Source organism: Brevundimonas sp. SL161 (assembly GCF_049896985.1).
GTDB lineage: Bacteria > Pseudomonadota > Alphaproteobacteria > Caulobacterales > Caulobacteraceae > Brevundimonas.
This window is the reverse complement of record NZ_JAFCVJ010000002.1, coordinates 219,422-261,813: the sequence shown is the minus strand read 5'-3', so window position 1 is coordinate 261,813 and position 42,392 is coordinate 219,422. Positions and strand designations below refer to the sequence as shown.

The 42,392-nt window shown below is 67.3% G+C and carries 41 protein-coding genes (1 of these 41 cut by a window edge); 25 read left to right on the top strand and 16 right to left on the bottom strand.

The window, feature by feature from the left end; all coding sequences use genetic code 11:
* Nucleotides 1-390: 390 nt before the first annotated feature.
* The 4 genes from msrA to aguB all read left to right on the top strand — a co-directional run bounded on the left by msrA (nucleotide 391) and on the right by aguB (nucleotide 5,831).
* Nucleotides 391-1,020, top strand: a complete 630-nt coding sequence (gene msrA, locus ACP7AU_RS03715; RefSeq protein WP_426050550.1) for a peptide-methionine (S)-S-oxide reductase MsrA — start codon at nucleotides 391-393, stop codon at nucleotides 1,018-1,020.
* 185 nt (nucleotides 1,021-1,205) lie between these two features.
* Nucleotides 1,206-3,806, top strand: a complete 2,601-nt coding sequence (locus ACP7AU_RS03710; RefSeq protein ID WP_426036940.1) for a TonB-dependent receptor — start codon at nucleotides 1,206-1,208, stop codon at nucleotides 3,804-3,806.
* Nucleotides 3,807-3,963: 157 nt separating this feature from the next.
* A complete protein-coding gene (locus tag ACP7AU_RS03705) occupies nucleotides 3,964-4,950 on the top strand; it encodes an agmatine deiminase family protein (RefSeq protein ID WP_426036942.1) in 987 nt (328 codons plus the stop codon).
* Nucleotides 4,950-5,831 (top strand): N-carbamoylputrescine amidase, encoded by an 882-nt coding sequence (aguB, locus tag ACP7AU_RS03700; RefSeq protein ID WP_426050549.1) that lies wholly within the window; start codon nucleotides 4,950-4,952, stop codon nucleotides 5,829-5,831. Before ACP7AU_RS03705 ends, aguB begins: the two co-directional genes overlap by 1 nt.
* Before the next feature lie 5 nt (nucleotides 5,832-5,836).
* On the opposite strand, the gene ACP7AU_RS03695 is transcribed toward aguB, so the two are convergent.
* The 4 genes from ACP7AU_RS03695 to ACP7AU_RS03680 form a co-directional block, all read right to left on the bottom strand.
* Nucleotides 5,837-6,811: a right-handed parallel beta-helix repeat-containing protein gene (locus tag ACP7AU_RS03695; RefSeq protein ID WP_426050548.1), complete on the bottom strand. Its 975-nt coding sequence runs from the start codon at nucleotides 6,809-6,811 to the stop codon at nucleotides 5,837-5,839.
* A gap of 8 nt (nucleotides 6,812-6,819) precedes the next feature.
* A complete protein-coding gene (locus ACP7AU_RS03690) occupies nucleotides 6,820-7,623 on the bottom strand; it encodes a phosphatase PAP2 family protein (protein ID WP_426050547.1) in 804 nt (267 codons plus the stop codon).
* A complete protein-coding gene (locus ACP7AU_RS03685; RefSeq protein WP_426036950.1) occupies nucleotides 7,620-7,994 on the bottom strand; it encodes a hypothetical protein in 375 nt (124 codons plus the stop codon). The genes ACP7AU_RS03690 and ACP7AU_RS03685 overlap by 4 nt, the downstream gene beginning before the upstream one ends.
* A 195-nt stretch (nucleotides 7,995-8,189) precedes the next feature.
* Complete coding sequence (locus ACP7AU_RS03680; protein ID WP_426050546.1) at nucleotides 8,190-8,558, bottom strand: ribonuclease; 369 nt, start codon at nucleotides 8,556-8,558, stop codon at nucleotides 8,190-8,192.
* A 141-nt stretch (nucleotides 8,559-8,699) separates the two neighbouring features.
* On the opposite strand from ACP7AU_RS03680, the gene ACP7AU_RS03675 reads away from it, so the two are divergent.
* A complete protein-coding gene (locus ACP7AU_RS03675) occupies nucleotides 8,700-9,299 on the top strand; it encodes a PadR family transcriptional regulator (RefSeq protein WP_426036954.1) in 600 nt (199 codons plus the stop codon).
* Between the two features lie 133 nt (nucleotides 9,300-9,432).
* Here the strand turns inward: ACP7AU_RS03675 and ACP7AU_RS03670 are convergent, their stop codons facing one another.
* The 3 genes from ACP7AU_RS03670 to ACP7AU_RS03660 form a co-directional block, all read right to left on the bottom strand.
* Nucleotides 9,433-10,485 (bottom strand): 1,9-bis(guanidino)-5-aza-nonane synthase, encoded by a 1,053-nt coding sequence (locus ACP7AU_RS03670; protein WP_426036956.1) that lies wholly within the window; start codon nucleotides 10,483-10,485, stop codon nucleotides 9,433-9,435.
* Nucleotides 10,486-10,599: 114 nt separating this feature from the next.
* Nucleotides 10,600-10,914, bottom strand: a complete 315-nt coding sequence (locus ACP7AU_RS03665) for a cupin (protein WP_426036958.1) — start codon at nucleotides 10,912-10,914, stop codon at nucleotides 10,600-10,602.
* Between the two features lie 2 nt (nucleotides 10,915-10,916).
* The gene (locus tag ACP7AU_RS03660; protein ID WP_426050545.1) at nucleotides 10,917-12,182 is read right to left on the bottom strand and encodes a type III PLP-dependent enzyme; all 1,266 of its coding nucleotides are present in this window, start codon (nucleotides 12,180-12,182) and stop codon (nucleotides 10,917-10,919) included.
* Between the two features lie 248 nt (nucleotides 12,183-12,430).
* On the opposite strand from ACP7AU_RS03660, the gene ACP7AU_RS03655 reads away from it, so the two are divergent.
* The 5 genes from ACP7AU_RS03655 (at nucleotide 12,431) to ACP7AU_RS03635 (ending at nucleotide 17,528) form a co-directional block, all read left to right on the top strand.
* A complete protein-coding gene (locus ACP7AU_RS03655) occupies nucleotides 12,431-13,663 on the top strand; it encodes a DUF2254 domain-containing protein (protein ID WP_426050544.1) in 1,233 nt (410 codons plus the stop codon).
* A gap of 187 nt (nucleotides 13,664-13,850) precedes the next feature.
* Complete coding sequence (phnC, locus tag ACP7AU_RS03650) at nucleotides 13,851-14,621, top strand: phosphonate ABC transporter ATP-binding protein (protein ID WP_426050557.1); 771 nt, start codon at nucleotides 13,851-13,853, stop codon at nucleotides 14,619-14,621.
* Nucleotides 14,618-15,619 carry a phosphate/phosphite/phosphonate ABC transporter substrate-binding protein gene (phnD, locus tag ACP7AU_RS03645; RefSeq protein WP_426050543.1) on the top strand — a complete coding sequence of 334 codons (1,002 nt, stop codon included), beginning with the start codon at nucleotides 14,618-14,620 and terminating at the stop codon, nucleotides 15,617-15,619. The genes phnC and phnD overlap by 4 nt, the downstream gene beginning before the upstream one ends.
* Nucleotides 15,616-16,428, top strand: coding sequence for a phosphonate ABC transporter, permease protein PhnE (phnE, locus tag ACP7AU_RS03640; RefSeq protein WP_426036966.1), 813 nt, complete (start codon nucleotides 15,616-15,618; stop codon nucleotides 16,426-16,428). The genes phnD and phnE overlap by 4 nt, the downstream gene beginning before the upstream one ends.
* A 35-nt stretch (nucleotides 16,429-16,463) precedes the next feature.
* The gene (locus ACP7AU_RS03635; RefSeq protein WP_426036968.1) at nucleotides 16,464-17,528 is read left to right on the top strand and encodes a substrate-binding domain-containing protein; all 1,065 of its coding nucleotides are present in this window, start codon (nucleotides 16,464-16,466) and stop codon (nucleotides 17,526-17,528) included.
* On the opposite strand, the gene ACP7AU_RS03630 is transcribed toward ACP7AU_RS03635, so the two are convergent.
* Nucleotides 17,529-18,614: a glycosyltransferase family 4 protein gene (locus tag ACP7AU_RS03630; protein WP_426036970.1), complete on the bottom strand. Its 1,086-nt coding sequence runs from the start codon at nucleotides 18,612-18,614 to the stop codon at nucleotides 17,529-17,531. It lies immediately after the preceding gene.
* Nucleotides 18,615-18,686: 72 nt separating this feature from the next.
* Nucleotides 18,687-19,154, bottom strand: a complete 468-nt coding sequence (locus ACP7AU_RS03625; protein WP_426036972.1) for an Lrp/AsnC ligand binding domain-containing protein — start codon at nucleotides 19,152-19,154, stop codon at nucleotides 18,687-18,689.
* 110 nt (nucleotides 19,155-19,264) lie between these two features.
* Between ACP7AU_RS03625 and putA the strand changes: the two genes are divergently transcribed.
* Both putA and ACP7AU_RS03615 read left to right on the top strand, forming a co-directional pair.
* A complete protein-coding gene (putA, locus tag ACP7AU_RS03620) occupies nucleotides 19,265-22,396 on the top strand; it encodes a bifunctional proline dehydrogenase/L-glutamate gamma-semialdehyde dehydrogenase PutA (protein WP_426050542.1) in 3,132 nt (1,043 codons plus the stop codon).
* Nucleotides 22,397-22,406: 10 nt separating this feature from the next.
* A complete protein-coding gene (locus ACP7AU_RS03615; RefSeq protein ID WP_426050541.1) occupies nucleotides 22,407-22,967 on the top strand; it encodes a hypothetical protein in 561 nt (186 codons plus the stop codon).
* Here the strand turns inward: ACP7AU_RS03615 and ACP7AU_RS03610 are convergent.
* Nucleotides 22,936-23,856 (bottom strand): hydroxymethylglutaryl-CoA lyase, encoded by a 921-nt coding sequence (locus ACP7AU_RS03610; RefSeq protein WP_426036978.1) that lies wholly within the window; start codon nucleotides 23,854-23,856, stop codon nucleotides 22,936-22,938. The two genes, ACP7AU_RS03615 and ACP7AU_RS03610, sit on opposite strands and share 32 nt — an antisense overlap.
* Nucleotides 23,853-25,547: an ArnT family glycosyltransferase gene (locus tag ACP7AU_RS03605; RefSeq protein WP_426036980.1), complete on the bottom strand. Its 1,695-nt coding sequence runs from the start codon at nucleotides 25,545-25,547 to the stop codon at nucleotides 23,853-23,855. Before ACP7AU_RS03605 ends, ACP7AU_RS03610 begins: the two co-directional genes overlap by 4 nt.
* Nucleotides 25,548-25,640: 93 nt before the next feature.
* Here ACP7AU_RS03605 and ACP7AU_RS03600 point away from each other — a divergent pair, with 93 nt between their 5' ends.
* A complete protein-coding gene (locus tag ACP7AU_RS03600; protein WP_426036982.1) occupies nucleotides 25,641-26,372 on the top strand; it encodes a glycosyltransferase family 2 protein in 732 nt (243 codons plus the stop codon).
* A gap of 126 nt (nucleotides 26,373-26,498) precedes the next feature.
* Nucleotides 26,499-26,924, top strand: coding sequence for a hypothetical protein (locus ACP7AU_RS03595; protein WP_426050540.1), 426 nt, complete (start codon nucleotides 26,499-26,501; stop codon nucleotides 26,922-26,924).
* A 178-nt stretch (nucleotides 26,925-27,102) separates the two neighbouring features.
* Here ACP7AU_RS03595 and ACP7AU_RS03590 read toward each other — a convergent pair whose 3' ends face one another.
* From ACP7AU_RS03590 to trhA, 3 genes are all read right to left on the bottom strand, one after another.
* A complete protein-coding gene (locus tag ACP7AU_RS03590) occupies nucleotides 27,103-27,465 on the bottom strand; it encodes a hypothetical protein (RefSeq protein ID WP_426036986.1) in 363 nt (120 codons plus the stop codon).
* A complete protein-coding gene (gene phaR / locus ACP7AU_RS03585) occupies nucleotides 27,462-28,121 on the bottom strand; it encodes a polyhydroxyalkanoate synthesis repressor PhaR (protein ID WP_426036988.1) in 660 nt (219 codons plus the stop codon). The genes ACP7AU_RS03590 and phaR overlap by 4 nt, the downstream gene beginning before the upstream one ends.
* Nucleotides 28,122-28,259: 138 nt before the next feature.
* A complete protein-coding gene (trhA, locus tag ACP7AU_RS03580; RefSeq protein WP_426042949.1) occupies nucleotides 28,260-28,970 on the bottom strand; it encodes a PAQR family membrane homeostasis protein TrhA in 711 nt (236 codons plus the stop codon).
* Between the two features lie 181 nt (nucleotides 28,971-29,151).
* Here trhA and ACP7AU_RS03575 point away from each other — a divergent pair, with 181 nt between their 5' ends.
* The 10 genes from ACP7AU_RS03575 (at nucleotide 29,152) to ACP7AU_RS03530 (ending at nucleotide 39,245) form a co-directional block, all read left to right on the top strand.
* A complete protein-coding gene (locus ACP7AU_RS03575; protein WP_426036992.1) occupies nucleotides 29,152-30,336 on the top strand; it encodes an acetyl-CoA C-acetyltransferase in 1,185 nt (394 codons plus the stop codon).
* A gap of 461 nt (nucleotides 30,337-30,797) precedes the next feature.
* Nucleotides 30,798-31,700 (top strand): class I SAM-dependent methyltransferase, encoded by a 903-nt coding sequence (locus ACP7AU_RS03570; RefSeq protein ID WP_426050539.1) that lies wholly within the window; start codon nucleotides 30,798-30,800, stop codon nucleotides 31,698-31,700.
* Nucleotides 31,697-32,428 (top strand): pseudouridine synthase, encoded by a 732-nt coding sequence (locus tag ACP7AU_RS03565; protein WP_426036996.1) that lies wholly within the window; start codon nucleotides 31,697-31,699, stop codon nucleotides 32,426-32,428. The genes ACP7AU_RS03570 and ACP7AU_RS03565 overlap by 4 nt, the downstream gene beginning before the upstream one ends.
* A gap of 52 nt (nucleotides 32,429-32,480) precedes the next feature.
* Nucleotides 32,481-33,695, top strand: a complete 1,215-nt coding sequence (locus ACP7AU_RS03560; RefSeq protein WP_426050538.1) for an NAD(P)/FAD-dependent oxidoreductase — start codon at nucleotides 32,481-32,483, stop codon at nucleotides 33,693-33,695.
* A gap of 31 nt (nucleotides 33,696-33,726) precedes the next feature.
* Nucleotides 33,727-34,359 (top strand): phosphoribosylanthranilate isomerase, encoded by a 633-nt coding sequence (locus ACP7AU_RS03555; RefSeq protein ID WP_426050537.1) that lies wholly within the window; start codon nucleotides 33,727-33,729, stop codon nucleotides 34,357-34,359.
* 80 nt (nucleotides 34,360-34,439) lie between these two features.
* Nucleotides 34,440-35,624 carry a tryptophan synthase subunit beta gene (gene trpB, locus ACP7AU_RS03550; RefSeq protein WP_426050556.1) on the top strand — a complete coding sequence of 395 codons (1,185 nt, stop codon included), beginning with the start codon at nucleotides 34,440-34,442 and terminating at the stop codon, nucleotides 35,622-35,624.
* Nucleotides 35,625-35,626: 2 nt separating this feature from the next.
* Nucleotides 35,627-36,064, top strand: a complete 438-nt coding sequence (locus ACP7AU_RS03545; RefSeq protein ID WP_426037000.1) for a hypothetical protein — start codon at nucleotides 35,627-35,629, stop codon at nucleotides 36,062-36,064.
* The gene (gene trpA, locus ACP7AU_RS03540) at nucleotides 36,061-36,891 is read left to right on the top strand and encodes a tryptophan synthase subunit alpha (RefSeq protein WP_426037002.1); all 831 of its coding nucleotides are present in this window, start codon (nucleotides 36,061-36,063) and stop codon (nucleotides 36,889-36,891) included. The genes ACP7AU_RS03545 and trpA overlap by 4 nt, the downstream gene beginning before the upstream one ends.
* Nucleotides 36,892-37,040: 149 nt before the next feature.
* Nucleotides 37,041-37,958 (top strand): acetyl-CoA carboxylase carboxyltransferase subunit beta, encoded by a 918-nt coding sequence (locus tag ACP7AU_RS03535; RefSeq protein ID WP_426050536.1) that lies wholly within the window; start codon nucleotides 37,041-37,043, stop codon nucleotides 37,956-37,958.
* Nucleotides 37,959-37,967: 9 nt separating this feature from the next.
* A complete protein-coding gene (locus ACP7AU_RS03530; RefSeq protein WP_426050535.1) occupies nucleotides 37,968-39,245 on the top strand; it encodes a bifunctional folylpolyglutamate synthase/dihydrofolate synthase in 1,278 nt (425 codons plus the stop codon).
* A gap of 131 nt (nucleotides 39,246-39,376) precedes the next feature.
* Here ACP7AU_RS03530 and ACP7AU_RS03525 read toward each other — a convergent pair whose 3' ends face one another.
* On the bottom strand, nucleotides 39,377-41,035 hold the full coding sequence (locus ACP7AU_RS03525) for a thiamine pyrophosphate-binding protein (RefSeq protein WP_426037008.1): 1,659 nt from the start codon (nucleotides 41,033-41,035) through the stop codon (nucleotides 39,377-39,379).
* A gap of 115 nt (nucleotides 41,036-41,150) precedes the next feature.
* On the opposite strand from ACP7AU_RS03525, the gene ACP7AU_RS03520 reads away from it, so the two are divergent.
* Nucleotides 41,151-41,288 carry an entericidin A/B family lipoprotein gene (locus ACP7AU_RS03520; RefSeq protein ID WP_426037010.1) on the top strand — a complete coding sequence of 46 codons (138 nt, stop codon included), beginning with the start codon at nucleotides 41,151-41,153 and terminating at the stop codon, nucleotides 41,286-41,288.
* Nucleotides 41,289-41,355: 67 nt separating this feature from the next.
* Here the strand turns inward: ACP7AU_RS03520 and ACP7AU_RS03515 are convergent, their stop codons facing one another.
* Nucleotides 41,356-42,392, bottom strand: partial view of a glutamate--cysteine ligase gene (locus ACP7AU_RS03515; protein WP_426037012.1) — the 3' portion only. Its footprint extends 319 nt past the window's final position; 1,037 of the gene's 1,356 nt are visible here — the last part of the coding sequence; its start codon lies off the right edge, out of view — the gene reads right to left on this strand; the stop codon is at nucleotides 41,356-41,358.

Sequence of the window (42,392 nt, the reverse complement as noted above, 5' to 3'; positions counted from 1 at the left end):
TTCTGGACCCATCCCGCGCCGCCCGAGGACGACCTCTACAAACGGTTCAAGGCCCACGTCATCAACCGCACCCAGGTCAACGGCAACTACCACGAACCCAAGGCCCTCAAACCCACCGCCCGGGCCCTCGCAAGACGGTTCGCAGCCGCCCGCTAGAACGAAATTGCGGTCCGTGTCGTCGCCCGAATGCCGAACCGCAAACCGCACTCTTCCAGCAGTACCGAACCGCAACTACCGCGCATGGAGCCTCCTGGCCCGCTAAGGGTGAAGGGAAGGCCGCGTCGGAGGCCGCGAGGTGATTTCGCTGTGAGACTTGTATCCGGATGGCGCGTCCCGACGTAGCTGGGGTGTTGGCCGCCGCGATCCAGGGGCGGCGCCGGAGGTTTCCGCATGTCGTCGCTCTTGTCCCGATTTGCCGTGGTCGTCGTGATAGGCATCACCGCCTGTTCCCAGGGCGAGCCCGCCGCCAGCGCCCCGGCGGCCCAGGGCGCTCCGGATAGCGGGCGGCGCGAGACAGCCCTGTTCGCCGGCGGCTGCTTCTGGTCGACGGAGACCAATTTCGAGCATATGCCGGGCGTCGTCTCGGCGGTGTCGGGGTTCGCAGGCGGCACGATCGCCAACCCGAGCTATGATGCGGTCGTTCGGGGCGGCACCGGCCACGTTGAGGCGGTGCAGGTCACCTATGACCCTGCCCGTATCACCTATCGCCAGCTGGTCGATCGATTCTGGCGCACCATCGACCCTACGGACCCTGACGGCCAGTTCTGCGATCAAGGGCCGTCCTATGTCACAGCCGTGTTCGCGACAGCGGCCCAGCGGCCCATGGCCGACGCCTCGCGGGCGGCGGCCGCGGCGGTCATCGGAGAACGACGCTTCGTGACGCCGGTCCGAAACTCAGCCCGTTTCTGGCCGGCGGAGAGTTATCACCAGGATTTCGCGCGCCTGAATCCCGTGAGGTATGGAGGATACAGTCGCTTCTGCGGCCGTGAGGCGCGGCTGCGGGCAGTCTGGGGCGGCTGAGTCTTCCAGGATTCGGGGGTGTGGCGCCGCGGTCACCCACGGGCACTGTCACGCCAGTGTCACACGACTGTCGTCGATGGTTCCGAGACCGATCGTAGAGGGGGCGAGATTTAGACGTTCGCGGCTCTCTCTGGCCGCATTTTGACGCGCGCCGGGCGCTGACCCGCACCATCTGGGGATACAAAATGAACTCTCGCACTCGTGCGCTCTGGGCGACCACCGCCCTGGTCAGCGGTATGCTGCTCGCCGGCGCCGCCTCGGCCCAGTCGTCGGGCACGGACGCCGCCGAAGGCACCGTAGTCGACACCGTCGTCGTCACCGGCGCCCGCGGCCCACGCACCATCTCGGGCGCCGTCGTCGCCCAGACGGTCGACAAGACCCGCTCGACCATCACGCAAGAGTACATCAGCCGCCAGCAGTCCGGTCAGTCGGTCATCGCTCTGCTGAACAACGTCCCCGGTTTGAACTTCACCAACAACGACCCCTATGGCAACTCGGGCGGCAACATCCGTCTGCGCGGCTTCGACGGCAACCGCGTCTCGCTGACATTCGACGGTATCCCCCTGAACGACACCGGCAACTACGCGGTGTTCTCCAACCAGCAGGTCGATTCGGAAATCATCGATCGCGCCTCGGTCAACCAGGGTTCGGCCGACGTCGACAGCCCGACCGCCTCGGCCAGCGGCGGCACCATCTCCTACACGACCGCGCGTCCGCTGGAAGAAATGGGCGCGCAGATCCGCACCTCGATCGGTTCCTTCAACTACGGCCGTGTCTTCGGCCGTTTTGATACGGGCGCTTTCGGTCCCTGGGGCACGACCGCCTTCATCACCGGTTCGTACACCAACTACGACAAGTGGAAGGGGCCCGGCGACCTGGAGAAGAAGCAGTACAATGGCCGCGTCTTCCAGGACCTGGGTGACGGCGACTTCGCCAGCCTGGCCTTCCACTGGAACGAGAACCGCAACAACTCCTACAACACATTCATCAACCTCTCGCAGTTCAACCTCGGCCTGAAGCCTGAGAATGACATCGCCTGCTTCCGCCCGACGCCCGGCGCCGGCACGGTGCAGAACGAGTCGAACCAGTCGACTGCGATCACCTATTTCGGCGGTACGCTGAACAACACCAGCTGCACCAACGACCACCGCACCCGGATCAACCCCTCGAACACGGGCAACATCCGCGGCCAGTTCAGCTACGGCCTGACTGACAGCATTCGCCTGACAATCGACCCCTCGTTCCAGTACGTCATCGCCAACGGCGGCGGTTACACCCTGACCAGCGAGCGCGACGATCGTCTGGACCAGAACACGACCAACAACGCGGCGCTCACCACGGCCGCCCAGTGCGCCGCCGCTGCGATCCTGAACACCGGCGTAGACCTGAACGGCGACGGCGACAGCTGTGACAACGTCGGCCTCTATACCCCGAACAACACCAACACGCGCCGCTACGGCGTTCTGTCCTCACTGCTCTGGGACATCAACGACGATCACCGCGTCCGTATCTCGTACACCAACGACTACGGTCGTCACCGTCAGACCAACGAAGCCATCCGCTACAATGCCGATGGTTCGGTGCCTGAAGTGTTCGGCGGTGAAAACACCTGGGGCAACGAAAGCCTGCGCATCAACGGCCGCGATGGCTCCTATCTGCGCGGTCGCGATCGCTTCTCGATCGCCCTGCTGAACCAGATCTCGGCCGAATACCGGGGCCAGTTCTTCGACGACGCCCTGTCGGTCACCCTGGGCGTTCGCGCACCCTTCTTCACCCGCGACCTGAACCAGTTCTGCTTCTCGCTGAGCGGCACCTCGACCGTGCGCTGCACGACCGAAACGCCTTCGGCGACCCTTGCCAACGGTAACGTGAACTTCGCCTCGACCGGCACGGGCCAGTATATCCGTCCCTACGCCCAGACCCTGAAGTATGACGCCATCCTGCCGAGCCTGGGCGCGAGCTATCGTTTCCTGGACAACAACTCGGTCTACGCCAGCTATGCCGAAGGCATCTCGCTGCCGCGTACCGACAACCTGTACCAGCCGGTTCGCAACGCCTCGGGCGCGCTCGATTTCTCGTCCGTTCAGCCAGAAACCTCCAAGTCCTACGACCTGGGCTACCGCTACACCTCCTCGACCCTGATCGCCTCGATCGCAGCCTGGTACGTGTCGTTCGAGAACCGCATCGTGACGTCGTTCGACAACGATCCGGCCTCGCCGACCTTCAACCTGTCGATCGACCGGAACCTGGGTTCGGTGGAACAGTCGGGCGTCGACGCCCAGTTCGAGTACGCCCTGACCGACACCTTCTCGGTCGGCGGTTCGGCCTCGTACAACACCTCGGAGATCCAGGACGACGTGCCCCTGGGCGCGGGCACCTTCCTGCCGACCACCGGCAAGTCGCTGGTTGAAACGCCGGAGTGGACCTACAGCCTGCGCGCCAACTGGGACGTGACCGAGGCCTGGTCGCTGGGCCTGCAAGGCAAGTATGTCGGTGAACGCTTCACCACCGACGTCAACGATGAAAAGACGCCTTCCTACGTCACCGTCGACTTCGACAGCCGCTACGACCTGACCGACACATTCGGCATCCGTAACGCCTTCGTACAGTTCAACGTCACGAACCTGTTCGACGAAGAGTATCCGGCGTCGATCTCCTCGGGCAACAACGCCCTGGCCGTCGACATCGATCCGGGCGCGGGTGTAATTAACCGCGCCGGCACGGTTCGCACCTTCTCGCTCGGTGCGCCGCGCACAATGATGCTGACCCTGGGCACGAGCTTCTAGGCTCTAACCCCGGACTGAAATGGATCAGGGCGGCCCTTCGCGGGGCCGCCCTTTTTCTTTGTCCTGAACCCGCCGGCTGCCCCCGGCATTGAAGTGGGGGGAGGGGGTCGCTATCTGGCGCGGTCCCCCGTCGCTTTTCGAAAGAAGTCCTCCGCCCATGGCCGTCTCGCCGATCCCCGCCGAATGGTCGCCTCACCGGGCAATGTGGGTCGGCTGGCCCAGCCATGAAGAATTATGGGTCGACAATCTCGACCAGGCTCAGGCTGAGGTCGAGGCCCTGGTCCTGGCCCTTGCGGGACCGGGCCGCGAGCAGGTCAGGCTGATGATCGGCAGTGACGAGGCCCTGGCCGGCGCCCGAGCGCGGTTCAACGCCGTTGCGGGCGTCAAGGTCGTGCCCGGCCGGTTCGGTGATATCTGGCTGAGAGACACGGGCCCGATCTTCGCTGAAAGCTCGAAGACGGCGGCCGCCTTTCGCTTCAACGGCTGGGGCGGAAAGTACGAGATGGAGTTCGACGACACGGTCCCGGACCAGATCGGCGCGGCCTCGGGCACGCCGTTGACGCGCATTGACGCGATCATGGAGGGCGGAGCCCTGGACCACGACGGGGCAGGGACGATCCTGACCACGCGCCAGTGCCTGTTGAACCCGAACCGCAACATCGGCTGGACCGAGGCGAAGGCCGAGGCCTTGCTGGGCGAGGCGCTGGGCGCCACCCGTGTCATCTGGCTGGGCGACGGTCTGATGAACGACCACACCGACGGCCATGTCGACAACCTGGCCCGCTTCGTCGCGCCGGGCATCGTGGCCTGTCCGATCGCTTTCGGGACCGATGATCCAAACGCGGAGGTTTACGACGCCTGCGCCCGCGATCTGTCCGAAGCCGGGTTCAGGGTCTTGCGTATCCCGTCGCCGGGGCGGCTGGAGAACGAGAACGGAGAGCCGATCCCGGCCAGCCACATGAATTTCCTCATCGCCAATGGCGCGGTCGTTGTGCCGACCTATGGGAATGAGGCGGCCGGCCGGATGGCGGGCGAGGCTCTGGCCTCCGTCTTCCCGGACCGTGAGATCATCCTGTCGCCGTCGATCAACGTCCTGACGGGCGGCGGATCCTTCCACTGCATCTCCCAGCAGGAGCCCGCCTGATGGCCGTTCCAGAATCCAGAGTGATCTCGGTCGCCGCTCTCCAGACCTCCTATGGCGAGGACATGGAGGCGAACATCAACAAGACCGCCGATCTCGTGCGCGAGGCGGCGTCGAAGGGCGCGCAGGTGATCCTGCCGTCCGAGCTGTTCCAGGGCCCGTATTTCTGCGTCGCGCAGGAGGAGAAGTGGTTCGGCACGGCCTGGCCGTGGCGCGAGCATCCGGCGGTGATCGCGATGGCCGACGTGGCGAAGCAGTTCGGCGTCGCCATCCCCGTCTCGATCTTCGAGCGCGAGGGGCCGCATTATTTCAACTCGATGGTCATGCTGGACGCCGACGGCTCGCCGCTGGGCGTCTATCGCAAGAGCCACATTCCCGACGGCCCAGGCTATCAGGAGAAATACTATTTCCGCCCGGGGGATACGGGCTTCAAGGTCTGGGACACGCGGTTTGGCCGGGTCGGCGTCGGTATCTGCTGGGACCAGTGGTACCCCGAGACGGCGCGGGCGATGATGCTGATGGGCGCCGAGGTGCTGATGTATCCGACCGCGATCGGGTCGGAGCCGCATGACGCCGAACTGCATACGGCCGAGCCTTGGCGCCGGGCCATGCAGGGCCATGCGGTGTCGAACGTCGTGCCGGTCGTGGGCGCGAACCGGATCGGCCATGAAACGGTGACCCAGGCGGGCCAGAGCTTCTACGGCCACTCCTTCATCTCGGATCACCGGGGCGACCTGGTCGAGAGCTTCGACGCGGACGACGAAGGCGCGCTGGTCCATACCTTCGACCTGGACTTCCTCGATCGGCACCGGGCGGCATGGGGCTTCTTCCGCGACCGGCGGACCGACCTCTACGGCGCCCTGACGGCGCCGCGCCCGGCCTGAACCGATCACGGCAGCCAGCGGAATCCCAAGGTGTTGCGGTTGACGACATTGCCGGTCGCATGGTCGCGATCGTCGACGCTGGAGCCGAACGGATAGCCTGCGTCGTCAGCGCAGTATCTTCGGCGACCCTCGCGTGAGCCGACCACAATCGGGCGAGGCATTAGCCAGGCGACGCCTTCGAAGCGATTGCCGGTGATAACGTTCTCCGACGGGGTCTGGTGACGGATCACGCCGTCCTCGCCGCAGTTCCGGTAAAGCAAGACGCCTGCGCGCCCGTTGAGCTGGAAGCGGTTTTCCTCGATGCGATTACGGGCCGAGCCGTCGACGGCGATCTGTTCGCGGCCGGTGCGAATGTCGAAAACCACATCGCGGATCACTGCGCCGGCGCTCTCCGCATCCAGATAGATGGCCGTGGAGACGGACTGGCCGCGGAAGCTCCCGCCAGTCATTTGGACGTTCGTCACTCCCGGGCCGATGTAGAGGGGAATCGAGCCGGTGGCGGCGAAGGTGATGTTCTCGAGTGTCAGGCCCGTCGGGGCCGCAGTCTGGGCCGCCGTCGTGTGACCGGGCGTACGTGATGAGGCACGCAAGGACGCGATGTCGTCGCGGCCGAGACCCCAGATGCGCAGGTTGCCGTGGATTGTGCAGCGGGTGATACGGACGTCGCGCGGGACGCTCCAGCCAGCGCCGTCACGCCGGGACCAGACGGCGACAGTGGGATCGCGGGTCGTGCTGGCCTGGCCTGCCGTGCCGACGGAGCCGCCATTGCAGTCGAGCCCCGCGCCCGAGGTCTCTGCGCCCTCGAACACGATGTGGCGGCGGATCGAGGCACCCGGCGGCAGGCTGGCAAAACAGGTCAGGCGGACGGCGGGCGCGTCTTCTGCCGGCAAGGCGGTGAGGGCCGCGACTTCAGACGGCGAGCAGGAACGGGCGATGACCGGTTCAGGCACCAGAAGGGCGAGCAGGACCAGGGCTGCCATCGGTCGCCCTAGTGCAGGGGCGTGGCTAGGGCGGCGCGCTCGGCGGCGCAGGCGGGGCTGGTCAGACCGGCGACGCGGGCGCGGGCGATCTCCTGGCGGGCGACGATAGCGTCGGCTTCGAAGGCGGGCGTGGCGGCGATCTGCCGGAACGCGGCCCTGCCCAGCGTCTCGCCCTCGGCGACGTCGGACGGATAGTGCATGCCGCAGACCATGCGGCTGACCGCGATCTCATGCCCGATGCGCCCGGCCTCGGCGGCATGGTCGGGGGCGACGGCGGCGAAGACCTCGCCATAGGCGGTGCCGACTGAGGCGCTGCCCGAGGGGTAGGAGGGGCTGGCGCGTCCGGCGGCGGAGACGACCTGACAGGCCGGACGCTCCCGGTCGGCGGCGACAGGGCGGGGACGGAAGGCGCGGGCCTTGGCCAGTTCGGCGGCCTCGTTGGTATCGTGCAGAACGCGCTCGAGGATCGACACCAGCCGGGGCGAGTCCTCGGCTGTGACGCGGAAACCGAGGGCGCAGTCGAAATGGGCCAGGGCCAGAGCGGGCCGGACCTCGGCGTGGCGGGTTGCCAGCATCCAGCGGTCGGTGTCTTCCAGCGCTCGCAAACGGTCGGATGCGGCGATGTCGGCCAACGCGGAGGCGGAACCCTCGACGGGCGCGGGCGGCACAGTGTCTGCCAGCGCCCGGATATTCGCGTGATCCAGGTAGCTGGCAGGCGCTGCGGCCGTCGCGGCCTGCTGCGCGGGCGCTGAAGCGTAGGCTGGAGTGGTGAGCACACACGCGGCTGCGACAATCAGGGCGGCGCGGTTCACCTGCCGGCGCTCCAGCTGAGTTGCACCGAGGTTGGCCCGTCTTCGGTGGCGGAGGCGACGACCTGGAGGCTGGCTCCGGTCCCCGGGCTCGCGGCCCCATAGGCGCGAGCCTCGCCCTGGTTCATGGCCATGGCTGAGGAGAGGCCGGAAGCTTCAGCGCGTGCGCGGTGGAAGGCGATGACGGCGTCGGGATCGGCGTCGGTCGTATAGGTCGCGATGCCACCCGGACCCGACGCGCCGGACGCGGTGATCGCCGGGGCGTCCATCGTCGCGCCGGGATAGAGAGCGGCGAAGGCGGGCGCTTCAGGGGTGGCGAGTGGGCCTGCGGCCGGCGCGGCGGGCTCAGCGGTCACGGCGGCGACGTCGGCCATTGGCGCTGTTTCCGCCGGTCCGGCCGGCGCGGGACCTTCAGCGGCCGCAGGGGTCTCGGCGTTCGGGCCGCAGCCCGCGGGCAATAGAGCCGCGCACGTCAGTGCGAGAACCGCCAGAATACGCTTCATCCTGTGTCGTCCCTGAGACCTGTTCTTTCCGCACCGTGGCCCATCGGTAGGGCGGCAGCAAGGCGTTCAGCCCGTCGCTGCCTCTGCATCCGCAGGGCGCCGGCCCTCGGCGGGATCGGCGTCCGATTCGTCGGGGCCGACGCCGGTGTTTGCGATGCCGTTCGGGTCGACCTCAGAAGGCGACTGGGGGTCGGCGCTCGCGCGGCCCTGATCGGCCATGACGCGGTCTACGGCGGTTTGATCGGGGTCGTCATCCGAGCCCGTGGCCGCCCCGCCTTGCAGCGAGCCCGCGCGTGTATCGGAGCCCACGCCGCTGCCGGTCAGGGCGTCGGCGAGGGCGTCGGCGAGGGCGTCCGGCGTCCGGCCCAGGTCAGGACGTTCGCCCATGTCTTCGGCCTCGATCGCTTCGGGTGTCTCGGGCTTGCCGTCGGTCATTTAAGGCTCCTGCATTCAGTATTGGAGGAAGGCGCAGTGCGACCGTCAGTTCCGAAGAGTGAGACAAAAGATATATCGTCAACTTGCTTTTCGTAATCCAAGATATATCTTAGCGATATGCCCAGCGAGAAAGGACACTCCATGTTTGGACATCACAGACTGAAACACGACTGGCGCGAGCATCGCTGCGGACCGGAGGGCGAAGGGCGCGGGCGTGAAGGCCGGGGCCATGGACGGGGTCGTTCCGGCGGGCCCGGAATGTTCGGCGGACGCGGCGGCCCGGGCCGCCGCATGTTCGGGCCGGGCGACCTAAGGATCGTCGCTCTGGCCCTGATCGAGAAGGAGCCGCGCCACGGCTACGACCTGATCAAGGCGATCGAGGCGATGTTCGGCGGGGCCTATGCGCCGTCGCCGGGCGTGGTCTATCCGACCCTGTCGATGCTGGCCGACGAAGGCCTGATCGCGGGGGTGGAGGACTCTGCCGGCAAGCGCATCTTCACCCTGACAGGGGCCGGCCAAGCCTGGCTGAACGAGAACCGCGCCGCCGTCGACGGCGTCATGCAGCGCATGGCGCTCGCGGCGCGGCTGGTCTCGGGCGAACAGACGCCGGACGTGGTCAAGGAGGCGCTGCACACGCTGCGCCAGGCCGTGATCATGAAGCCGGGCGAGTGGTCCGACCTCGAGACGGCTCGGGTGGTCGAGAGCCTGATGAGGGCGGTCCGCGAAGTCAGCGGGCAGTAGATCCTCCCCCTCTGGGGGAGTTGGCGCGGCGCTGCTTAGCGCCGTGACGGAGAGGGCTTGATGCAAACGAGGGCGCGCGCGGCCGGCCCCCTCCACCGCTTCGCGGTCGCCCTCCCCCGATGGGGGAGGATTCCTACTTCCCGAACAGCTTGGCCCAGCGGCGCTTGTCGCGGTTCTTCCAGGCGCCGCGGTGCCAGGCGTCCGAAGCGATCAATGGCACCACGGTGGTGGCTTCGGCGAAGACCATCTGTTCGTGCGTAGTCTGGACCTTGCCCCACGACGCAGCTTCTTTCAGCGTCGAGGACGAGCAGGCGCCGTCGCGGACGTCGGCGACCGTGATCTGGACCGCATAGCGGTGCATCTCGGCCTCGATGCCGAGGATTTCGGCGCAGACGACCGTGTCCTGGGCGAAGTTCTTGGGCACGCCGCCACCCACCATGAACAGGCCGGTGACGCCCGCCGCGATCTTGATGTCAGTCAGTTCACGGAAGTCCGCGACCGCATCGATCATCAGATAGGGCTTGCCCGCCGCGATCTGTTCCTTCTGGTGCTTGACCAGACCAAAACCGGCCGAGCTATCGACGAAGGCCGGGCAGAAGATCGGCACGCCTTCTTCATAGGCGGTCTGGATCAACGAGCCGGGCTTCTTCGCATTGCCTTCCGACAGCCATTTGCCCATTTCCCAGATGAACTCGCGGCTCGAATAGGCGCGCGGCTCCAGGGCGTTGCAGATCTCCAGGATCGTGTGATCGCAGTTCTGGAGCTCTTCCTCGTCGATATAGGTGTCGTAGATCCGGTCGATGTAGTTGTCGCGCAGGACGTTGTCGTCCACCTCGCCGGCGGCCTGGTAGTGTTTGAAGCCCAGGGCCTCGAAGAAATCCATGTCGACGATCGAGGCGCCGGTGGCGACGATCGCATCGATCATGCCGAACTTCACCATGTCGCGGTACACGTGCATGCAGCCCCCGGCCGAGGTCGAGCCGGCCAGGATCAGCCACGGCGAGCAGTCCGCATCCTCGATGGCCATCGAGAAGATGTCGGCAGCGCGGGCGGTGTCGCGCGACGAGAAGCTCATCTTGCGCATGGCGTCGACGATCGGGCGGGCGTCGAAGGACGTGATGTCGATGTGTTCGACGACGTTCTGTAGCAACTCGGCCTTGGTGTTCTTTTGAACGGGTGCGTTCATTGCAAGGGTGTCCCTGGTTTTGAGCGCCCGTCGTGAAAGTACCGCGGGCCGGGACGGAGCGACCGGAACGCAGATAGGCGTTGAAACGGCGCTGCCGCCGTTAGGATGCGGCCGTCAGACGCTGCCCGCGCGCTCGACGACCAGAATGCGGGCCTCGCCGACCGGATGGGCGACGTGTTCATCGCCTATTTCCGCAACGCAAGCATCCCCGGCGTTCAGTCGCTCGACCGCTTCCACACCGTCATTGCGCCAATGCATATCGACTGCGCCGGTCAGGACGATGAAGGTCTCGGGTCCGTCGTTGACGTGCCATTTGTAGGGCTGGTCGGTCCAGTGCAGGCGGACGGTCGCGCCATCCACCTGCCCTACATCCAGTGCGCCCCAAGCCCGATCTGCGCGAAACGTGGTCAGACCGGGGACGAACTTCATGGCTAGCGCCTGCTCTTCTTGCGTTGCCCGGCCTTACCTTTCGGACGTGACAACCGCACGACCTTGCGGGCCTGCTCTTCCGCCGTGGTGCGCACGGTGGGGATGGAGCGGGGCGCGAGGCCATAGAGCGAGGCCATGGGAGCGTCCTCGACCACGGCCACCTCATGCTCGCCATAGCCGTTGAAGCCCGTCGACATGGCCACGCCATAGGCGCCGAGCATGCCGATCTCGATGAAGTCGCCTTCCCGGATGTCGGCCGGCAGCCAGAACGGACCCGGCATATGGTCGATCGAATCGCAGGTCGGTCCGTAGAACTGAAACGGCTTGAGATCGTCCGAGCTTTCGCCGTCCCGGACCAGCTTGGTCGGGAAGGGCCAGCGCGAGTGGGTCGCGTCGAACAGCGCGCCATAGGACCCGTCGTTCAGATAGAGGGCGTCACCCTTGCGCAGGTCCACGCGCGCCAGGACCGACGAGGATTCGGCGACCAGGGCCCGGCCGGGCTCGCACCACAGCTCGGTCGTTTCCGACACGGGCATGTCGTTGAAGCCACGGTGGATGGCGTCGGCGTATTCGCTCATGTCCGGCGGAACCATGCCCGGATAGACCGAGGGGAAGCCGCCGCCGATGTCGACGATGTCAACGATCACACCTGCGCGCGAGATGGCGCGACCGACCTGGGCCATGGCGGCCTGATAGGCGGTCGGGCGCATGCACTGCGATCCGACGTGGAAGCAGACGCCCATCAGCCCCTCCTTGACCGCCCGACGAACGGACAGCAGCAGGGCCGGGGCCTGATCGGCGGAGACGCCGAACTTGCCCGAGAGGGAGTAGGCTGCACCGTCGGCGGAAACCGCCATGCGCACGAGCAGGTTCAGATCCGACGCGCCGCCGGTGGCGTCGAGGATCTTCTGCAACTCGTCCTCACAGTCGAGCGAGAACGTGCGGACACCGTGATCGAAATAGGCACGGGTGATCGCAGACCGGCTCTTCACCGGGTGCATGAAGGCGATGCGCGCGTCAGGATCGACGGAGCGCACGAGTTCGATCTCGGCGATCGAAGCCGCATCATAGCCGCGAATACCGGCGTCCTTCAGGGCCTCTATGATCCAGCGTGAAGGATTGGCCTTCACAGCATAGAAGACGTCAGCCTTTAGATTATCCTGGAACCAGCGCGCCGCTACGGAAACCGAACGCGGCCGCACGAGTGCGACTGGACGTTCAGGGGACCGCTCGCGGACCAGGTCCAGGGGAAATGGATACGTGCGCAATTCACGTAAACCCCTGTAATTGTTAAACCCAGACCGGCGTTAGCAGCGCAACGTTAGACCACGGGGTCCGCCGGAAGAAGCGCATGTAGGGTCACGGACCTGTCATGTAAAGCGGTTTTTTCGTGACGCGGGCTGACAGGAGACGGCGACGATCCGGACCCGGATCGCTTCCTTTGGACGCTGATCATGAACTCCCGGCGGTCACCGTCGTTATGGCCAAGGTCGAAGGTCAGGGTTGGACTACACGCATGAATCGCTGGTTGTTCTGGTGGCGGAATATTCGTCGCGAATTGTGGGTACTGGCGACGTTCTACGGGGCCGCCGGCGCTGCAGCCGCGTTGCTAGCCGTGCTCGCCGCGCCCTGGGTTCCGGAAGAGGTCGCCAAACGGCTGGGCGGCGAATCCGTCAGTTCGATCCTGACCATCCTCGCGTCCAGCCTGCTGGGGGTCGCGACATTCTCAGCCGGGGTCATGGTGACCGCCTATACGGCCGTGTCCCAGGCCGCCACGCCGCGCGTGGCGGCTCTGGTGACCAGCGACGCAGAAGTCCGGAAGGCGCTGGCGACCTTTGTCGGGGCCTTCCTGTACGCCATCATCGCGGTGACGGCGGTCAATGCAGACTACTATGGGCAGGAGGGGCGGGCGATCGTGTTCATGTTCAGCCTGGGGGTCGTCGGTCTGGTGGCCTATCGGCTGCTGGCCTGGATTAATCGCCTGTCGAGCCTGGCCCGGGTCGGACATATGATCGATCTGGCGGAGGAACAGGCGCGCACGGCGCTCAGGGAGAGGAGGAAGTCCCCGTACCTGGGCGGCCGGCGGGGCCATATCGAGGCCCGGTTCACCATCTTGGCCGAGGAGACCGGCTATATACAGAATGTCGATCCGGCGCGGCTACAGGCTGTGGCCGAGGCGCAGGACTGCCTAGTCGAAATACTGGCGGCGCCCGGCGCCTTTGTCCGGTGCGGCGACCCGGTGGCGGCGATCAGCCGCGACCGGTGCGACGAAGAAGGCTGCGACGCTTTTCGATCCGCCTTCGCCATCGGCGGCCAGAGATCTTTCGATCAGGACCCGCGCTTCGGCCTGATCGTGCTGGGCGAGATCGCCGGCAGGGCACTCTCGCCCGGCGTCAACGATCCGGGCACGGCCATCCAGGTCATGGGTGCTGCAGTCCGGGCTCTGGACGAATGGGCGGCGATGACCCCCAGCGAGGCGCTGGCGGTTCGCTATTCGCGGCTGTGGGTGCCGCAGATCGACGATGACGATCTGGTCGCCAACGTGTTCGGGCCGCCCGCACGCTATGGCGCAGGTGACGTCGCCGTCGCTGTGCGATTGCAAAAGCTGCTGCACAAGTTGGCCCGCGACAAGGGACCTCTGGCGACTGCGGCGCGGCGTCAGTCCCGGGAGGCGCTGGAGAGATCCCGCCTGGCGCTGTCTCTTCCAGCCGATGTGCGACAGGTCGAACTGGCTGCAAAGACCGGCTGAGCCCTGGCGACGCGCGGTCACGCTGGACGCCGCCTCTCGCCGCGTGGCATTAAGACTTGCCGGACCGCCTTTCTCGCGTCATTCGGCGCCTGTTTCGTCAGCCGCCCACAGCGAGTTCATGAGTTCATCCGCCGCCAGCTCCGCGAACGGCCCCCTCGTGGCCGGCCCCACTCCGAGCGGGCTCGTCATGGCCCGCGACGTGTCAAAGACCTTCGGAACCCGGAAGGCCCTCGACGGCGTCTCCGTGTCCGTCGCCGCTGGAGAAATGGTCGCCCTGATCGGTCCGTCCGGATCGGGAAAGTCCACCCTGTTGCGTTCCATCACCGGCCTGCAGACGATCGACGGCGGCAAGGGCCAGATCGACGTCTTCGGCGTCTGCGTCCAGAAGAACGGCCGCACCACCGGCGCCGTCCGCGCCGCGCGCCAGAAGCTGGGCATGATCTTCCAGCAGTTCAATCTGGTCGGACGGTTGTGTCTGTTCTCCAACGTCATGCTGGGAGCGCTGGGCCGACTTCCCGGCTGGCAGGGTCTACTGGGGGCCTGGCCCAGCGCCGACAAGGCGCGGGCCATGGCGGCCCTGCACCGGGTGGGTGTCGCCGACTACGCCGCCCAGCGCGCCAACACATTGTCGGGCGGCCAGCAGCAGCGCGGCGCCATCGCCCGGGCCCTGGTCCAGGGCGCGAAGGGGATCCTGGCCGACGAGCCGGTCGCCTCGCTGGACCCGGTCTCCGCCCGCAAGGTGATGGAGTTGCTGGTCGAACTGAACAAGCGCGACGGCCTGGGGGTGATCGTCACCCTGCACCAGGTCGACTACGCCATCCGCTATTGCGACCGGGTGATCGCGCTGAAGGCCGGCAAGGTCGTCTATGACGGCCCGTCGACCAGCCTCGACACCAAGCAATTGATCGATATCTACGGTCCCGAGTTCGAGGACGCGTTCTGGGAAACCAAGGCATGATCTTCGCCTCATTCACCCGCCGGGCCGCTCTGGTCGGCGTCGCGATCGCCCTGCTCGGTCTCTCGGCCTGCGGCGGCGGTGACGAGACCAAGGCCGGCGCGCCGACCAAGATCACCTTCTCCATCCTGTCGGCGGAAGGCCAGGCCTCGGCCGGACCGCTGTGGCAGCCGCTGCTGGAGGACATGTCGACCGCCATCGGCGTGCTTGTGGAGCCGTTCTTCGGCTCGAACTACACCGTCCTGGTCGAGGCCATGCGCGGCAACCAGACCCAGGTCGCCTGGTTCTCGGCCAAGCCGGCGGTCGAGGCCATCGACCGCGCCGACGCCGAGGTGATCGCCCGCACCGTCAACAAGGAAGGGCTGGACAGCTATCGCTCGACCCTGGTCGTCAAGACCGGCTCGGGGATCACGCTGGATCAGGTTCTGGCCTGCGGCAAGCGGTTCGACTTCGGCATAGGCGACGCCCAGTCCACCTCGGGCACGCTGGCCCCCATGGCCTTCCTGTTCAATCCGCGCGGCATCGTCCCGGCCCAGTGTTTCAAGACCGTGCGCTCGGCCAACCATCAGGCCAACGCCTTCGCTGTGGCCACGGGGGTCGTCGATGTGGCGACCTCGAACACCGTCAACACCGTCTTCCTGAACCGCCAGAACCCGGCCATTGCGGCCCAGATCACCGAGATCTGGCAGTCCCCGCCGATCCCGGAATCGGGCATCCTGGTGCGCGGCGATCTCGATCCCGCCATCAAGGAAAAGATCCGCAGCTTCTTTCTGACCTACGGCCAGGGCGAAGGCGTCGAGGCCGACCGTCAGCGCCGCGTGCTGGCCGGGCTGGAGTATTCCCAGTTCCGCGCCGCGGACGACAACTATCTGAACCCGATCCGCGAGATGATCGCCGACCAGCAGCTGACCGAGGCGCGCGAGAAGGGCGACACCGCCGCCGTCACCGCCGCCGAGGCCGAGCTGCAGCGCCTGCGCGTCCTGCGTGAGGTTCAGCCTTGACCGACGCCGCGCATGCCGCCGGCCCGATCCCGAAGGCGCCCCGGAAGTCGCTGGGGGCCTGGGCGCTCGACGTCCTGATCTGGGGAGGCGTCCTGACGCTGCTGGTCTATAGCGTCGGCGACGTCGATTTGGGCAATATTGGCAAGCTGTTCAGCAACGCCGAAAGCACCCAGACCTTCGCCAGGGAGCTGTTGCGTCCCGACTTCACCGACTGGCGCATCTTCGTCGAGAAGATGTGGGAGACGATTCAGATCGCCCTCTGGGGGACGTTCATCGCCGTGTTCGCGGCCGTCCCGATGGGACTGGCGGCGGCGCGCAATGTGTCTCCGGTCTGGGTGGTCACGCCGGTTCGCTGGCTGATGAACCTGCTGCGCTCCATTCCCGATCTGGTCATTGGTCTGCTATTCGTCGTGGCAGTGGGCCTCGGCCCGTTGCCCGGCGTTCTGGCCATCGCCCTGAACACGGCAGGTGTGCTGGCCAAGCTGTTCTCGGAAGCCGTGGAGTCGATCGACAAGGGGCCCGTCGAAGGTGTGCGCGCCACCGGCGCCACCAAGCTCCATGAGATCGTCTGGGGCGTCATCCCCCAGGTCGCGCCGCTGTGGACCTCGTTCGCACTCTACCGGTTCGAGTCCAACAGCCGGTCGGCCACCGTTCTGGGTCTGATCGGCGCGGGTGGCATCGGCCAGGTGCTGTTCGACAGGATGAACGCCTTCGACTTCCGCGACGTGTCCGCCATCGTCGTGGTCGTGGTCATCGCCGTGACCCTGATCGACATGCTGTCACAGGCCATGCGCAAACGTCTGCTTTAAGCGTCGCAACTTCGCTTCGCCCGAGAGACCGCCTGATGTCGTCCATCCTCCCTCGCCGGCTTTTCGTCGCTGGAACCGCCGTTATAGCCCTGACCGTCGCCGCCTGCGGCGAGGGCGGTGGCCAGCGCAACGGCATATGGGCGGCCGGGTCCTCGACCGTCTTCCCGTTCGCGACCCGGGTCGCCGAGAATTTCGGGCGCAACAATCCGGAAGGTGCCCCGCCTCGCGTCGAGGCCCTGGGCACCGGCGGCGGCATCCAGGCCTTCTGTCAGGGTCTCGGACCCTCGACACCCGACATCGCCAACGCCTCGCGGCCGATGAAACAGTCCGAGTTCGACAAATGCGCCGGGAACGGCGTCACCGAGATCGTCGAGCTGAAGATCGGCTATGACGGCATCGTCGTTGCCACGGCCCGTGACGGCGGCAGCTTCAACTTTTCGCTGGACGATCTCTACGAAGGCCTGGCCAAGGAAGCGCCCGGTCCGAACGGGACCTTTGTGCCCAATCCGGCCCGGAGCTGGTCGGACGTCAATCCATCGCTGCCGAACCAGCGCATCCAAGTCTATGGCCCGCCACCCACGTCGGGCACCCGCGACGCCTTCCTGGAACTGGGCATGACCCCGGGCGCCCGGCTGATCCCGGCGGTCGCCGCGGTCGAGGACCAGGACGAGAACCGGTTCGAGGCCCTGTCCCACACGGTACGCGAGGACGGCGCCTGGGTCGACTCGGGCGAGAACGACAACGCCATTCTGCAGACCCTGACCCGCACGCCGGGCTCACTGGGCATTTTCGGCTACTCCTTCCTCGAGCAGAACATGGACACGGTGAAGGCCGAGACCATCGACGGTATTGCTCCCAGCCCCGAGACGATTTCCAACGGGACCTATCCGCTGGCGCGCAGCCTCTACATCTATGTGAAGAAGGCGCACGTCGGCGTGACGCCCGGCCTGCAGGAGTTCCTGATCGAGTTCACATCCGAGGCGGCGGTGGGCCGGGGCGGCTATCTGCAGGACCGGGGTCTGGTGCCTCTGCCGGAGGCGGAACTGGTTCAGCAACGCGCCATCGCCACAGCCCTGACACCCATGGCGCGGCCGGAATAGTCAGGCCGCCGCCCTGCGCCTGACCCGGGCGATGCGACGAAGGCGGCGCCAGAAGCGTCCGCGTTCTGGCTCCGGGTAGGGCTCCAGGTTCTGCACGAACTGCTCGGCCGAGGCGCGCCAGCTGAACTTCTCGGCATAGGCGCGGGTTGCGGCGCGGTCGCACTTCAGCGCCTCGAGGCAGGCCGTGCGCAGGTCCGCGTCGATGGCGCCGGCGTTGGAGCCGGGAACCAGGTCGATGGGGCCGTGGGCCGGATAGGCCGCGACAGGGGTGCCGGTGGCCATGGCCTCCAGGATCACCAGGCCGAAGGTGTCGGTCCAGCTGGGGAAGACGAAGACATCCGCGTCGCGGAAACAGCGGGCCAATTCCTCGCCAAACCGGGCGCCAAGGAATTTCGCCTCGGGATAGCGGTGCTCCAGGTCGGCGCGGGCGGGGCCGTCGCCGACCACGATCTTGGTGCCAGGCAGGTCGGTTTCGAGGAAGGATTCGATGTTCTTCTCGACGGCGACGCGTCCGACGTTCAGCCAGAAGGGGCGCGGCCAGTCCTTGCCGCCCAGGTCGTCGAAGATGCGCTCCAGATCCGGCCGGAACTGGTCCGTGTCGACACCCCGCGACCAGGGCGAGATGTTCTTGAACCCGTGCTCCTCGAGTTCCTTCTTCAGCGTCGGGGTGGCGACCATCAGCCGGCCCGACGGCTTGTGGAACCACTTCATATAGGCGTAGCCGACCTGCACCGGGACGGGGAAGCGGGCGGAAATATATTCCGGGAATTTCGTATGATAGCTGGTGGTGAAGGGCAGTTTCCACTCGACGCAGATGCGCCGGGTGGCGATGCCGATCGGCCCCTCGGTGGCGATGTGCACAGCGTCGGGTTCGATCGCGCGCAGGCGTTCGCGGATCTCTTCCTCGGCGCCGAGGGCCAGGCGAATCTCGGGATAGGTCGGCGCCGCGATGGTGCGGAACTGGCTCGGCTCGATGACCTCCACCTCGTGACCCATGGCACGGCATTCCGCGACGGTGCGGGTCAGGGTGCGGACGACGCCGTTGACCTGGGGCTCCCAGGCGTCGGTGGCCAGAACGATGCGCATGTGGGCCGAACGGCTCCGCCTTCTATCAAGCAGGCAGCTTTAGCGGGTCATCTCGACGAAGGCGAGACAGTCCTACAAGGGGAGGGCGGTCGTCGACTTCACCTCTTCGAGAACGGCATAGGTTCGCGTCTCACGCACGCCGGGCATCCGGGTGAGGACTTCGCCAAGGAAGGCGCGATAGGCGTCCATGTCGCTGACCCTTGCCTTGATCAGATAGTCGAAACCGCCCGCCACCATGTGACATTCCAGAACCTCGGGCTGACGGCGGACCATGTCGGCGAAGGCTTCGAATCGGTCGCCGGTGGTCCTGTCCAGCAGCACCTCGACGAAGATCATCAATCCGCGCCCGACCTTGGAAGGGTCGATCAATGCGGCATAGCCGGTGATGACCTGGCGCTCGCGCAGACGACGCACACGCTCGAAGCATGCGGCGGGCGACAGATTGCACCGCCGGGCCAGTTCCGCGTTGGATACGCGCCCGTCCACCTGGAGCACCCTCAGGATGCGGCGATCGACGGCGTCCAGATTTTCAACGGCCATAGGAGATAAATTCCGAAGGATCGTCGCCCGAGGCCTCGATCATACGGTGCACATTCGGGTGCGTCCGACATATAGGCAAGTTCATACAGGACAGGATTCTCGTTGACGCCATGCCGCCCCTCACCGCTTCTCCCGTCCCTTCGTTGAGCCAGGACTGGGACACGCTGGACCACGGCAAGTTCGCCGACGAGCCCTCAACTGTCCGGGCGCTGCTGACCGCCTCTCCGCTGGACGCCGCCGCCCGCCGGGCCGCCGTGGACGAGGCCGTGCGCCTGGTCGAGCAGGCGCGCAAGAGCCAGAAGAAGCAGGGGGTGGTGGAGAGCTTTCTGCAGGAATTCTCACTGGGCACCCGCGAGGGTCTGGCCCTGATGTGCCTGGCCGAAGCCCTGCTGCGCACGCCGGACGAGGACACGCGCGACCGGCTGATCGCCGAGAAGATCGGGTCGGCCGACTGGGCGTCGCACCTCGGCCAGTCCGACAGCCTGTTCGTCAATGCCTCGACATGGGGCCTGATGCTGACCGGCAAGCTGGTGGACGCCGACGAACAGGCGAAGACCGACCTGCCGGGCTTCCTGACCCGCGTCGCCGGGCGTCTGGGCGAGCCGGTCATCCGTCAGGCCGTGGCCGCAGCCGTCCGCATCATGGGCGAGCAGTTTGTGGTCGGGCGCACCATCGAGGCGGCGCTGAAGCGGTCGAACCGCGAGGGCTGGCTGTGCAGCTTCGACATGTTGGGCGAGGGCGCCCGCACCGCCGCCGACGCCGAGCGGTATGAAAAGATCTACGGCGACGCGATCACTGCCGTGGGCAAGACCGCCAGGGGGGAGGGGCCGGAGGTCGGACACGGCGTCTCTGTCAAGCTATCGGCCTTGTCGCCGCGCTATGAGGCCACGCATGAAGGCCGTGTCTGGGACGAGCTCTACCCGCGCATCAAGCGGCTGGCCCTGATCGCGGCGCGCGCCGATATCAACTTCACCATGGATGCAGAAGAGGCGGACCGGCTGGCCCTGTCGCTGAAGCTGCTGGACCGGCTGGCGAACGAGCCGGAACTGGGCGACTGGTCGGGGCTGGGTCAAGCTGTGCAGGCTTATCAAAAGCGCGGACCGGAGGCGATCGCACGGATCGCCGAGCTGGCGCGGACGTCGAAACGGCGGCTGATGGTGCGGCTGGTCAAGGGCGCCTACTGGGACACCGAGATCAAACGGGCCCAGGTCATGGGCCGAACGGACTATCCGGTGTTCACCACCAAGGCAGCGACGGACCTGAACTATCTGGTCTGCGCCCGCGCCATGATCGACGCGGCGCCGCATCTGTATTCGCAGTTCGCGACCCACAACGCTCACTCGCTCGCGGCCGTGCACGACATGGCCAGGGGGGGCGGGGTCAAGATCGAGTTCCAGCGCCTGCACGGCATGGGCGAGGCCCTCTATGACGCCGCCGCCCAGACCTTCGGGCCGATGACCGTGCGCGCCTATGCTCCTGTCGGGGGCCACGAGGACCTGCTGCCCTATCTGGTTCGTCGCCTGCTGGAGAACGGGGCCAACTCGTCGTTCGTGCACGCTCTGCTGGACGAGCGGGTGCCGGCCTCGGCTGTCGCTGCCGACCCCGTCGCCTCGGTCGAGGCCCACCCTGACCGCCACGCCAAGATCCCCACGCCCAAGGACATATACATGGACCGCCAGAACGCGCTCGGCCGCGACTATTCGCAGAAGGTCGATCGCGAGCGTCACGCCGCCGCCCTGCAGAAGGTCGATGCGGAAAAACTGACCTCCGGCCCGATCATTGGCGGCAGGCTGATGGCCGGGAAGAACGCCCAGGCCGTGACCAACCCCTATGACCGGTCGCAGGTGCTGGGACACGTCTCGGAGGCGTCGACCGACGACATCGACAACGCGGCCGATGCGGCAGGCAGGGCCCAGATCGTCTGGGACCGCGCCGGCGGATCGCGCCGGGCGCCGGTGCTGCGGGCCATGGCCGATGCGCTGGAAGCCGACATGGACCGGCTGGTGGCGCTGCTGAGCCGCGAGGCCGGCAAGACGCTCAACGACGGCGTGGCCGAGGTGCGCGAGGCCGCCGACTTCTGCCGCTACTACGCCATGCTGGCCGAGAAGGATTTCGGTGGACCGCAGGTGCTGAACGGACCGGTGGGCGAGACCAACCGGCTGGTCCTGCACGGACGCGGCGTCTTCGCCTGCATCAGCCCGTGGAACTTCCCCCTGGCCATCTTCACCGGCCAGATCGCGGCGGCGCTGGCGGCCGGCAATGCCGTGCTGGCCAAGCCTGCCGAGCAGACGCCCCTGGTCGCGGCCGAGGCCGTGCGGCTCTATCACAAGGCGGGGCTTAACCCGGACCTGCTGGCCCTCGTGCCCGGCCGTGGCGAGACGGTCGGCGCGGCGCTCGTTTCGCATCCTGGGATCGACGGCGTCGCCTTCACCGGCGGCACGGACACGGCCGCGGCCATCAACCGCTCGATCGCGGCGCGGGCGGGGGCCATCATCCCGTTCATCGCCGAGACAGGCGGGTTGAACGGGATGTTCGTGGACACGACGGCCCTGCGCGAACAGGTCATCGATGATGTGATCTCGTCGGCCTTCGGTTCGGCCGGCCAGCGATGTTCGGCACTGCGGGTGCTCTATGCGCCCAAGGAGTCGGCCGACAGCCTGATCGAAGGCCTGAAGGGCGCGCTGGCGGCCCAGGTGCTCGGTGATCCGTCCGATCCGGCTTCGGACATCGGCCCCGTGATCGACACCGAGAGCCGCAAGGCCTTGGAGGCCCATGTCGAGCGTCTGGGCAAGGATGCGAAGATCTTGGCCCGCGCCATGATGCCCGAGGGCTCGGAGCGCGGCGACCTGTTCGCCCCGACCATCGCCGAGATTCCGACCCCGGACTATCTGGAGCGGGAGGTCTTCGGCCCGATCCTGCACGTCTATCGCTATGATCCGAAAGACCTGAAGTCGGTCGCCGGCAGGCTGGCGGCGCGCGGCTATGGTCTGACCCTGGGCGTGCACTCAAGGATCGAGGCCTTCGCCGAAGAGGTCATCGAACTGGTCCCGGCGGGCAACGTCTACATCAACCGGGGCGTGACCGGCGCGGTGGTCGGGGTCCAGCCGTTCGGCGGCGAGGGCCTTTCCGGCACGGGTCCCAAGGCGGGAGGGCCGAACAGCCTGATCCGCTATGCGTCGGAAAAGGCCATCTCCAACAACATTTCGGCCCAGGGCGGAGACCCGGCGCTGTTGAACCTGTAGATGTACCAAGGTGCAAGTTCTCACCCTGACACTCCCGATCGCCGTATTGGGCGCCCTGTGTGCGGCGGGTGTCTACAGCTACGGACTGTGGAATCGGGGAACGCGGCCTCTCAGCACCGAAACTATCGTGCTGACGCCAGAGGCGCGTTCGCGGCTGGTTGCCCTGCGTGCCGAACAAAAGTTCCAGGCCCATGACTATCCGCCTCTCGGCTACACCGGGGCTGCCCGCCTGCAAGACGAGTTGAATCCGACAGCGGCCGTGAACGGGTTCATCGACGACGTGCTGGCGGGTTCGAACTTCTCTATTGCGGCAGCTGATGTTCGCAAGAACGCCTTCCGGCACCTCGCTCGACTCGAACGCCTGGATACCGAGGACCGGGATCGAGCCTACGACTATGTGCTGGACGTCTGGTATACGCTCGGCTTCCGAGGCGCCCTCACGCGTATCCAGCCCGGGTCAGGCTTTCCCATTCCGGACGGTTATGCCGAGCCTCTGCCCGCCGGATGGATTTCACCGAGCCAGCCCAGACCGATCGAAACTATCGCCCAGGCCAGCCGCCTGCGCGGCTAAGGGCGCTGGGGGCAGGGCGGCCGATCTTCTCGCCGATCCAGCGGGCGGTCCCGATCAGGGCGTCGAGGTCGTAGCCGGTCGAATAGCCGGCGCGCTCCAGCATGTACACGAGGTCCTCGGTGGCGACATTGCCCGTGGCGCCGGGGGCGAAGGGACAGCCGCCGATGCCGCCCACCGAGGCGTCCAGGATATCGACGCCCGCCTGCACCGCCGCATAGGCGTTGGCGACGCCAGTATTGCGGGTGTCATGGAAATGCAGGCGCAGGACGGCGTCCGGCGCGACGGCCTTGGCGGCCTCGACCGTCTTCGTCACGCTCCACGGGTCGCCGACGCCGATGGTGTCGGCCAGGCCGATCTCGGCGACGCCGAGAGCCGCCAGTTCGCCGACCAGATCGCTGACCTGACCGACCGAGACCTCGCCGTCGAAGGGGCAGCCCCAGACGCAGCTGAGGGTGGCCGAGAGCGCGGGAAGGGGCGTGTCGGCGCCGTCGGAGTTGTGACGGCGGGCGAGGATGTCGGACAGCATCGCCACCTGATCGCGGACGGCCAGACCCTGGTTCTTCAGGCCGAAGCCGTCGGTGACGGAGAGGGAGACGTTGACCTCGTCGACGCCGGTCCCGAGCGCCCGGTCATAGCCCTTGCCGTTGAGGACGAGGCCGATGCGGCTGCGACCCGGGGTCGGGGACAGGGCAGCCATGACGTCTTCCGCGCCCGCCATCTGCGGCACCAGTCTCGGATGGACAAAGCTGACCGCCTCGATGCGATGTGCGCCGGCGGCCTCCAGGCGCAGAACCAGGTCGGCGCGGACTGACGGGTCGAGAATGGCCTTCTCGTTCTGGAGGCCGTCGCGGGGGCCGACCTCGACGATCTGTATCGGACGGAAACTCACCGGGGAGGGTCCTGACCCGTGGGTGCGCCCGGTGGCGCATAGATGGTCAGGCGGACATCGTCGCCGCTGGAATAGTTGTGACCGGTGACCACGCCGACCGCGCGGCCGGGCACGCCGGTCTGGGCCGTCGCCTGACGGAAGGCCTCGTCGTCGCCGGCCTCGACGATGGCGGGGCGGCCCTCGGCCAGGGCGCGGGCGGCGCCGGCGGCGTCGGTCAACTGGGTGTCGCGACCGGTGACGAAGACGAAGCTGGGCTCATGGAAGGTGGTGATGGCGACGGGGCCTGGCGTCAGGCCCTGACGCGGCGACAGACCGTTCTGCTCCAGCATGGTCTCCAGCCGGGGAGCGATGGACAGGGGACGCAACTGGCGGAGGGTGCCCGCGAGCGCTCCGTGGGCGACGATGCCGAAGCCCAGGGCGATCAGCACGCCGGTGACGGCCGCGCGATTGAGCAGCAGAAAGCCGCCGATCAGGGCGGCCATGACAGCGCAGACGACGGTGATCGTCGCCCAGGTCTGGGCCGTCGAGGTGCCGAAGGCGGTCAGACCGTAGACGGTGATCCCGCTGACCACTACGGCGCCGAAGACCGCGAGACCGGCACCGGTCCAGCGCGAGACCTTGCCGATCGGCCGGGTCAGGGCGGCAGCCATCAACAAAGCCAGCGCGGCGAAGGTGGGCAGGGTGTAGTGCGGCAGCTTGGTCGGGGCGATCTCGAAGATCAGCCAGCAGGGCACCAGCCAGCAGACGAGGAAGCGGATCGCAGGCTCGGCGCGGCGGCTCCAGCCCGTGGACAGGGCGGCTGGCAGGATCAGAGTGGCAGGGAACAGCAGAATGGGCGCGATCAGGGCGTACATGCCCGGGAAGCCGCCGTGGCTTTCGGCTGCGCCGGTGACCTTCGAGCCAAGATCATTGCCGATGGCTTCGCGCCAGAAGCCGCCGTCGGTGGCGATGGTGACCGCGATGGCCCAGGGACCGACGATCAGCACGAGCAGGGGCACGCCCCAGCCCCAGCCCAGCCGCTTGAGCCAGACCCATTGACGGTCCCACAGGCACAGCATGAGGACGGCCGGAATGACCACCAGCAAGCCAATGGGGCCCTTGACCAGGATGGACAGGCCCAGCCCGCCCCAGAGCATCAACTTCCACAGACGCTGGGTCGGGTCGCCCTTGACCAGTGGCGCGACGCGGGAGGCCATATAGAGACGCGCGAGGCCGGCCATGGCCAGGGTCACCGCGCCGCACAGCATGGCGTCGGTCTTGGCGATCCCCGCCTCGGACGACAGCAGGAAGGTCGCGCCCAGCATGGCTCCGCCGAGGAAGCCGGCTCTGGCACCGAACAATGCCGTCCCGACCCATGCGCAGGCCCAGGCGGCCAGCATCGCCCCGATGATGGAAGGGATGCGGTAGGGAGCGATGTCGCGGTTCTCGACCTTGGACGTCAGGCCCACGGCCACGGCCTGCATCCAGTAGATGCCGATGGGCTTCTTCCAGCGCGGATCATCCTGGAAACGGATGTCGACATAGTCGCCGCTTTCCAGCATCTGCGAGGTCGCCTGTGCGTAGCGGCTTTCGTCCCGGTCCAGCGGCGGAAGGAGAAGCAGGCTGGGCAGGCCGGCGATCAGGGCGACGAGCGCCGCCAGGAGGGGGGCGCGCCAGCCGGCGACATATCGATCCAGGTTCGGGCGCGTCATGAGATCGTTCCTAACACGGCGATTGCGCAGGCGTCAGCGGCTCGACATCGCCGACCGTGGCGCGAAACCGGGTTTTGCGTCTAGAGAGCAAGGATGCAGAGCGCCGAGACCCTTCAGATTTCCATCGTCGTGCCGGTCCACAACGAGTCCGGCGCGGCCGGGCCGCTGGCGCGCGAGATCGCGGCGGCTTTCGGCGGGCGGGCGCACGAGATCATTTTCGTCGACGACGCCAGTCGCGATACGACCCTGGCCGAACTGAAGGCCCTGATGGCCGAACTGCCGACGCTGCGGGTGCTGGCCCACACGACCAATGCAGGTCAGAGCCGGGCGGTGCGGACGGGCGTTCTGGCCGCGCGGGCGCCGATCGTGGTCACCCTGGACGGTGACGGCCAGAACCCGCCCGAGGATGGGCCGAAACTCGCCGATGCCCTGATGGCCGCCCCGCCGCAGGTCGCCCTGGTCGGCGGCGTGCGCCAGAAGCGCCAGGACTCCGAGGCCAAGCTGTGGGCCTCGCGCTGGGCCAACCGGATCCGCAGGCGGCTGCTGGGCGATGACGCCGACGACACGGGCTGCGGCTTGAAGGCCTTCCGCCGCGATGTCTTCCTGCGGCTTCCCTATTTCGATCACGTGCACCGCTACCTGCCGGCGCTGGTGATCCGCGAGGGGTACGAGAACCGGTACCTGCCGATCGGCCACCGCCACCGCGAGACGGGGCAGTCAAAATATACGAACTGGGGACGGCTGAAGGCCTCGTTCTCGGACCTTCTGGGCGTGATGTGGCTGAAGAGTCGTTCGCGTAGGCCCGGGCCCATCAGCGAGTTCTAGCGCGCAGGCGCGAGTCGCCGCGTGGTGAGCGATAGCGCCCCAAAGAGGCGACAGCCGTAGCGGTGTGGAGCGAACGGGAGTATCCGTCGTTAACAAGCTGCGCCGTTCCAACACGAGACACAGACCATGCTGATCGCACTGCCCCTGCTGGTCATTCCGGTGATCCTGTACAACATTGTCGTGCTGTCCGGACTGGGTGGCGGCGGTCTGGCGGCGGCGGACGACGCCTTGCGCCAGTCGCTGTTTTCGATCCCGATGGCCTCGGGCGCGAGCTGGAATGTCGGCATCGGCGATCTGATCCTGTTCCTGTCGCTGATCCTTCTGTTCTTCGAACTGCTGAAGTCGACGTCAAGCCAGAAGGTGGCGATCGTCAATCACGCCCTGTCGATGATCCTTTTCGTCATCTGCCTGGTCGAGTTCCTGCTGGTGCGCGGGTTCGCGACCTCAACCTTCTTCCTGATCGTGACTATGGTCATGCTGGACGTGCTGGCCGGGTTCATCGTGACCATCATCTCGGCGCGCAAGGACCTGGACTTCGGGGCAGGCGCTTGATCCCCGGGGCCCAACCTTGGCGGAAAACCGCTGACACTTTTCCGGGTCAGGCCCTAGATCAGGGCGGCGAAGATCAGCGAGACGACGATCACGTCGAAGGTCTTGGCGGCAAAGGCGAGGGTCATGGCGGCGTCCGAAGGCGAGATGTCCCCTTGTTCGCTGCAAGCCTCGGGCCAGCTCAGAGTTCGGTCTTCTTGATCAGTCCGGCGGGGGGGCGACGGTCCTTGTCGCCTGAATATTCCGCCCCGAGGTAGCTGGCGCGGGCCGCGTCCATCACCGGCGGACCCCCTTTGAGGCCTTTGCGCTGACCGGTCTGGCCCATCATCTGTGCGGCGAAGGCGGCCGCCGGATCCAGAGGATTGGTGTCGGCGGGCGTGGTCGACGCGGCAGGGCTTGCCGGGTCGGGGATCTCATCGATGACCTTGCCGACGGGAACCAGCGCGCGGCTGGAGGAGGCGGCGCGGCGTTCGGCCTCGCGCCGCTGGGTCGCGCGACGGTCGCGGCCCTCGACCGGTCCGACAGGGCGGACGCCGTCGGTCACGGCTTGCCAGAGCCCTGGGCGGAGCCTGCGATGCGGTCAATCTGGGCGCGCATCTCGTCCATCTGGCGGCGCATCTCGTCCATGGCCGGGTCCGCCGAAGGTTGCGGCGCAGGGGCGGCCTGGGCCGGAGTTTCGCCGTCTGTGCGGCCATAGGCGAAGGGCGGGAACATCCTCATGGCGTTCTGGAACATGGCCATGTTCTGCTTGACCGCCGACTCCATCAGGCCGCCGGTCATCAGGCCCACCGCCGGCGTGGCGCCGAAGGTCTTGGTCACCTGTTCGCGGAACTGCTCCTGCTGACGCGAGAAATTCTCCAGCGACATCTCGAGATAGGAGGGCAGGACGCCTTCCATATGGCCGCCGTAGAAGCCGATCAGCTGACGCAGGAACTGGACGGGCAGCAGCGCCTGGCCCCGGCTCTCTTCCTCGAAGATGATCTGGGTCAGGATCTGACGGGTCAGCTCCTCATTGGTCTTGGCGTCGAAGACGACGAAATCGACGCCTTCGCGGACCATCTTGGCGAGGTCCTCAAGCGTGACGTAGGTCGACGTCGAGGTGTTGTAGAGCCTGCGGTTGGCGTATTTCTTGATGACCACCGGCTCGCCGTTTCTGGCGCTGTCCTTGGTCTTTCCGCCCTGGGTCGTGCTGTCGGCCACTGGAGTGTCCTTGTTGGCGTCTTTTGCTGGGTCGCGAGATCGAACCGAAAAAGTCTTCAACCTTTCCTGATCTCACTCCGTGCGCCCGTTATCCCGCACTGCGATGCAACGCGCCAGTGGGCATGTGACCGTTCCGTGTCAGCCGAGGTTGGGCGCCAGGACGACGCCGACCAGGACCGCCGCCCAGTGAACGCCAGCACCCGCCACCACGAACCCGTGCCAGATGGCCCGACGGTACTTCAGCTTGGGTGAGATGAAGAAGAAGACCCCGGCCGTGTAGATCAGCCCGCCAAGCACCAGCAGGCCGAGCGCGATGGGGTGGACGGTATCGATCATCGGCTTCAGCGCGATCACCGCCAGCCAGCCAAACAGGACATAGACCCCGCTCCAGAAGGCGTCGGAGATGCGCGGCGCGACCAGCTTGGCCGCCACGCCCGCGAAGGCGATAGTCCAGACCACGAGGGTAAAGCTGATGGACCACCAGCCCTCGAACCTTTGGGTCGTGAAGGGTGTGTAGGAGCCCGCGATCATCAGGAAGATTGCGGCCTCGTCCAGACGGCGCAGGACCGGCCGGGCAGCGCAGGGACGGGTCAGGTTGTAGATCGTCGAACAGGTCAGCATGGCGATCAGGCACAGGGCGTAGATCGCCGTGGCGAAGACCGCGCCGAAGCCGGCGTAGAAGGCCGACAGGATCGCCAGGGCGATGCCGCCGACGGCCGCCAGGGTCAGGCCGACGACATGGACCACCAGATCGGCGGTGTGTTCGGACCGCGACTGATAGTGCTCCTCCAGATCGATCTGATCCGGGGTGCATATGCGTCGGGCGTGGCGCTTGAGAAGAGTCAGCATCGTCCCACCTAAGTCGGCGTTGAGCCGATCGTTCCGAGGAATATGGGTGGCCGCCATGACTATCGCCTGAACGGCGAGGCCGGACGTGACGAAGCCGCGCGGATGCGGCAGAAACGCCACGCAAGGTTTCGAGGAGCCTAAGGGGCGGTCGCCCTGTTGAGACTCCAGCAAGGATAAATTCATGAGCGCCGCCACCGAAGTCGTCATCGTCTCCGCCGCCCGCACGCCGGTCGGTTCTTTCCTGGGCGGACTGTCCAGCCTGCCGGCTTCGAAGCTGGGCGAGATCGCAATCAAGGCGGCGCTTGAGAGGGCAGGGGTTTCGCCGGCCGATGTCGACGAGGTCATCCTTGGCCATGTGCTGCAGGCCGCGGCCGGTCAGGGGCCCGCAAGACAGGCCTCGATGGGGGCGGGCATCCCGCAGGAAACCCCGGCCTGGAGCCTGAACCAGATCTGCGGCTCGGGCCTGCGGGCCGTGGCCCTGGGCTATCAGCAGATCGCCCTGGGCGATGCGAAGATCATCGTCGCCGGCGGTCAGGAGAGCATGAGCCAGGCGCCGCACGCCCAACACCTGCGCACCGGACACAAGATGGGGGACCTCGCCTTCACCGACACCATGATCAAGGACGGGCTGTGGGACGCCTTCAACGGCTATCACATGGGCCAGACGGCCGAGAACGTCGCCGAGAAGTTCCAGATAAGCCGCGCCGCCCAGGATGAATTCGCCCTGGCCAGCCAGCACAAGGCCGAGGCGGCGCAGAAGGCGGGCAAGTTCGACGAGGAGATCGTTCCGGTCGTGATCCCCGGCCGCAAGGGCGACGTCACCGTCGACAAGGACGAATACATCCGTCACGGCGCAACCCTGGAATCCATGGAGAAGCTGAAGCCCGCCTTCAGCAAGGAGGGGTCGGTGACCGCGGCCAACGCCTCGGGCCTCAACGACGGCGCGGCGGCCCTGGTGCTGATGTCGGCCGATGAGGCGAAGGCGCGCGGGCTGGAGCCGCTGGCGACCATCCGCTCGTGGGCCTCGGCGGGCGTCGATCCGGCGATCATGGGCACGGGTCCGATTCCTGCCTCGAGGAAGGCGTTGGAGAAGGCGGGCTGGACCGTCGCCGATCTGGATCGCGTCGAGTCGAACGAGGCCTTCGCCGCCCAGAGCCTGTGCGTGCTGAAGGAACTGGGGCTGGACCCGGCCAAGGTGAACGTCAACGGCGGCGCCATCGCCATCGGCCACCCGATCGGGGCGTCCGGCGCGCGCATCCTGACGACCCTGCTGCACGAGCTGAAGCGTTCGGGCGGCAAGAAGGGACTGGCGACGCTCTGCATCGGCGGCGGCATGGGCGTGGCCCTGTGCGTGGAGCGGGTCTGACGGGTTTCCGGACTCCAAAACACCGTCCGAAGCGTCCGGAAGCGTGTGGGGGCGCGACTCCAGAATAGACTCGACAGAGTCGACAGAGCCGCGCCGCTGGTTGGGAAGGTCCCGGACATCGGGACAGTGTGCGCCCGTTTTCAGGGGTGATTAATAAAAGGCGTTTCATTAGAGCCGGGCATTGAAATCGCAGGCGGATTCGGACGATCCGTTGATGGGTATGACCTGATTTCCTTCTCCCCTTGCGGGAGAAGGTGGCAGCCGAAGGCTGACGGATGAGGGGTCACGCCGGCGGCTCGAATGATGACGAGCAAGGCTCATCGGCCAGAGCTCGGCGTCACCCCTCACCCGATCGCGCAAGGACGACGGCTGCGCCGCCGTGCGCGAGCTCCCTCTCCCGCAAGGGGAGAGGGATCACCGGAGAGGAGACTTCACGCAGCCCACAGTCTATTCACCCGCCGATGACCACATCGATCCTCTACGGCCGCCCCCCGCTGGTGTTCGATCCGCCGGGCGCGGCGACCCAGACCTCTCCGCAGATCCCCGGCTCGACGGCGTTGGAAAGCCTGGCCGACGGCTCGGTCGAAACGGCCATGGTCTATGCGCCGCCTGGCGTGCTGGAGCGGCGCTATGCGCTGGCGCAGGCGCTGAGGGCGTTGCAGGTCGGCGGGCGGCTGGATGTCATGGCGGCCAAGGACAAGGGCGGCTCGCGGTTGAAGAAGGAGCTCGAGGCGTTCGGGCTGGAGGTCGGGGAGACGGCCAAGGCGCACCATCGGCGTTGCGTGGTGATCAAGACCGGGAGCGAGACCGGGCTGGACGCGGCGATCGCGGCGGGCGCGATTCAGGCGGTCGAGGGGCTGGAGGCCTGGTCGCAGCCAGGCGTATTCGCCTGGGACCGGATCGACGCGGGCTCGGCGCAACTGGCCGCGCATATGCCCGCGCTGAAGGGCGCCGGAGCCGATCTGGGCTGCGGCTATGGAGCGCTGGCGACGGTGGTCCTGCGGTCGGAGGCGGTGACGTCGCTGCGGTTGATCGATCTGGATCGGCGGGCGGTCGAGGCGGCGCGGAAGAATGTCGAGGACGCGCGGGCGTCATTCGAATGGGCCGATGTACGGACGCTGGAGGCGGCGGGCGACCTGGACTTCATCGTCTCCAATCCGCCTTTCCATGACGGCGGGGCCGAGGACCGGCGGCTGGGACAGGCCTTCATCAAGAAGGCCGCCGAGATGCTGAAGAAGGGTGGGGTGCTCTGGCTCGTCGGCAATCGGCACCTGCCCTATGAGGCCGAGCTGAACGCGGCATTCAAACGGGTGACGCCGGCGGGCGACGGCGGCGGGTACAAGCTGTTCGAAGCCACGAAATGAAGACACCCACCGCCCGCGTCGACAAGCTGCTGGGATCCATGGGCTACGGCTCGCGGAGCGAGATCGCGCGGCTGGGCAAGGTCGGGGGGATCGTGCTGGACGGGGTCGATCTGACGGATGTGTCGAAGCGGATCGCGGTGACCGCGGACCTGCCGGGGCGGATGCAGATCGACGGACGGCCGCTGGACCCGCCGACGGGACTGGTGCTGATCCTCAACAAGCCTCTGGGCATGACCTGTTCGCACAAGGAAGACGGGGCCCTGGTCTATGACGTCCTGCCCGAGCGGTGGCGGCGGCGCGATCCGGCCATCTCGACCATCGGGCGGCTGGACAAGGAAACGTCGGGGCTGTTGCTGCTGACCGATGACGGTGACCTGCTGCACCGGGTGATCTCGCCGAAACGCCATGTGGCCAAGGTTTATCACGCGACCCTGGCCCGGCCGCTTGCGGGGACGGAGGCGGCGCTGTTCGAGGCCGGCGGACTGGTGCTGGAAGGCGAGGACAAGCCGCTGGCGCCCGCCCACCTGGACGTGATCTCGCCGACCGAGGCGCGGCTGTCGGTGACCGAGGGGCGCTATCACATGGTGCGCCGGATGTTCGCGGCCGTGGGCAATCACGTCGAGGGGCTGCACCGGGAACGGTTGGGTCAGCTGGCCTTGCCGGAGGATCTGGCGCCGGGCGAATGGCGGCTGGCGACCCAGGCCGAGATCGATCTGATCTTCTCATGATGGAACCCGCCGGTTCCCGCTGACTTAAGGCTCCGCTTCCGCGGAGAAAAACATGACCGGCGCCACCATCAAGCGGGACCTGCGGACCGGGCGGTCGGTCTGGGCCGACAGCCCGGGTCTGGGTGTGCCCGTGCAGGGGCTGACGCAGGCGATCAGCGTCGATGTCTGTATCGTCGGCGCCGGGATCAGCGGGGCCTTCATGGCCCATGAGCTGAGCCGGGATTATTCGGTGGCGGTGCTGGATCGAAGGCCCCCGCTCATGGGATCGACCGTCGCTTCCACCGCCATGCTGCAATGGGAGATCGATCTTCCGCTGACGGCGCTGGGCGACAAGATCGGAGCGAAGAACGCGGCCCGGGCCTGGCGCCGGTCCCGTTCCGCCTTGGATGATTTGAAGCAGATCGTGGCCCGAGAGCGGATCGTCTGCAGCCTCAAGGACAAGGGGTCGCTCTATCTGGCGGGCGATGAATACGGCCACCGGGCGCTGGAGGCGGAGGCCGGGGCGCGGGCGGCCCTGGGGCTGGAGAGCCGATACTTCGGTCCGGCCGAGCTGCGCGAACTCTATGGCATGGAGCGGACCGGCGCGATTGTGTCCGAAGGCTCGGCCAGCGCCGATCCGGCCCGGTTGGCGGCGGGGCTGTTGCGGCGGGCCGGGGCGAACGGGGCGAAGGTCTATTCGCCCGTCGAGGCGCTGGAGGTGCTGGGCGATCCCGACGGCGTGACGCTGACGACCGATGCCGGCGTCGTCGTGCGGGCGCGGAAAGTCGTGTTCTGCTGCGGATACGAGTTCCCGAAAGTGGTGCCGACGCCGGATGCGGAGGTGATCTCGACCTGGGCGATGGCGTCGAAGCCTCGGGCGGCCTGCCCCGCCTGGCTTCGCGACATGCTGGTTTGGGAGGCGTCCGATCCGTACCTCTATTTCCGCATGGGCGGGGATGGCCGGTTGATCGTCGGCGGCGAGGACGAGGCCGACCCGGTCGCCCACGAGGACAGGGCGAAGCTGAAGCGCAAATGCGCGACGATCGCCGGAAAGCTGAAACGTCTGCTGCCCGAGGTCGAGTTCGAGTTCGACTACAGCTGGGCCGGCGCGTTCGGGGAGAGCACGACAGGCTTGCCGAGCATCGGACCTGTGCCCGGACTGGAACAGGCCTGGTCCGTCATGGGGTTCGGCGGCAATGGCATCACCTACTCGGTCATCGCGTCCCAGATCGTGGCTGCGGAGGTGCGAGGCGGGCGCGATCCCGACGCGGACCTCTATAGGTCTTGACCCGAACGATGGCGAAGGTCACCAGCGGCGCATGACCGGTGTGAAGATCTGCGGCCTGACGACACCCGAGACGATCGACGTCGCCCTGCATCACGGGGCGGCGTTCGTGGGGGCGGTAATGTTCACCCGCAGTCCCCGCAACATCGCGCCAGAGGATGCGCGGCCGCTGTTCGAGCGGGCGCGCGGCCGGGCCGGGATCGTGGCGGTGACCGTGGATGCGGACGACGATCTGCTGAGCCGGATCGGGGCGCATCTGAGGCCCGACTTCGTGCAGTTGCACGGGCGCGAGACGGTGGCGCGGGCGCACGCCGTGCGGACCCTGACCGGAGCGGGGATCATCAAGGTGTTGTCGGTGTCGACGGCTGAAGACCTCGATGCGGCGAAAGACTGGGAGGATCACGTCGAGCATCTGATGTTCGACGCGAAGCCGCCGGAGGGGTCGGTTCTGCCCGGCGGGGTCGGGGCCACGTTCGACTGGGCCATGCTGGGCGGGCGGACGTTCAGGAAGCCGTGGTTTCTGGCGGGCGGGCTGACGCCGGGGAATGCGGCCGAGGCTGCGGCGATCAGCAGCGCCCCCCTGCTGGACGTGTCCTCTGGCGTCGAAAGCGCGCCGGGTGTTAAGGACGCGGCCCGGATCGCGGCCTTCCTGAAGGCCGTCGTCTGAACCCTCCGCCCGGCCGTATTTCGGGCGTAAGCCTGCGTGAAAGCTGACCCGTGAACGCCATCATCCCCAACGAATACGCCATGCCCGACGCGGAGGGCCGTTTCGGCCCCTATGGCGGACGGTTCGTGGCCGAGACCCTGATGCCGCTCGTGCTGGAGCTGAACCAGGCCTATGAGGCCTGCAAGGCCGATCCGACCTACCAGGCCGAGCTGGACGACTTCCTGACCCATTATGTGGGCCGGCCCAGCCCGCTGTACTTCGCCGAGCGACTGACCGCGCATCACGGCGGGGCGGACATCTGGTTCAAGCGCGACGAGCTGAATCACACGGGTGCGCACAAGATCAACAACTGCATGGGCCAGATTCTGTTGGCCATGCGGATGGGCAAGAAGCGGATCATCGCCGAGACCGGCGCTGGCCAGCACGGTGTGGCGACGGCGACCGTCTGCGCCCGCTTCGGCCTGCAGTGCGTGGTCTATATGGGCGCGGCGGACGTCCAGCGGCAGTCGCCCAACGTGTTCCGCATGAAGCTTCTGGGGGCCGAGGTCATCCCCGTCACCTCGGGTCGCGGCACCCTGAAGGACGCCATGAACGAGGCGATGCGCGACTGGGTCACCAATGTCGAGGACACCTATTACCTGATCGGCACGGCGGCCGGGCCGCATCCCTATCCGGCCATGGTGCGCGACTTCCAGAGCGTGATCGGCAAGGAGACCCGGGCCCAGATGCTGGCGCGGCGCGGCAAGCTCCCGGACGCCTGCGTCGCGGCGATCGGCGGAGGATCGAACGCCATCGGCCTGTTCCACCCCTTCATCGAGGACGCGGGCGTGCGTCTGATCGGCATCGAGGCGGCCGGACGCGGTCTGGACGGCCCCGACCACGCGGCCTCGCTGCAGGGCGGACGGCCCGGCGTGCTGCACGGCAACCGCACCTATCTGCTGCAGGACGACGACGGCCAGATCCTGGAAGGCCATTCCATCTCGGCGGGCCTCGACTATCCGGGCATCGGGCCGGAGCACGCCTGGCTGAAGGATATCGGCCGGGCCGAGTACCGCGCAGCCACGGACGTCGAGGCGCTGGAAGCCTTCCAGCTGTGCTCGAAGCTGGAGGGTATAATTCCGGCGCTGGAGCCAGCCCACGCCCTGGCCCGGATCGGCGAGATCGCCAACGAGGTCGGCAAGGGCGGCGACGTGGTGCTGAACATGTGCGGGCGGGGCGACAAGGACATCTTCGCCGTGGCGAAGCATCTGGGCGTGGAGTTGTGACGATGAAGACGATGATGATCGCGGCCGTTCTGGCCCCCGTTCTGGGGGTGGCGCCAGCCGCGGCCATGGCCCAGGCGACGGGCATCGGCCAGCCGATCGAGGCTCCGGTCCTGCCGGGCGCAGTCCTCGATGCGGCCTGCGGCAACCTCTATGACATGGCGGGCAAGGCTTTCTGCGTCACGGCACCCCTGGCCTCGATCGGAGCGCTGGCCGATGCCTATGTCGCCCATTTCGAAAGCCAGGGCTGGCTCGCCGCCGGAGGTGACGACAACCGCGTGGTGTTCATCAAACGCAAGGACGCCGGAGGCTGCGACGGCATGCAGCTGCAGGCTTTCTACGATCCCAACCGTCCGGCCGGACCGGAAGTGCCGGGTTACATCGCCATGGCCACCGTTCCCGGCGACGTCTGCGCCGCCGCTGCCGCCGCGCCCGCCCAATGACGACCGCCCGCATCGACGCGCGCTTCGCAGCGCTGAAGGCCGAGGGCCGGGCCGGGTTCGTGGCCTATGTCATGGCCGGCGATCCCACCCGCGATGAGGCGCTGGAGATCCTGCGCAGCCTGCCCGCCGCCGGGGCCGATATTATTGAGCTGGGCTTCCCGTTCAGCGATCCGATGGCCGAGGGGCCGCCGATCCAGCGCGCTGCCCTGCGCGGTCTGAAGGCCGGGCTGACTCTGAAGGGCACGCTCGGTCTCGCCGCCGCCTTCCGTCAGGGCGATGCGGACACGCCCCTGATCCTCATGGGCTATCTCAACCCGATCGAGAGCTATGGCTATGAGGCCTTCGCGCGCGATGCGGCGGCAGCAGGGGTGGACGGCTGCATCGTCGTCGATTGCCCGCCGGAAGAGGCCGATCCGTTGACCGACGCGCTCGATGCGGCGTCCCTGTCGCTGATCCGTCTGGCCACGCCGACGTCGGATGATGCCCGGCTGGAGCTCATCGCGCGGCGGACCTCGGGCTTCGTCTATTACGTCTCGGTCGCCGGTGTGACCGGGGTGAAGGAGGCGCAATCCGCCTCGGTCGCCCCGGCCGTCGAACGCGTGCGCAAGGCCTCGGGCCTGCCGGTCGCGGTCGGGTTCGGGGTCAAGACGCCTGAACGGGCGGCCGAGATCGCGCGCGTCGCCGACGCCGTGGTCGCAGGCTCCGTCCTGGTCGACGAGGTCGCGGCGGCCTTGGACGCGAACGAACCCGTGGCGCCGCGCGTTCTGTCCAGGGTGAAGGCCCTCGCCGACGCTGTGCGCGGTGCGCGCGTGGCGGAAACCGTCTAGAGACACCATGCTCCGTGCACCCCGGCGAAGGCCGGGGGCCAGATCGAAGGCGCGGTGTCTGGTATCAACGCCCGGCTGCTGTCGGGGATGCGGAAGTTTACAACTGGACCCCGGCCTTCGCCGGGGTGCACGGTGAAGGGACGGCGGGCATGGCCCGCCCACGAGGCAAGATGGCTGACAAAACTCCTCCGAAGCCTCAGGAAAAGCGCGGCGGCTGGCTCAGCCGGTTCGCCCCCGGCGTTCGCAAGATCGTCAGCCGGCGCGAGACGCCGGACAATCTGTGGGTCAAGGACCCGGATTCGGGCGAGATGCTGTACCGCTCCGACCTGGAGGCCGCCCTGTGGGTGACGCAGTCCGGCCGGCACATGCGCATCAACGCGACCCAGCGGCTGGGCTACACCTTCGACGACGGCGAGTATGAGGTGATCTCTTCGCCCGACGTGGTCGAGGATCCGCTGAAGTTCTCGGATGGCAAACCCTATCGCGAGCGGCTGATCGCGGCGCGCAAGGCCACCGGAACCAAGGACGCCATGTCCATCGGCTTCGGCGAGATCGCCGGCACGCCCGCCGTGGCAGTGGTCCAGGATTTCGCCTTCATGGGCGGTTCGCTGGGCATGGCGGCCGGTGAAGGCTTCATCGCCGCCGCCCGGGCCGCGATCGAGCGCGGCGTGCCCCTGGTCTGTTTCACCGCCGCCGGCGGCGCGCGGATGCAGGAGGGCGCGCTGAGCCTGATGCAGATGGCCCGCACCACCCTGGCCGTTCAGGAACTGAAGGACGCCCAGCTGCCCTATATCGTGGTCCTGACCGACCCGACGACCGGCGGGGTCACGGCCAGCTATGCGATGCTGGGCGACATCCACCTGGCCGAGCCGGGCGCCCTAATCGGCTTCGCGGGACCGCGCGTGATCGAGACCACCATCCGCGAGAAGCTGCCGCCCGGGTTCCAGCGGTCCGAATATCTGCAGGAAAAGGGCATGGTCGACCGCGTCGTCGCCCGCGCCGACCTGCCGGAGACCCTGGGCAAGCTGCTGTCGATGCTGATGGGCGGACGGCGTCAGGCGGCCTAGGCTCCCGCCATGGATCCTGTCTCCGAACGCCTGCGCCTGCGCCACCCCCAGAAGATTGACCTGTCGCTGGACCGGATGCGGGCCCTGTGCGCGGTGCTGGGCAATCCGCAGGATCGCCTGCCGCCGGTGATCCATGTGGCCGGGACCAACGGCAAGGGATCGACCATCGCCTTCATCCGCGCCATGGCCGAGGCGGCCGGGCTGAAGGTCCATGTCTACACCTCGCCCCATCTGGTGCGGTTCAACGAGCGCATCCGGCTGGCGGGGGAGCTGATCTCGGACGAGGCGCTGTCGGCGATCCTGGACCGGATCGAGGCTGTGCAGGGCGTCGAGGCCACGGTGTTCGAGAGCACAACCGCCGCAGCCTTCGTCGCCATGGCGGAGACGCCCGCCGACCTGTGCATCGTCGAAGTGGGCCTGGGCGGGAGGCTTGACGCGACCAATGTCATCGAGCGGCCGCTGCTGAGCGTCATCGCGCCGGTCGATCTGGACCACGCCGAGTTCCTCGGCACGCGGATCGAGAGCGTGGCGGGCGAGAAGGCGGGAATCCTGAAGGCCGGCGCACGCGGGGTCGTGGCGCGGCAGTCGGAGACGGCGATGGCGGTGATCGAGGCGCGGGCGATGGCCGCCCATGCGCCGCTGACGGTCATGGGGGTAGACTTCGACGCCTGGGACGAGCGCGGCGGCATGGTGTTCCAGGACCAGGACCAGTTCTTCGACCTGCCGGCGCCGGGGCTGAAGGGGCCGCACCAGATCGCCAATGCGGGGCTGGCCGTGGCCGTGGCGCTGGAGCTGGACCTGCCGGCGGAGGCCATCGCTGCGGGTGTGGCGGAGGCGCGGTGGCCGGCGCGGATGCAGCGGCTGGCGGCGGGTCCCTATGGCGAGATTGCAGGACAGGCGGAGACCGAGCTGTGGCTGGACGGAGGGCATAATCCGCACGCGGGGCGGGCTCTGGCCGAGGCCATCGGGGAGAGACAGAGGAAGGCGCCGCGTCCGCTGGCCCTGATCGTCGGCATTCTGGCCAACAAGGACCACGGCGGATTCTTCGAGGCCTTGAAGGACACCGGGGCGCACGTCTTCACCGTCGGCTTCGAAGGCGCGGCGGCGGATCCGGCGGCGCTGGCGGCCGTGGCGCGTGGGCATGGTCTGGGGGCGCAGAGTTCGTCGTCGGTGGAAGCCGCGCTGAGCCGCGCGCTCAGGCTCGGCGCCGGGCGGGTGGTGATCTGCGGCTCGCTGTATCTCGCCGGCGAGGTGCTGGGGGCCAGCCCGAAGACGTGGCCGGTGTGAGGACTTCGTCCGTCATCCTCGGGGCGCGAAGCGAACCCGAGGACCCAGCGACGGCATTGCAACATCTACGCAGTTTTGAAGTCGGTGCGACTGGGTCCTCGGGTCAAGCCCGAGGATGACGGAGAGTGGGGTTATTTCGCCCGCAACCCCGTGATGGTCCGGTTGGGCGCGATGTCCTCGGCCGAGGTGATCAGATGGACCAGGGCGGGGCGGTCCCTGGCGGCGTCGCGGGCGGCCTGGAGCGCGGCGGGGAAGGCCTCGGTGCTCTCGCAGCGGATCCCGAAGGCGCCGAAGGCATCGGCGTATCTGACGAAGTCGGGGTTCTTCAGGTCGGTGGCCATGACCCGGCCGGGATAGTGGCCCTCCTGGTGCATGCGGATGGTGCCGAAGGTCCCGTTGTCGACGACGATGACGACGACCTTGATGCCGAACTGGACGGCGGTGGCCATCTCCTGGCCGGTCATCAGAAACTCGCCGTCGCCGGCGACGCAGATGACCTCGCGGTCGGGATGCAGGGACTTGGCGGCGATGGCGGCCGGGTAGCCATAGCCCATGGCCCCCGAGGTCGGGCCCAGCTGGGTGCGACAGGCGCGGTGGCGATAGAAGCGGTGCAGCCAAGCGGCGAAATTGCCTGCGCCGTTGGTGACTACGGCGCTCGGCGGCAGAACCTCGCCGAGGTGGGCCATGCACTCCGACATATTGACCGCGCCGGTGACCGGCACCGGGGTCGAGAAGGCCTGGTAGTGGTCGTGGGCGGCCCTGGCGTGATCATGCCAGGTGCGGCCGGGGTCGAGCGTGGCGAGGGCGAGTGCAGCGAGGCTGTTGTCCGCGCTGGCGCTGGTCAGGGGCGTCCAGACGCGGCCGAGTTCCTCCGGGCCAGGATGGATATGTACCAGCCGGTCGGCCGTGTGGTCGCGGGTGAACAGGGTGTAACCCTGGGTCGGGTTTTCGCCGAGCCGGGCGCCGAGGGCGATCAGAAGGTCGGCGTCCCTGGCCCGCTTCATCAGCTCGGGATTGCAGCCGAGGCCGAGGTCGCCGGCGTAGTTCGACCGGTCATTCGACAGGATGTCCTTCCTGCGGAACGACAGGGCGACGGGCAGACCGAGACGTTCGGACCAGTCGCCGATGGCGGAGGCGGCCTCGTCGGTCCAGCCGGAGCCGCCGAGGACCAGCAGGGGCCGTTCGGCCTTCGACAGACGGTCGCCGAGGTCGACGACGAAGGCGGGATCGAGGCCGCCCCTGGCCGGCGTCACCGCGCGGATCGGAGCCGGACCGCCGGGTTCGTGCAGGATGTCCTCGGGCAGGGCGATGACGACAGGCCCCATCCGGCCCTGAAGCGCCGTGGCGAAGGCGCGTTCGACGATCTCGACGCTGCGCTCCGGGCTCTCCAGCTCGGTGGCCCATTTGGCGAGGCCGCCGAAGACCTCGCGGTAATCGACCTCCTGGAAGGCGCCGCGGCCGCGATCGGTCAGGGCGATCTGGCCGACGAACAGGATCATCGGCGTCGAGTCCTGATGCGCCGTGTGCACGCCGATCGAGGCGTGGGTCGCGCCCGGGCCGCGCGTAACCATGCAGATCCCCGGCTTGCCCGTCAGCTTGCCATAGGCCTCGGCCATGTTGGCCGCGCCCGCCTCGTGCCGGCAGGTGATGACCTCGATCTCCGGGTGGTCGACCAGGGCGTCGAGGACGGCCAGATAGCTTTCGCCCGGCACGCAGAACACGCGGGTGACGCCATTGACGGCGAGGGTCTCGACGAGGCGGCGAGCGGCGGTTCCGGGGGCTTGCGTCATCCTTGCGAACTAGCAGATCGACCCATGGCTTGGCGACCTCGAGCGCTTCACCATGGGCATGCAACCCAGGGCGAAGCTCGGCGTTATCGGAGCCTCACCATTGGGGAACTCCACCATGAAAAAGATCATCACCCTGTCGCTGGTCGCCGCCGCCCTGGCCGTGTCGGCCTGCAACACCATCTCGGGCGTCGGCCGCGACGTCTCTGCCGCCGGTTCGGCCGTCAGCACCGGCGCCGAGACCGCCAAGAACTAAAGGCCTTCGCTGCGGCGAAGACTGGAAGAGCCCGTCGCGCTGCGGCGGGCTTTTCGCTGTCCGAAGATCAGTAGGCGAAGTCGCGGTAGATGCGGTCGACGTCGCCCTTCCATTCGCCGTGATACAGGTCGAGCATCCGTTCGGCAGGGGTGACGCCGGTGTCGGCGATGTCTTCCAGTTCCGACAGATAGCCGCGCTCATCGACCATGCCGCCGGAGAATCTGGCGCGGTTCTTCAGGCCCTGGCGGGCGATGGCGACCATGTCGACGGCGATGTCGCGGACCGATCGCCCGGCGACCTCGGCGCGCAGGCCGAGCCGGGTCACGTCGCGACGCAGACGCTCGTGGTCCTCGATGTCCCAGTCCTTGCACAGGTCCCAGGCGGCGGCGAGCGAGGGCGCGTCATAGAAGATGCCGGTCCACAGGGCGGGCAGGGCGCAAATCCGGCTCCACGGGCCGCCGTCCGAGCCGCGCATCTCCAGATACTGTTTCAGGCGGACTTCCGGGAACAGGGTGGTCAGGTGATCGCCCCAGTCCTTCAGCGTCGGCAACTCGCCGGGCAAGGCGGGCAACTTTCCATCCATGAAATCGCGGAACGACTGGCCTGAGGCGTCGACATAGGTCTCGCCGCGTTTGGCGAAATACATCGGCACATCGAGGGCGTAGTTGGCATAGGTCTCGAACCCGAAACCGTCCTTGAAGACGAAATCCAGCATGCCGGTGCGGTCGGGATCGGTGTCGGTCCAGACGTTGGCGCGGGCGGAAAGGAAGCCGTTCGGTCGCCCCTCGGTGAACGGACTACAGGCGAACAGGGCGGTGCCGATGGGCTGGAGCGCCAGGGAGGTGCGGAACTTCGCCACCATGTCGGCCTCTGACCCGAAGTCGAGGTTGGCCTGGATGGTGCAGGTGCGCAGCATCATGTCGAGGCCAAGATTGCCCTTCTTCGGCATATAGGCGCGCATGATGTCGTAGCGGCCCTTGGGCATGACCGGCACGTCTTCGCGGGTCCATTTCGGGTCGAAACCGGCGCCGAGGAAGCCGAGGTTCAGCTCATCGGCGACCATCTTCACCTCCATCAGGTGCTGGCCGGTCTCGGAGCAGATGT

Excerpts from the sequence above, each read along its gene's own strand:
- phnC (WP_426050557.1), top strand. The coding sequence starts at position 13,851 with ATGGCCCGCGACGTGTCAAAGACCTTCGGAACCCGGAAGGCCCTCGAC.
- putA (WP_426050542.1), top strand. The coding sequence starts at position 19,265 with ATGCCGCCCCTCACCGCTTCTCCCGTCCCTTCGTTGAGCCAGGACTGG.
- phnD (WP_426050543.1), top strand. The coding sequence starts at position 14,618 with ATGATCTTCGCCTCATTCACCCGCCGGGCCGCTCTGGTCGGCGTCGCG.
- ACP7AU_RS03530 (WP_426050535.1), top strand. The coding sequence starts at position 37,968 with ATGGATCCTGTCTCCGAACGCCTGCGCCTGCGCCACCCCCAGAAGATT.
- trpB (WP_426050556.1), top strand. The coding sequence starts at position 34,440 with ATGCCCGACGCGGAGGGCCGTTTCGGCCCCTATGGCGGACGGTTCGTG.
- ACP7AU_RS03705 (WP_426036942.1), top strand. The coding sequence starts at position 3,964 with ATGGCCGTCTCGCCGATCCCCGCCGAATGGTCGCCTCACCGGGCAATG.
- ACP7AU_RS03555 (WP_426050537.1), top strand. The coding sequence starts at position 33,727 with ATGACCGGTGTGAAGATCTGCGGCCTGACGACACCCGAGACGATCGAC.
- ACP7AU_RS03710 (WP_426036940.1), top strand. The coding sequence starts at position 1,206 with ATGAACTCTCGCACTCGTGCGCTCTGGGCGACCACCGCCCTGGTCAGC.
- ACP7AU_RS03605 (WP_426036980.1), bottom strand. The coding sequence starts at position 25,547 with ATGACGCGCCCGAACCTGGATCGATATGTCGCCGGCTGGCGCGCCCCC.
- ACP7AU_RS03545 (WP_426037000.1), top strand. The coding sequence starts at position 35,627 with ATGAAGACGATGATGATCGCGGCCGTTCTGGCCCCCGTTCTGGGGGTG.
- ACP7AU_RS03570 (WP_426050539.1), top strand. The coding sequence starts at position 30,798 with ATGACCACATCGATCCTCTACGGCCGCCCCCCGCTGGTGTTCGATCCG.
- ACP7AU_RS03535 (WP_426050536.1), top strand. The coding sequence starts at position 37,041 with ATGGCCCGCCCACGAGGCAAGATGGCTGACAAAACTCCTCCGAAGCCT.
- aguB (WP_426050549.1), top strand. The coding sequence starts at position 4,950 with ATGGCCGTTCCAGAATCCAGAGTGATCTCGGTCGCCGCTCTCCAGACC.
- ACP7AU_RS03595 (WP_426050540.1), top strand. The coding sequence starts at position 26,499 with ATGCTGATCGCACTGCCCCTGCTGGTCATTCCGGTGATCCTGTACAAC.
- ACP7AU_RS03625 (WP_426036972.1), bottom strand. The coding sequence starts at position 19,154 with ATGGCCGTTGAAAATCTGGACGCCGTCGATCGCCGCATCCTGAGGGTG.
- ACP7AU_RS03575 (WP_426036992.1), top strand. The coding sequence starts at position 29,152 with ATGAGCGCCGCCACCGAAGTCGTCATCGTCTCCGCCGCCCGCACGCCG.
- ACP7AU_RS03565 (WP_426036996.1), top strand. The coding sequence starts at position 31,697 with ATGAAGACACCCACCGCCCGCGTCGACAAGCTGCTGGGATCCATGGGC.
- ACP7AU_RS03670 (WP_426036956.1), bottom strand. The coding sequence starts at position 10,485 with ATGAACGCACCCGTTCAAAAGAACACCAAGGCCGAGTTGCTACAGAAC.
- ACP7AU_RS03630 (WP_426036970.1), bottom strand. The coding sequence starts at position 18,614 with ATGCGCATCGTTCTGGCCACCGACGCCTGGGAGCCCCAGGTCAACGGC.
- ACP7AU_RS03520 (WP_426037010.1), top strand. The coding sequence starts at position 41,151 with ATGAAAAAGATCATCACCCTGTCGCTGGTCGCCGCCGCCCTGGCCGTG.
- trhA (WP_426042949.1), bottom strand. The coding sequence starts at position 28,970 with ATGCTGACTCTTCTCAAGCGCCACGCCCGACGCATATGCACCCCGGAT.
- ACP7AU_RS03635 (WP_426036968.1), top strand. The coding sequence starts at position 16,464 with ATGTCGTCCATCCTCCCTCGCCGGCTTTTCGTCGCTGGAACCGCCGTT.
- ACP7AU_RS03665 (WP_426036958.1), bottom strand. The coding sequence starts at position 10,914 with ATGAAGTTCGTCCCCGGTCTGACCACGTTTCGCGCAGATCGGGCTTGG.
- trpA (WP_426037002.1), top strand. The coding sequence starts at position 36,061 with ATGACGACCGCCCGCATCGACGCGCGCTTCGCAGCGCTGAAGGCCGAG.
- ACP7AU_RS03685 (WP_426036950.1), bottom strand. The coding sequence starts at position 7,994 with ATGGCCGACGTCGCCGCCGTGACCGCTGAGCCCGCCGCGCCGGCCGCA.
- ACP7AU_RS03695 (WP_426050548.1), bottom strand. The coding sequence starts at position 6,811 with ATGGCAGCCCTGGTCCTGCTCGCCCTTCTGGTGCCTGAACCGGTCATC.
- ACP7AU_RS03680 (WP_426050546.1), bottom strand. The coding sequence starts at position 8,558 with ATGACCGACGGCAAGCCCGAGACACCCGAAGCGATCGAGGCCGAAGAC.
- ACP7AU_RS03525 (WP_426037008.1), bottom strand. The coding sequence starts at position 41,035 with ATGACGCAAGCCCCCGGAACCGCCGCTCGCCGCCTCGTCGAGACCCTC.
- ACP7AU_RS03655 (WP_426050544.1), top strand. The coding sequence starts at position 12,431 with ATGAATCGCTGGTTGTTCTGGTGGCGGAATATTCGTCGCGAATTGTGG.
- ACP7AU_RS03600 (WP_426036982.1), top strand. The coding sequence starts at position 25,641 with ATGCAGAGCGCCGAGACCCTTCAGATTTCCATCGTCGTGCCGGTCCAC.
- ACP7AU_RS03560 (WP_426050538.1), top strand. The coding sequence starts at position 32,481 with ATGACCGGCGCCACCATCAAGCGGGACCTGCGGACCGGGCGGTCGGTC.
- ACP7AU_RS03675 (WP_426036954.1), top strand. The coding sequence starts at position 8,700 with ATGTTTGGACATCACAGACTGAAACACGACTGGCGCGAGCATCGCTGC.
- msrA (WP_426050550.1), top strand. The coding sequence starts at position 391 with ATGTCGTCGCTCTTGTCCCGATTTGCCGTGGTCGTCGTGATAGGCATC.